Genomic DNA, 56591 nt, shown 5'->3' with positions numbered 1-56591 from the left:
GCGCCGGGCTCGCCCAGCCAGTGCAGCTGTTGCGCCGATTGATCGGTGACCGCGCGCAACGCATCCAGGTCGAAGACCTCGCCGATATGCGCCGGCACCTGGCCAAAGCGCCGACGCAGGGCCTGGCGCGCCTTGCTGTTCAACGCATGCAGGCGCCCATCCTGGTCCCAGGCCAGCAGCAGGTCGGGCTGGCTGTCGACATAGCCGGGCGTGCTGTGGGCCTGGAGCACCCAGTGCTGACGGGCGCTGTGCATGAAGAAGGCATTTTCGATGGCTTGTGCGCTCTGCGCCACCATCTGTCTTACCAGATGCTGGCTGCGCCGGTCATCCGGGGATTTGAGCGCCGAGGCGTCCATCACCCCTAGCAGGTTGCCCTGGGGGTCGAAGATCGGCGCGGCGGAGCAGGTCAGCCCGATAAACGCTGCGCGAAAGTGATCGCGCTTATGCACCGTCACGGCAGCCTTGCTGGTCAGCACCGTGGCCACGCCGCAGGTGCCTTCTTCGGCTTCCGACCAGCAGGTGCCCAGGTATAGGCCGGCCTTGCGGCAATCGGTGCGAATCGCCGTGTCCACGCGGTGGTCGATGGTTTGGCCCTGGGCGTCGGTGAGCATCACGCAGTAGTCGGCATGGCGCACGCGGTGGTGGAGTTGGCCGACTTCTTCGCTGGCGATGTGCATGAACAGTTCGGCGCGCTCACGGCATTCCTTGAGCAGCGGTTCACTGAGAATGCGTGGCCCTTGCAGCGAGCCAGGGTCGAGGTGGTGTTGCTCCATGGAACGGCGCCATGAATCGAAAATCAGCGACGGCACCGGAGCCTGGGGCAGGCGATCGGCATTGCGGACCACGCGACTGACGCAGTCGACATGGTCTTTGGAGTTCGCGGCGAGCATAAGGCCTCCGGTTCTCGATCTTTTGTTGTTATGCCCGCCATTAAGCGCGCATGCGCGCAGGGGGACAAGGGCGGCCTGACCAACTGCCCGGTGTGAGACGCAGCGTCTCATCCGGCCGCGCACGCCACGGGCAGGTTGCAATGGCGCGTCTCATTCTGTGGTTGGCGGTCGCCGCCGCACAACCGCGTGGCACTGCTCTGGATCAAGCCTGTGCGAGGTTTTTCGAGACGTTGGCACAGGCTGTGCTGAAGGTCTTGCAACTGGCTGCAGCCAGCCTTTTGTGTGTCGAGACAACCTGGAGAACAACAAGATGTCCACTCACCTGTCCACTGATCAACTGCTCCATGCCTACACCGTGATGCGTACCATCCGCGATTTCGAGGAACGCCTGCACGTGGAATTCGCCACTGGCGAGATCCCTGGTTTCGTCCACCTGTATGCCGGCCAGGAAGCCAGCGCCGCCGGGGTCATGGCCCACCTCAACGATGAAGATTGCATCGCCTCCAACCACCGTGGCCACGGCCACTGCATCGCCAAGGGCGTGGACGTGTTCGGCATGATGGCCGAGATCTACGGCAAGAAAACCGGGGTGTGCGGTGGCAAGGGCGGTTCCATGCACATTGCCGACCAGGAGAAAGGCATGCTCGGCGCCAACGGCATCGTCGGTGCCGGCGCGCCCTTGGCGGCCGGGGCGGCGCTGGCCTCCAAGCTCAAGGGCAGCCAGGGCGTGGCCGTGGCGTTTTTCGGCGACGGCGGCTCCAACGAGGGTGCGGTGTTCGAGGCCATGAACCTGGCCGCAATCATGAAACTGCCGTGTCTGTTCGTGGCTGAAAACAACGGCTACGCCGAAGCCACCGGCTCGGGCTGGTCGGTAGCGTGCAAAGACATCGCCGAGCGCGCCGTGGGCTTCGGCATGCCGGGGGTGATCGTCGACGGCAATGATTTCTTCGCCGTCCACGCGGCCCTGGGGGTGGCCGTGGAACGTGCGCGCAGCGGCCAGGGGCCGACGCTGGTGGAGGTCAAGTTGAGCCGTTTCTACGGCCACTTCGAAGGCGACGCGCAAACCTATCGCGGCCCCGACGAAGTGAAGAACCTGCGCGAATCCCACGATTGCCTGGTGCTGTTTCGCCAACGCTGCAGCGCCGAAGGCTGGCTCGATGCGGCGCAGTTCGAGCGCATCGACGCGGAGGTCGCGCAACTGATCGAAGACGCCGTGCGCCTGGCCAAGTCCGATCCCAAGCCCCAGGCCGCAGACCTGCTCAGTGATGTCTACGTCGCTTACCGCTAATCGCCACCCACTACAAAAATAATCCGTGGAGAATTGATCATGGCTCGCAAAATCAGTTATCAGCAGGCAATCAACGAAGCCCTGGCCCAGGAAATGCGTCGCGACCAGAGTGTGTTCATCATCGGCCAGGACGTGTCCGGCGGCACCGGCTCCCCCGGCGAGCAGGATGCCTGGGGCGGTGTGCTCGGCGTGACCAAGGGCCTGTACCCGGAGTTTCCCGACCGCGTCTTGGATGCGCCGTTGTCCGAAATCGGTTACGTCGGCATGGCAGTCGGCGCGGCCACCCGTGGCATGCGCCCGGTGTGCGAGTTGATGTTCGTCGACTTTCTCGGCTGCTGCCTCGACCAGTTGCTCAACCAGGCCGCCAAGTTCCGCTACATGTTCGGCGGCAAGACCGCCACGCCGCTGGTGGTGCGCGCCATGTACGGCGCCGGCCTGCGCGCCGCCGCGCAGCATTCGCAGATGCTCACCTCGATGTGGACGCACATCCCCGGCCTCAAAGTGGTGTGCCCGGCCACGCCCTATGACGCCAAGGGCATGCTGATCCAGGCGATCCGCGACAACGACCCGGTGATCTTCCTCGAACACAAGATGCTCTACAGCCTGCAGGGCGAAGTGCCGGAAGAGCTATACACCGTGCCTTTCGGCGAAGCCAATTACGTGCGCGAAGGCAATGACGTGACCCTGGTCACCTACGGGCGCATGGTGCATATCGCCCTGGAAGCCGCTGCCAACCTGGCGCGCCAAGGCATCGACTGCGAAGTACTCGACCTGCGCACCACCAGCCCGCTGGACGAAGACAGCATCCTGGAAAGCGTGGAGAAGACCGGCCGCCTGGTGGTGATCGACGAGTCCAACCCGCGCTGCTCGATCGCCACCGATATCAGCGCGCTGGTCGCGCAGCGCGGGTTTTCGTTCTTGCGCGCGCCGATCGAAATGGTCACCGCGCCGCACACGCCGGTGCCGTTCTCCGATGCGCTGGAGGATCTGTACATCCCCAACGCAGCGAAGATCGAAGCCGCGGTGTTGAAGATCGCCGATAAGAGGACTGCCGCATGATCCATATCTTGACCATGCCCAAGTGGGGCTTGTCGATGACCGAAGGCCGCGTGGATGTCTGGCTCAAACAGCCGGGCGACCGGGTGGAGAAGGGCGAGGAAGTGCTCGACGTGGAGACCGACAAGATCTCCAGCAGCGTCGAGGCGCCATTCAGTGGCGTGCTGCGCCGCGTGCTGGCGCTGAGCGACGAGACCTTGCCGGTGGGCGGGCTGCTCGGGATCGTGGTGGAGGGCGAGGCCACGGAAGCCGAGATTGATGCGGTAATCGAGGGTTTCCAGGCCAGCTTCGTGTCGAGTGCGGCCGAGGCGCAAGCGTCCGGGCCCAGCGCGCAGAAAGTCGAGGTGGGCGGGCGGCTTTTGCGTTATCTCGACCTCGGTGAGGGCGGCACGCCGTTGGTGCTGGTCCACGGGTTTGGCGGCGACTTGAACAACTGGCTGTTCAACCACCCGGGGTTGGCGGCGCAGCGCCGGGTGATCGCCCTGGACCTGCCGGGCCATGGCGAGTCGGGCAAGCAACTGCGCAGCGGCGATGCCGACGAGTTGAGCCAGGCGCTGCTGGCGTTGCTCGATCATCTCGCGCTCGACCGCGTCCACCTGGCCGGCCACTCAATGGGTGGCCTGGTCAGCCTGACCGTGGCGCGCCAGGCCCCCGCGCGGGTCGCCTCGCTGACCCTGATCGCCAGCGCCGGGCTCGGCGAAGAGATCAACGCGGACTACTTGCACGGCTTCACCGACGCGACTAACCGCAACGCGCTCAAGCCGCACTTGATTCAACTGTTCAGCGACCCGGCGCTGGTCACGCGGCAGATGCTGGAGGACATGCTCAAGTTCAAGCGCCTCGAAGGCGTGGATCAAGCGTTGCGCCAGCTCAATGCCCAGCTGTTCGAGGGCGGGCGGCAGCGCCTGGATCTGCGCAATATTGTCGGGCAGCAGCCAAGCCTGGTGATCTGGGGCAGCGACGACGCAATCATCCCGGCCAGACATGCCGAGGGGCTCGAGGCCCAGGTGGAAATCCTGCCGGGGCAGGGGCATATGGTGCAGTTGGAGGCGGCGGAGCGGGTCAACCAGTTGATGGCAACCTTCCTCAACTCCCAGCCTTGATGCAGTCCAATGTGGGAGGGGCGGTGCGACGATTCGACTTGCCCCCGATAGCGGTGTCTCAGTCAATATTCCTGGTGACTGACCCATTGCCATCGGCGGCAAGCCCCCTCCCACCATTTAGAGTGCGTTTCAAACGGCGCGCTTGAGGGTTTCGCTCGGCAGCTCCTTGAACAACGCCCGGTAGCTATTGGAAAACCGCCCCAAATGCCAGAACGACCAGTTCATCGCCACTTGCGCCACTGTGGCCGCGGCTGAACTCAACAACTCCCGCCGCGCCCCGTTCAAGCGGCGCAAACGCAACCACTGCGCCGGGCTCATTCCGGTGTAGGTCTTGAAGCCTTGTTGCAACTGGCGCAACGGCACGCCGGCGATCTGCGCCAGCTCCAGCAGGTTGACGGTGTCATCCGGTGCATCGACCGCCCATTCGCCGATGCGCGTCATCAGCCGGCGCTCTTCGCTGCGGCGCTGCAATGACTGGCGGTCCAGGCATACGCAGGCGTTGTCGAGAATGAACAGGCAATCGTCGAGCAACTGCTGGGTGAGGGCATCGCGGCTGATCGGGTCGGTGGTGCCGGACAACCGTGTGAGCGTGCCACTGAGCCAGCGGCTGAATAACGCATTCTGCTGGCAGGTCAGCGGCGCCATGAACAACCCTTCGAGTTTCGCCACATCCAACCGATGGCGCTGCACAAACTGCGGCCCGAATACCACCGCCACTTCACGGTAGTTCTCCGGGGTGATCCAGGTGTTGCGGCTCTCGCCATTGAGCAGGTACAGCGCGTTGTCGCTGCCGTCGAAACAGAACGCCAGGGCCCCCGGCGGCGCGTTGAAATGCTGCTCCACTCGGGTGTTCATGCTCTCTTCGTAGACCTCCACGCCGTGCAGGTCGAGGTAGCGGATCTGCCCGGCAAAATGCCCGGGGGACATCTGCTGGTAGTGCTGCACCCAGCCGGGTGTCGCACGGCATTGAGCGGCCACATCACCGGTGGTGAAGGCCTGTACGCGCAAAGCGGTTGCCTGTGTCATGGGGGGAACCTGCTCGCACTCTATTGGTGCGTTGTGTTCGGAGCAAAGTGGATAGATGCCGTGGCGCGGCGAGCCCAAGATAGACCTCAATGCGCCGGAAGTACAAGCCGGTGCAGTCTCCCACCCATGACGAGGTCCTTATGAACGCCCCCTTCGATCAGCTGTCCGCCTGGCTGAAAGAACACAAGATTACCGAGGTCGAATGCGTGATCAGTGATTTGACTGGCATCGCACGCGGCAAGATTGCGCCCACCAACAAGTTCCTGCATGAGCGAGGCATGCGCCTGCCGGAAAGTGTGTTGCTGCAAACGGTAACCGGGGACTTTGTCGACGACGATGTCTACTACGACCTGCTCGACCCGGCCGACATCGACATGGTCTGCCGCCCGGTGGCCCACGCCACCTACGTGGTGCCATGGGCGATTGAACCGACCGCCATCGTGATCCACGACACCTTCGACAAGCAGGGTAACCCCATCGAGCTGTCGCCGCGCAACGTGCTGAAAAAGGTGTTGCAGCTCTACGCCGAGCAGGGCTGGCAGCCGATTGTCGCGCCGGAAATGGAGTTCTACCTGACCCAGCGCTGCGATGACCCGGACCTGCCGCTGAAAACCCCGGTCGGCCGCTCCGGGCGGGCCGAAACCGGTCGCCAGTCGTTCTCCATCGACGCCGCCAACGAGTTCGACCCACTGTTCGAAGACGTCTACGACTGGTGCGAAGCCCAGGGCCTGGACCTCGACACACTGATCCACGAAGACGGCCCGGCGCAGATGGAAATCAACTTCCGCCACGGTGACGCCCTGGATCTTGCCGACCAGATCACCGTGTTCAAACGCACCCTGCGCGAAGCCGCGCTCAAGCACAATGTGGCCGCGACCTTCATGGCCAAGCCGGTGGCCGACGAGCCGGGCAGCGCGATGCACCTGCACCAGAGCGTGGTCGACATCGCCACGGGCAAGCCGGTGTTCGTCGACGCCGACGGCCAGATGAGCACGCTGTTCCTGCACCACATCGGCGGCCTGCAGAAGTACATCCCCAAGCTGCTGCCGATGTTTGCGCCCAACGTGAATTCGTTCCGCCGCTTCCTGCCGGACACCTCGGCGCCGGTCAACGTGGAATGGGGCGAAGAAAACCGCACTGTCGGCCTGCGCGTGCCGACATCGAACCCCGACGCCATGCGCGTGGAAAACCGCCTGCCCGGCGCGGATGCCAACCCGTACCTGGCGATCGCCGCCAGCCTGTTGTGTGGCTACCTGGGCATGATCGAAAAGATCGAGCCGAGCGCGCCGGTGGAAGGCCGCGCCTATGAGCGGCGCAACCTGCGCCTGCCGATCACGCTCGAGGATGCGCTGGTGCGTATGGAGGAGTGCGCGACGGTCAAGCAATACCTGGGCGACAAATTCGTGCGCGGCTACGTCGCGGTCAAACGCGCCGAGCATGAGAATTTCAAGCGGGTGATCAGTTCCTGGGAGCGTGAGTTCCTGCTGTTGAGCGTCTAAACAATCATAAAGGGGTGTCGATATGCGTCTGATGAAAAAACTTCTCCCGCTGGCTCTGGTGGCAGCATTCAGCAGCGCCGCGCAGGCGGAGCCGACGGTCAGTGTCTACAACTGGACCGACTACATCGGCGAAACCACCTTGGCCGACTTCCAGGCCAAGACGGGGATCAAGGTGATCTACGACGTATTCGACTCCAACGAAACCCTGGAGGGCAAGCTGCTGGCGGGGCGCACCGGGTATGACGTGGTGGTGCCGTCCAACCACTTCCTGGCGCGCCAGGTCAAGGCCGGCGCGTTCCTCAAGCTCGACCGCGCGCAGTTGCCCAATTTCAAGAACCTCGACCCCAAGCTGCTCAAGCTGCTGGAGAAAAACGACCCGGGCAACGCGCACTCGGTGCCGTACCTGTGGGGCACCAACGGCATCGGCTACAACGTCGACAAGGTCAAGCAGGTGCTCGGCATCGACCATATCGATTCGTGGGCGGTGCTGTTCGAGCCGGAGAACCTCAAGAAGCTCAACCAGTGCGGCGTGGCCTTCCTCGACTCGGCGGATGAGTTGTTCCCGGCGATCCTCAACTACATGGGCAAGGACCCGCGCAGCGAGAACCCTGAAGACTACAAACAGGCGCAAGCCAAGCTGTTGACGTTGCGGCCTTACATCACCTACTTCCATTCCTCCAAGTACATCTCGGATTTGGCCAACGGCGATATCTGCGTGGCGTTCGGTTATTCCGGCGACGTGTTCCAGGCCGCCAACCGCGCCAAGGAAGCCAAGAACGGGGTGAACATTGCCTATTCGATTCCCAAGGAAGGCTCCAACCTGTGGTTCGACCTGCTGGCGATCCCCGCCGATGCGAGCAACCCGAAAGCAGCCCACGCGTTTATCAACTACCTGCTCGACCCTGAAGTCATCGCCAAAGTCAGCGCCTCGGTCGGCTATGCCAACGCCAACCCGGCCGCCAAGGCCTTCATGGATCCGGAACTGGTGAACAACCCTGAGGTGTACCCGTCCCAGGCCGTGCTCGACAAACTCTATATTTCCACCACGCCGACCCCGGCGACCATGCGCCTGATGACCCGCGCCTGGAGCAAAGTGAAGACCGACAAATGATCCAATCGAACGACCACGCCCGGTCCTATTACCGGGCCTCGGCCAATGCCATGCCCGAGCGTCCGGCCTTGGCCGCCGACTTGAGCGCGGATGTGTGTGTGATCGGCGGTGGGTTCACCGGGGTCAATACCGCCATCGAACTGGCCCAGCGCGGGCTGTCGGTGATCCTGCTGGAGGCGCGGCGCATCGGTTGGGGCGCCAGCGGGCGCAACGGCGGGCAATTGATTCGCGGCATCGGCCACGACGTGTCGGGCTTTGCCAAGTATGTGGGCGAGGAGGGCGTGCGTTATCTGGAGCGGGCCGGGATTGATTCGGTCACGTTGGTGGGCGAACGCGTTCGCACGCAGGGTATCGACTGCGACCTGCGCTGGGGCTTTTGCGAACTGGCCAATACCGCGGCGCAGTTCGCCGCGTTCAAGGGCGAGCAGGAGCGCCTATTGGCGCAGGGCTACAACCATGAGGTCCGTGTGGTGGGTCCGCAGGATATGCACCAGGTCGTCGGCTCGCAGGTCTATGCCGGCGGCCTGGTGGACATGGGGTCCGGGCACCTGCACCCATTGAATCTGGTGTTGGGCGAGGCGCGGGTCGCCGAGTCCCTGGGGGTGCGGATTTTCGAGCACACCTCAGCGTTGGAACTGCTCCACGGCGACACCGTGCAGGTACGCTGCGCCGGCGGCACGGTGCGTGCCAGCAACCTGGTGCTGGCCTGCAATGCACACTTGGAGGCGTTGGAGCCGCGCTTGAGCGGCAAGGTACTGCCTGCCGGCAGCTACATCATCGCCACCGAACCGTTAACGGAAGGGCTGGCCGAGCAATTGATCCCGCAGAACCTGGCGCTGTGCGACCAGAAAGTCGGCTTGGACTACTACCGACTGACCGCCGACCGACGCCTGTTGTTCGGCGGCGCCTGCCATTATTCGGGGCGTGATCCGCAGGACATTGCCGCGTATATGCAACCGAAGATGCTCACGGTATTCCCGCAACTGGCCAATACCGCGATCGAGTTCCAGTGGGGCGGCAAGATCGGCATCACCGCCAACCGCTTTCCCCAGGTCGGGCGGCTAAAACAGTACCCGAACGTGTTGTATGCCCAGGGCTATTCCGGCCATGGGCTGAACGTGAGCCATTGGTGTGCGCGGCTGCTGGCTGAAGCCATCCATGCCGGGCACAGCCAGGGCCTGGAGGTGTTCAGCCAGGTGCCGCACATGACCTTTCCGGGCGGCAAACTGTTGCGCTCGCCGTTGTTGGCGTTGGGCATGCTGTGGTATCGGTTGCGGGAGACCCTGCAGTGATGAGCTGCCGCCGCATGGGGGCGGTTGGATTGAGCCGCACCTAAGACTGCAAGAAAAACCGCTTTTCCTCGTCATGGCAAGGTTGCGCCTACGGCCCTGTAGTTGAGCGTGGAATCGGTTGCTGTGCCATACACGATCGCCCCGGAGCGGGTAATGCCCTCCAGCCGGCTCATCCGTCCGTCCAAAAGAGGGTTGATCTCCACGGTGCCGTTGACGCCGTCCCAGTAGGCGCCGCTGGGGTATTGGTTGGCATCGAAACTGTTCAAGGCGACGGTGTCGTTATCCGCCAAACCCACCGCGTTGGTCTGGGCGCTGCCAGGCAGCGGCTGGATCGACTGCACGCTGAACGAGTTGGTGGGGTCTGGCCAAAAGAGTGCTTTCTCGAAACCCGACGGGTCCCTGCCATACGCGAGTATATGCCCGGGGTTGTTGATCGACACCGCGTAATTCTGCGCATTGAGGGGCATGGTCAGCAGCAGGGGCGCGCTGCTGGGTGTTCCCCAGAATGCCGTTTGCGGCACATCGCCGGTAGCGCCGCTGAACACGCAGGTACCGACCACCTGACGCTGATCGTTCATGCCCACCGCCCAGCAATAGCTGGCGCCGGAGGGGCTGGCCAGCGCGGTCAACACGTAGCTGCTGCCGTTCCAGGTGGCGACGGTGGGTTTGGGCGTGGCATTGGCCCCCGGACAGTTCATGACGACACTGGGATAGCCGTTGATCAAGGTGTTGTTCACGTCGATCCCGGCACAGTTGTCGCCATAGTTGGAAACGCGTTGGGGCGTGGCATTGCCCGGGGTATACAGCACCACGGTTGCCTGTAACGTGGCGCTGATGCTTTGAGCCAGGGCCGCGCCTAGCAGGTTCAGGGCGGTGGGCACGGTCTGGACATCGGCGGGTCGCAGCAGGGGAAACAGCAAGGTGCCAGGCAAGGGGGCCGTCGCCGTCGGCAGGCCACTGGGCGTCGCTGCATTCCAGAATACGGCAAAACTGAGATTGGCGGCGTTGGCGCAACTTCCCAGCATCCAGCCACTGTTAGCGATTGCCTCGACGCTGCACGGTTGCCCGTTCACCAGCGGCGGCAAGACCTGTTGAGGGCCGCTCAGCGATGCGGCGTACCAAGGATTGCTGTTGGCGCTGACCGTAGCGGATGAACAATTGCCCACGGCTTGTGCGCTATCGTTGACGCTACTGGTTGAACATTGCGCCCCGGCCGCACTGCCCGAGTCGACGTATGTGGCGGCACTGGCGGTTACACCATAGCCGTACAGCAGCGAGGCGCCGAGCAGTGTCAGCGCAGTGATCGAGGTTTTGAAATAACGCGGCATGATGAGTCCCTCCCTGGAGTGTTTACCTGTCGGTGCCGTATGGACAGGCGCCGTTGCGTACCAGTAAACGCTGGAGATGGGGGCGTTACAACTGTCATTTCTAACAGGTACAGAACGAGTGGCTGTGCGTTAGCATCGGTGTTTTTGCGCCCTGCGGGCCGTCCAGGCACGCAGATGATTTCAGTGGTCCGGTACGGCATGGCGTCAATCTCGAGCATCCATCGCGCCACGAATAGGGGGTGAAGTGACGAATCGGCTGGCGTACATTGTTCAACCCCGGTCGCCAGCAACTGTCGGTGCGACAGATCTGGCGATCTGAATTGTTTATTGTCTGGAGTATTGATTGTGCCTACAGCTTCTTCTGTCATTGAAGTTCCGGTTTCGGCCGATCAGGTGTGGCAATTGGTCGGCGGTTTTGACGCGCTGCCGGACTGGCTGCCATTGATCGTCGAGAGCAAGCCGGGCGACGGCGGGCGCCTGCGTCACCTGAAGACCGCCGATGGCGGCGTGGTGGTGGAGCGCTTGCAGACCTTTGATAACGTGGCCCGCACTTACAGCTACAGCATCGAGGAGTCGCCGTTTCCGGTGAGTGCCTACCTGGCGACGTTGCGGGTCGAAGCCCTGACGGAGTCGTCGGCGAAGGTGACGTGGTCGGGCGTGTTCACCCCGGTGCCGGGCACCACCGACGAGGCGGTGGAGGCTTTGTTTGCCGGCGTGTACCGCGGTGGGCTTGAGGCGCTGCGCGCCAACTTCCCGGCTTGACCTGATCGATCGGGCAACCGACACCCAATGTGGGAGGGAGCAAGCCCCCTCCCACCGTTTCGATCGGTGTCGTGTCTGGTTTATTTGGGCATCAGTTGCTGGCGACACTCCAGCACCAACCGCGCACCGCCGCGTTGGCTGGTGCCGACGTCCAGCTTGAAACCGTGCAGATTGATGATCGCCGCGACAATCGACAAGCCCAGCCCAAACCCACCTTGCTGGTCGCTTTCATCCACGCGATAGAACCGCTGGAACACCGCCTTGCGTTCCGCTGTTGGGATGCCGGGGCCGGAGTCGTGGACTTCGATACGCGTGCTGCCCGCATCGTTGACCGCGCGCAAAATCACTTCGCCGCCCGCGGGGGTGAACTTGATCGAGTTGCTCAGCAGGTTGGCCAGGGCCTCGAACAGCAAGGCCCGGTCGCCGGTGATCCAGGGCAGGGATGGCGGGGTGTCGAGCACCAGTTGCAGTTCGCCTTCCTCGGCCAGGGGCAGGTAGAAGTCGTGCAGTTCGCGCAGCAGCGGCAGTGGGTCCATCACCAGAAAGCCCGAGCGGCGTTGGTGGTCTTCCAGTTCCGAGATCCGCAACAACCCGCGAAAGCGCGCCATCAGCGTGTCGGTTTCCGCGATGGCGTCGTCCAGCTGCACCGCGTGGGCCGAGTCGTGTTCGGCTTGTTGCTTGATGCGATAGAGCTGCGCGCGCAAGCGGGTGAGCGGGGTGCGCAGGTCGTGGGCGATGTTGTCGCACACGCCTTTGACCTCGTTCATCAGCTTCTCGATGCGGTCGAGCATGGCGTTGACGATGGCGGCGAGCATGTCCAGTTCGTCACGCCGGTTCGACAGCGGCAGGCGATGGGTGAGGTCGCCGGCGACGATGGCCTCGGCGCTGGCCTGGATCCCGCGAATCCGTCGCAATGGGCGGCGGCGCAGCAAATGCCAGCCGGCGGCGCCGGGGATGATGGTCAGCGACACCGCCCACAGCAGCGCGTGCCAGATGATCCGGGTTACGCCGAACAGCGAACCGTTGGCGCGCACCAGCACCAGCCAGCGGCCATCGGCGGTGTGGGTGACCACGGCGTCGCAGCTGTCTTTGGGCAGTTTCGGGTCGTCGGAGTCGACGCAATTGGCCAGGGCGTGGATCTTGCCGTCCAGGGGCAAGTCGGGGGGTATCGCCTGGATCGGTCCGTTCAATGGGCGAAATTGCTCATCGAATAGGCCATAGGCGTCCACGCCCTTCATGTCGAAGGTCATGCTGGTGGTCAGGGCTTCCAACAGTTCTTCGCCGTCGAACCGCTGGAACAGGTGCTGGCGCTGCATCAGCGAATGGCGCGAGAGGTCGCTGAGGTAACCGGACACCTCGTAATACAGCACCCCCATGAGGATGCAGCTCCAAGCCACGAACAGCGAACTGTACAGCGCCAGCAAGCGGCTGCTGGAGGAACGCCAGCCCTTAGAGGGGTTCAGCAATGACATACCCGGAACCTCGTACCGTGCGGATCAGCGGCGTGAGGCCCGGTGGATCGATCTTCTTGCGCAGGCGACCGATGTGGACATCGATCAGGTTGGTCCCGGGGTCGAAGTGATAACCCCAGACTTCCTCGAAGATCATCATCCGCGACAGGATCTGCCCGGTGTTGCGCATCAGGAATTCCAGCAGTTTGTATTCGGTGGGCAGCAGGCTCAGCGGCTGCTCGGCGCGGCTGGCTTCACGGCTGATCAGGTTCAGCTCGAGGTCGGCCACGCGCAGCGCGGTTTCGAATTCCTTGACCGTGCTTTTGCGCCGCAGCAGCACTTCGACGCGGGCGGCCATTTCATCGGAGGCGAACGGCTTGGTCAGGTAGTCATCCCCACCGGCGCGCAGGCCGCGCACCCGCTCGTCGACATCGGAGAGCGCGCTGATCATCAGGATCGGCGTCGACACGCCGATGGTGCGCAGGGTGGTGACGATGGCCAGGCCATCGAGTTCCGGCAACATACGGTCGAGGGTGATCAGATCGTAATCACCACTCACAGCGCGGACCAGGCCTTCGCGGCCGTTGTCCACCCAATCAACATCCAGTCCATGGCTACTCAGCTCGGCGACGATCTCGCGGGCCGTTACGGCGTCATCCTCAATGGTCAAAATGCGGGTCATAGGATTACCTGGTGAGCGATTCACACTAGAAGTGTGGGCATTTTGCCAAGAAATGGCTGAACGCTTCCTAAATAAAACTTCATGTTGGCAAAACTGACACAGTTTTCATAAACACCGCCTGGCGCGCCAGCCCCCGCAGGTCGGTTATTTATCGTTATTAAAACCGTGGTTTTTAAACCTGTGAGATTTGACAGTTTACGCCCTCGCTCGAAGCAAATAGCGTGAGTCGACCAATCATGTTCAAGGGGCGTAGCCATGAACCAGACAACAGGAAGTTTTACCGCCAAGATCAATAACCCTCAGGTCAGTCCTCCCGAGCATTCCTTTCAAGGGGACGCCGATCAGATGATGATGTATTTCCTGGATAACAAGTTGTACATCAGTGCGACCGAAAAAATCGGCCCCGATATCAACGAGCGGCTCGGCTTCGATTTTGTTGTTTCGGACGTCCTGGACGATGGCGAGGAGCGAACGTATTCCCTTGGAAGTCAGGCCACGGGCACTTATTGGGCGCACGAAAACCTCGGCAGTGCACCCTACGTAGCGTTCACAGGGAGTCTCAGTCTGTCCCTTGACTCACAGGACCGGCTGGTCGGCACGTTCAGTTTTTCGGCCAAGCATGGCAGCAAGGACGTTGAAATCACGCAGGGCGTGATTAACCTGATCGGCTTGAGTTCGCGAATGTGCACACCGCAGATCACCGGCACCGGCTATATGCGCGGGTCAGTACCCGGCGGGCCGATGCCGGCGCCTGAGTTCGACGCGACGGAAGTGAGTCTCAGGAAGGTTGTAAGCACGTTTACTTACTGGCAGGTAATCGGTCGCCAATATGACGATCTTTCACGGGTTCAGAATCTGGTGCTGATTGTGGTGAGAGAAGAGGCGAAGGGTATGGCGTTTGACCTGGCCACCAGCAAGGAAGTGCAAGTTCAATTTGGCCGAATCAACTCTTTCGGTTTTGCCCATTCCATCAGTGGCAGCCTTGAATTTACTGCCTTGCCTGAGACCGGGCGTACAGTGGGCAGTGTGGATTGCATGGTGCAGAGGAACGAGGAGACGCCGTTTGCGGTGAGGGTGAATTTTGATATTTCCGAGTAGGTTTGAGGCTTGATCAAGCCCAAGTCGTCAGTCCCCTTGTGCAATGACCGGCCTGCGCCCGGGGACGCGGCGCTCGGGCGTCATCGTTAACGCTCTGCGCGAACAAGCCCGCGCCTGCAGATCCCTGGCGAGTCAGTCGTCGAAGCCCACCTGCTCATGAATCTCATCCACCTTCAACTCCAGGCGATACGCCACCGCAATGAACAGCGCCTGGCACAGGCACAACGTGGCGCTCAAGGAACGGAAGGCAAACGACGAGCCTTCATTGACCAACAGCACTGCGTTCGCGCGCTTGGCCAGGGGCGACAGGTTGCTGTCGGTAATGATCAGGGTCTTGGCCTGGTGGTGCTGGGCGATACGCAGGCAGTGCTGGGTTTCTTTGCCGTAGGGCGTGAAGCTGATGGCGATCACCAGGTCATTGGCGCGCACGCTGCGCATCTGCTCGCGGTAGCTGCCGCCCAGGCCTGAGATCAGGTGGATGCGCTTGTTGGTGTGCTGCAGGTTGTAGACCAGGTAATCGGCCACCGCAAACGAACGGCGCACGCCAACCACGTAGATGTTGTCGGCGTTGACCACCAGGTCGACGGCTTTTTCGAACGCCGCGTCATCCAGTTCCAGGCCCAGGCGCTCGATGCCCGAAAGCGTGGCATTGACACACTCGCGCGCCAGGTCGCCGCCGCTGGCCTTCTGCGACTTGTTGGCGATCATGCTGCGGATGCGCTGCTGATAGTTCTGCACCGGCGTGGTCTTGTGGGTGTACGCCTCGCGAAACAGCGCCTGCATCTCACTGAACCCGCTGAAGCCGAAACGCTGGGAGAACCGCACGATGGCCGACGGATGCACTTCGCATTCGCGGGCGATGTCGCTGATGCGGTCGACCATGATCCGGTCGCTCTGCTGGCTCATGTAGCTGGCGATGCGCTTGAGCTGGCGTGGCAGGCTTTCGTATTCGTCGGTGATCAGCTGCAACAGGCGTTCGGCATTGATCGCAGGGCTGGCGAGAGTGTCGTGGGAAGCGGTCTCGGGCGTGGCCGGCTGATCGGTGCGGGACATGGGCAATCCTTCTGGCGGGTTCATCTGGTGCGCTGATAGTGGGCGCAAGTCTACAGGGTAGGCGCAAAAAAATACCCCAGCATGCGCCAGCGAATGGACGGCTGAAACGATGCACTGTCGCTGGCGTGCCCCTATGCTGACGTATTGGAAAAAATATTCTACCAAAAATAATTATGGAATAAATATTGATTGGGCTCGCTGAACGTTCTAGTCTGCTCCCACCAAGAGCGTGTGCCGTCGCCACGGCGGCACAACGCAGGCTGATAAAAATAACAGGAGCCAGCATGGGCCAGACTCGTTTTGCCAGTGGGCGTCAATTGGATCTGATTTGCCTCGGGCGCCTGGGCGTCGACCTCTATGCGCAGCAAGTCGGTGCGCGGCTTGAGGATGTGTCCAGCTTTGCCAAGTACCTCGGCGGTTCTTCCGCCAACATTGCCTTCGGCACCGCGCGCCTGGGCCTCAAGTCGGCGATGTTGAGCCGGGTAGGGGACGACCATATGGGCCGGTTCCTGACGGAATCCCTGGCCCGTGAAGGCTGCGATGTCAGCGGCATCAAGGTCGACCCGCAACGCCTTACCGCGCTGGTGCTGCTGGGCCTCAAGGACCGCGAAACTTTCCCCCTGGTGTTCTACCGCGAAAACTGCGCCGACATGGCCCTGCGCGCCGAAGACATCAGCGAAGCCTTTATCGCCTCGAGCAAGGCCCTGCTGATCACCGGCACGCATTTCTCCACCGACGCTGTGTACAAGGCCAGCGTCCAGGCCCTGGATTACGCGGCCAAACACAATGTCCAGCGCGTGCTCGACATCGACTACCGCCCGGTGCTGTGGGGCCTGGCGGGCAAGGCCGATGGCGAAACCCGGTTTGTCGCCGACCAGAGCGTCAGCCAGCACGTGCAGAGCATCCTGCCGCGCTTCGACCTGATCGTCGGTACTGAAGAAGAGTTCCTGATCGCCGGCGGCAGTGAGGATTTGCTCAGCGCCCTGCGCACCGTCCGTGAACTGACCCCGGCGACCCTGGTGGTCAAGCTCGGCCCGCAGGGCTGCACGGTGATCCACGGCGCGATCCCGGCCCGTTTAGAAGAGGGTGCGATCTACCCCGGCGTGCGCGTTGAAGTGCTTAACGTGCTGGGCGCCGGCGATGCGTTCATGGCGGGCTTTCTCAGCGGCTGGCTGAACGATGCCAGCGACGCGCGATGCAGCCAGTTGGCCAATGCCTGCGGCGGCCTGGTGGTGTCGCGCCACGCCTGCGCACCGGCCATGCCGACGCCGGCCGAACTGGATTACCTGTTCAACAGCCCGGTGCCGATCACCCGTCCCGATCAAGACGTGACCCTGCAGCGCCTGCATCGGGTCACGGTGCCACGCAAGGCCTGGAAGCAACTGTTCGTGTTCGCCTTCGACCACCGCTGGCAATTGGTCGACCTGGCGCAACGCGGCGGCCGGGACCCGAGCCGCATCAGCACGATCAAGCAGCTGTTTATCCAGGCCGTCGAACGCGTGGAGAAGACGCTGCGCGGGCAGGGCATCGAGGCCGATGTCGGTTTGCTCGCCGACCAGCGCTTCGGCCAGGACGCACTCAACGCCGCCAGCGGTCGCGGCTGGTGGATCGCGCGTCCGGTGGAGGTGCAGAACTCGCGGCCCCTGGCGTTCGAGCACGGCCGCTCGATCGGCAGTAACCTGATCGCCTGGCCCCAGGAACAAATCATCAAGTGCCTGGTGCAATACCACCCCGATGACGAACCGCTGCTGCGCCTGGAACAGGAAGCGCAACTCAAGGCGGTGTACGAGGCTTCGCTGGTCAGCGGGCATGAACTGTTGCTGGAAGTCATCCCGCCCAAGGATCACCCCTCGACCTATCCCGATGTGCTCTACCGCAGCCTCAAGCGCCTGTACAACCTGGGTATCTACCCGGCGTGGTGGAAAATCGAGGCACAGTCGGCCGAGGACTGGACAAAACTCGACGAACTGATCGAGGAACGCGACCCGTACTGCCGCGGTGTGGTGCTGCTGGGCCTGAATGCCTCGGCCGAACACCTGGCCGAGGGCTTCCGCCAAGCCAGCCAGAGTCGCACCTGCCGTGGTTTTGCCGTGGGACGCACGATTTTCCAGGAGCCGAGTCGCGCGTGGATGGCGGGGGAGATTGATGACGAGACCCTGATCCGCCAAGTCCGGGCCACTTTCGAGCAATTGATCAGTGCCTGGTGCAGTGCCAGAGGCTGAACGCAGTTCTTAATTTGAAATGTAATCCAATGTGGGAGGGAGCTTGCTCCCGAAGGCAGTGTGTCAGGCAACACTTCTGTAACTGCACCACCGCCATCGGGAGCAAGCTCCCTCCCACATAATGCAGATCTCAGTGATACCTGAAAATAATAAAGGTGCAGCCATGCCCGCAATCCGAATTGGCATCAACCCGATCTCCTGGAGCAACGACGACCTGCCGGCCCTGGGCGGCGAAACGCCCCTGAGCACGGCGTTGAGCGAAGGCAAGCAGATCGGCTACGAGGGTTTTGAACTCAACGGCAAATTCCCCAAGGACGCCAAGGGCGTCGCCGATGTGTTGCGCCCCTACGACCTGGCGCTGGTCTCCGGTTGGTACTCCAGCCGTCTGGCCCAGCGGTCGGTGGCGGAGGAAATCGAAGCCATCGCCGCTCACGTCGAGTTGCTCAAACACAATGGCGCCACGGTGTTGGTCTACGGCGAAGTGGCCGATTCGATCCAGGGCTCCCGCATCCGCCTGATCGAACGCCCGCGTTTCCACAGTGAGCAGGCCTGGCAGGACTACGCCGACAAGCTCACCGAGCTGGCGCGCTTTACTCTGTCCCAGGGCGTGCGCCTGGCCTACCACCACCATATGGGCGCCTATGTCGAATCGCCGGAGGACATTGATCAACTGATGCGCCGCACCGGCCCCGAAGTCGGCCTGCTGTTCGATTCGGGCCATTGCTACATGGGTGGCGGCGAACCCCTCGACGTACTGCGCAAGCACATCGACCGCGTGTGCCATGTGCATTTCAAGGACGTGCGCAAAGCGGTGGTGCAACTGGCGCGCAACCAGATGTGGAGCTTCCCCGACTGCATCGTCAACGGCACCTTCACGGTGCCGGGTGACGGCGATATCGACTTTGCCGCGTTGCTCGACGTGCTGCTGGCCGCGCATTACCGAGGCTGGCTGGTGGTCGAAGCCGAGCAGGACCCGGCTGTCGCGCCGAGCTATATCTATGCGAAAAAAGGTTATGACACCTTGCGTGCGCTGCTGAACGAGAGGACGGGGCAATGAGCTTGCTGGTCAAGAGCAATAAGCGCGGGCAAACCATGGTCGCCCTCGAAGCGGGCCGCCTGGACTATGTCGGCTTTGCCGCCTACCGCCTGAGCCTGGGCGAAACCCTGCCAGTCACCGCCGGCGATCAGGAGCTGTGCCTGGTGCTGCTCAGCGGCCGGGTGACGATCGAAGGCGAGGGGTTCAACTGGCAGAACCTCGGCGATCGTCAGTCGGTGTTTGAAGACAAATCGCCCTTTGCCGCTTACCTGCCGCCGGGCACCGACGCCCAGGTGACGGCATTGAGCGACGTGCAGCTCGCGGTCTGCGCCGCGCCTGGCGCGACGGGTTTCGCGCCGCGCTTGATCCGCCCCGAACAGTGCAAGCGCAGCGTGCGCGGCAAAGGCGCCAACACCCGTTACGTGTGCGACATCCTGCCCGACAGCGAGCCCGCCCACTCCCTGCTGGTGGTGGAAGTCCGCACGCCGTCCGGGCATTCGTCGAGCTACCCGCCGCACAAGCACGACACCGACGACCTGCCGCACCAGAGCTTTCTCGAAGAGACCTATTACCACCAGGTCAACCCGCCCCAGGGCTTCGTGTTCCAGCGGGTGTACACCGACGATCGCAGCATCGATGAGGCCATGGCCGTGGAAAACAGCGACCTGGTGGTGGTGCCCAAGGGGTACCACCCGGTGAGCGTGCCGTATGGCTACGAGTCCTACTACCTCAACGTAATGGCCGGCCCCAAGCGCGCCTGGCATTTTCATAACGACCCGCAGCACAGCTGGCTGCTGGACCTTTAAGGGGCGCGACATGACCACCACTCGTTTGACCATGGCCCAGGCCCTGGTGAAATTTCTGGATAACCAATACATCGAAGTCGATGGTGTGCAGAGCAAGTTCGTGGCCGGGGTGTTCACCATTTTCGGCCACGGCAACGTGCTCGGCCTGGGCCAGGCGCTGGAGCAGGACAGCGGCGACCTGGTGGTGCATCAGGGCCGCAACGAGCAAGGCATGGCCCACGCCGCCATCGGGTTTGCCAAACAGCACCTGCGCCGCAAGATCTACGCGTGTACCGCGTCGGTCGGCCCTGGGGCGGCGAATATGCTGACCGCTGCCGCGACTGCCACGGCTAACCGCATTCCGTTGCTGCTATTGCCTGGCGATGTCTACGCCAGCCGCCAGCCCGACCCGGTGCTGCAACAGATCGAGCAGTTCCATGACCTGAGCATCAGCACCAACGACGCCTTCCGCTCGGTGAGCAAATACTGGGACCGCATCAACCGCCCCGAGCAATTGATGAGCGCGGCGATCCATGCCATGCGCGTGCTCACCGACCCGGCCGAAACCGGTGCCGTCACCCTGGCGCTGCCGCAGGACGTGCAAGCCGAGGCCTGGGATTACCCGGATTACTTCCTGCAAAAACGTGTCCATCGCCTCGACCGGCGCCCGCCCACCGAGGCGATGATCGGCGATGCCGTGGCGGCCTTCGAGGGCAAGCGCAAGCCGTTGATCATCTGCGGCGGCGGGGTCAAGTACTCCGGGGCGAATGCGGCCCTGCAGGCATTTGCCGAACGCTTCGCGATGCCCTTCGCCGAAACCCAGGCGGGCAAGAGTGCGGTGCTGTCCAGCCATCCGCTGAACGTCGGCGGGATCGGCGAAACCGGCTGCCTGGCCGCGAACCTGTTGGCCGCCGAGGCCGACCTGATCATCGGGATCGGCACGCGCTACACCGATTTCACCACGTCGTCGAAGTCGTTGTTCAAGCACGCCGAGGTGCGGTTCCTCAACCTCAACATCAGCCCCGGCGATGCGTTGAAACTCGATGGCGTGCAAGTGCTGGCGGATGCACGAGTCGCCCTTGAGGCATTGGCCGCAGCGCTGGGCGATTATCGCGCCGGTTGGGGCGAGCAGGTGCGCGATGCCAGGGCGCAACTGGATGCTGAAGTCGACCGGGTGCATCAGTTGGAATACGCCGGTGACGACTTCGTCCCCGAGGTCGACGACCACCTCGACCGCGGCGTGCTGCGCGAATTTATCGAGCTGACCGGTTCGTGCCTGACCCAAAGCCGGGTCCTCGGCGTGCTCAACCAGGCGCTGGCCGACGACGCGATCATCGTCGCCGCCGCCGGCAGCCTGCCCGGCGACCTGCAGCGCAGCTGGCGCAGCAAGGGCGTCAACACTTACCACGTCGAGTACGGTTATTCGTGCATGGGCTACGAGATCAACGCCGCCCTCGGCGTGAAACTCGCCGAGCCGACGCGCGAGGTCTATGCGCTGGTCGGTGATGGCTCCTACATGATGCTGCACTCGGAGCTGGCCACCTCGATCCAGGAGCGCCGCAAGATCAACGTGGTGCTGCTGGACAACATGGCTTTCGGTTGCATCAACAACCTGCAGATCGGCAACGGCATGGACAGCTTCGGCACCGAGTTCCGCTACCGCAACCCCGAGAGCGGCAAGCTCGACGGCGGCCTGGTGCCGGTGGATTTCGCCATGAGTGCGGCGGCCTACGGTTGCAAGACTTACAAGGTCAGCAGCGTCGAACAGCTCGAAGCGGCGCTGGCCGATGCGCGCACGCAAACGGTGTCGACGCTGATCGATATCAAGGTGCTGCCCAAGACCATGATCCACGGCTACCTGTCGTGGTGGCGGGTGGGTGTGGCGCAGGTCTCCACCAGCGAACGCACCAACGCGGCGGCGAAAAAACTCAATGAACAGCTGGCCAAGGCCCGGCAGTACTAATAACAAGAGGAGTGAATGTATGTCGTTGAAGCTGGGTGTTATCGGTACGGGCGCTATCGGCCGGGACCATATTCGTCGTTGCAGCCAGACCTTGCTCAACAGCCAGGTGGTGGCGGTGACCGACATCGACCTGGAGCAGGCCGCCAAGGTGGTGGCGGATCTGAAACTGGACGCCGAGGTGTATCCGGACGGCCATGCGCTGATCCGTTCGCCTCAGGTCGAAGCCATTCTTGTCACTTCCTGGGGCCCGAGCCATGAGGCATTCGTGCTCGCCGCCATCGAGGCGGGCAAACCGGTGTTCTGCGAAAAACCCCTGGCGGTCACCGCCGAAGGCTGTCGCAGGATCGTCGAGGCCGAAGTGGCGCACGGCAAGCGCCTGGTGCAAGTGGGCTTCATGCGCCCCTATGACGAAGGTTATCGCGCCCTCAAAGCGGTGATCGACAGCGGCCGGATCGGCGAGCCGCTGATGCTGCACTGCGCGCACCGCAACCCGCGGGTGGGCGAGAACTACAAGACCGACATGGCGATCACCGACACCCTGATCCACGAGCTGGATGTGTTGCGTTGGCTGCTCGACGACGACTATGTGTCGGTGCAAGTGGTGTTCCCGCGCAAGACCAGCAAGGCCCTGGCCCATCTGCGCGATCCGCAGATCGTGCTGCTGGAAACCGCCAAGGGCACGCGCATCGATGTGGAAGTGTTTGTGAACTGCCAGTACGGCTACGACATTCAGTGCGAAGTGGTGGGGGAGACCGGTATCGCCAAGCTGCCGGAACCGTCGCAGGTGCAATTGCGCAGCGAAGCCAAGCTGTCCAATGCGATTCTGATGGACTGGAAAGACCGCTTTATCGGCGCCTATGACGTCGAGTTGCAGGCGTTCATCGACAGCGTGCGCGCCGGGCAAGTGGGCGGGCCGTCGGCGTGGGATGGGTTTGCAGCGGCGGTGGCGGCGGATGCATGTATTGAAGCGCAGGGCAGTGGGCAAATTGTCCAAGTCAGCCTGCCTGAGCGTCCGCGCTTCTACGGCTGACACGCGGTCAATGTGGGAGGGGGCTTGCCCCCGATAGCAGTGGGTCAGCTAATGAATCTGGATCTGATCCACCGCCATCGGGGGCAAGCCCCCTCCCACAGTTGGATTGGGTGTGCACTTCAATGAAGGAGTGAATGTATGCGAATTGGACTGGTCGACTATGGCCACGGAGGGCGCTTCTTTCATGCGCCACTGACTGCAACCCTGCCTTCTGCGGCTAACACTCGGTCAATGTGGGAGGGGGCTTGCCCCCGATAGCAGTGGGTCAGCTAATGAATCTGGATCTGATCCACCGCCATCGGGGGCAAGCCCCCTCCCACAGTTGGATTGGGTTTGCACTTCAATAAAGGAGTGAATGTATGCGAATTGGACTGGTCGGCTATGGCCACGGAGGGCGCTTCTTTCATGCGCCACTGACTGCAACCCTGCCTTCTACGGCTAACACGCGGTCAATGTGGGAGGGGGCTTGCCCCCGATAGCAGTGGGTCAGCTAATGAATCTGGATCTGATCCACCGCCATCGGGGGCAAGCCCCCTCCCACAGTTGGATTGGGTTTGCACTTCAATAAAGGAGTGAATGTATGCGAATTGGACTGGTCGGCTATGGCCACGGAGGGCGCTTCTTTCATGCGCCACTGATTGCAACCCTGCCTTCTGCGGCTGACACGCGGTCAATGTGGGAGGGGGCTTGCCCCCGATAGCAGTGGGTCAGCTAATGAATCTGGATCTGATCCACCGCCATCGGGGGCAAGCCCCCTCCCACAGTTGGATTGGGTGTGCACTTCAATAAAGGAGTGAATGTATGCGAATTGGACTGGTCGGCTATGGCCACGGAGGGCGCTTCTTTCATGCGCCACTGATTGCAACCCTGCCCGGCGCTACTTTTGTTGGTGTGGTGACTCGTTCACCCGAGCGCCGTCAGCAATTGAGCACTGATCTTCCAGGGGTTAAAGCCTTTGACAGCATCGGCCAGATCGTCGAGGCCGGCGTTGACGCCCTGGTGATTTCCACCACGCTTAAAGGTCGCCCGGCGCTGGTGCTGGAGGCCATCGAGCACGGCGTCGCCGTGGTCAGCGATAAACCTTTCGCCGCCAACGCCGAGCAGGCCCGGGTGCTGATCACCGCGGCTGAACGCCAGGGCGTGTTGCTCAGCGTCTACCAGAACCGGCGCTGGGATTCGGATTTCCTGACCTTGCGCAAACTGATCGACGCCGGCGCCCTCGGCGCTGTCACCCGGTTTGAATCCCGCGTCGAGCGTTTCAGCCCGCAATCGGTGGGCAATGCCAGCGGCGGCGGCTGGCTGCGCGACCTGGGCAGCCATCTGGTGGATCAGGCGCTGCAACTGTTCGGCCCGGTAGATCGGGTTTTCGCGCAACTGCACTACAGCGCCGAACACCCCAGCATCGACCACGGCTTCTTTGTCTCCCTGACCCACGCCAACGGGGTGATTTCCCACCTGTGGGGCAACGCCTTGCAGAACAGCCCGGCACCGCGCTTGCGGGTCAGCGGCACCCTGGGTTGCTACACCGTCGACGGGTTGGACGGCCAGGAAGACGCACTGATGGCCGGCAAGTCGCCCAAAACCGAGGGCGAGCACTGGGGGGCCGAGGAGCACCGCCGCTGGGGCTGGTTCGAACAAGGCCCCGAGCGCGAGCGTGTGCCGTCGGAAAAAGGTTGCTGGACCCAGTTCTATCGCCAGTGGCAGGCCGCCGTGCAAGGGCAGGGGCCGCTGCCGGTGGACGCCTACGAGGCGCTGGAAACCACAAGGATATTGGACGCCGCACGCCTGAGCGCCGAGCGCCAGCAAGTGGTTTCGACAAAAATAGAATAAAATTCTAAAACAGGTTGATATAGAAATTATTTTCCAATAAAGTCTTTTCCAGGTTGCATAAAGTACGTTCCGGACTCGATCCCGACGACTCAACAAAAACAAGATCAAAAACAACCAGGTACCGTCAGATGAAAATCTTCCACGCTGTACTGCGAGTTTTACGCCCAGCCCTTGCGCCACGCGGTCTGCCCCGCACCCGGCCGTTTTACTTCTCCTTCCTCAACGTGCTGTGCGTCGAAAACCAAGGCGCCCTGGTGTGCTGCATTCCGGGAGCACCGCTCGTCCGCCTGCCGTCATCCTCGCTCTGAAAAACGCAACGTCCAAAAAACCAACAAGAAAGTGGAGACAGACCGTTCATGAAGACCCCGATCCGTTTTACCGCGCTGGCGTTGTCCCTGCTGCTGGCCAGCGGTTTTGCCATGGCTGCCGATCTGAAGATCGGCGTGAGCATGTCGCAGTTCGATGACACCTACCTGACCAATGTGCGTGAATTCATGGACAAGCAAGCCAAGGCCTACCCCAAGGGCGATGGCGTGCAACTGCAGTTCGAAGACGCGCGCGCCGACGTGGTCAAGCAATTGAGCCAGGTCGAGAACTTCATCAGCCAGAAGGTCGACGCGATCATCGTCAACCCGGTGGACACGGCGTCCACGGCGCGGATCAGCAAGTCGGCGCTCGAAGCGGGTATTCCGCTGGTCTATGTCAACCGCCGACCTGACCAGAAAGACCTGCCCAAAGGCGTGGCGGCCGTGACCTCCGATGATGAAGAGGCCGGCAGGCTGCAAATGCAGTACATCGCCGAAAAACTGGGGGGCAAGGGCAAGGTGGTGATCCTGCTCGGTGACCTGGCGAACAACTCCACCACCAACCGGACCAAGGGCATCAAAGAAGTCCTGGCCAAGTACCCGCAGATCAAGATCGAGCAGGAACAGACCGGCATCTGGCTGCGTGACCGCGGGATGACCCTGGTCAACGACTGGTTGACCCAGGGCCGCGAATTCAATGCCGTGCTGGCCAACAACGATGAAATGGCGATTGGCGCGGCCATGGCGTTGAAATCGGCCGGCACCAAGCCGGGCAGCGTCTTGATTGCGGGGGTCGACGGCACGCCGGACGGCTTGAATGCGATCACCAAGGGCGAAATGACCGTGTCGGTGTTCCAGGATGCCAAGGGCCAGGCAGTCGGCTCGGTGGAGGCGGCGCGCAAGATGGCGAAGAAGGAAGCGATCGAGCAGAACATTGTCATCCCGTTCAAGCTGATCACCCCGGACAACGTCAAAGACTTCAAGTAGCCCTTACATCACAACAATAAGCCGGCAGGGCGGTCGTGCCCGCCCTGTCGATGGAGTACCGCCCTATGCTTGCTCAAGCCACTGTCTCGCAGCCGCCCGGTATCCAGCCGTCGCTGCTGGAAGAACCGTACCTGCTGGAAATCCTCAACATCAGCAAAGGCTTTCCCGGTGTGGTGGCCCTGGCCGATGTACAACTGCGTGTGCGCCCAGGCTCGGTGCTGGCGCTGATGGGCGAGAACGGCGCGGGCAAGTCGACCCTGATGAAAATCATCGCCGGCATCTACCAGCCCGACGCCGGGGAAATCCGCCTGCGCGGCAAGCCGATTGTGTTTGAGACGCCGCTGGCCGCGCAAAAGGCCGGAATCGCGATGATCCACCAGGAACTCAACCTGATGCCGCACATGAGCATCGCCGAGAATATCTGGATCGGCCGCGAGCAACTCAACAGCCTGCGCATGGTCAACCACCGCGAAATGCACCGCTGCACCGCCCAATTGCTCGCCCGCCTGCGCATCAACCTCGACCCCGAGGAGCAGGTGGGCAACCTGAGCATCGCCGAGCGGCAGATGGTCGAGATTGCCAAGGCGGTGTCCTACGATTCCGACATCCTGATCATGGATGAGCCGACGTCCGCCATCACCGAGAAGGAAGTTGCCCACCTGTTTTCGATCATTGCCGACCTCAAGGCCCAGGGCAAAGGCATCGTCTACATCACGCACAAGATGAATGAAGTGTTCGCCATCGCCGATGAAGTGGCGGTGTTTCGCGACGGCCAGTACATCGGCCTGCAGCGCGCCGACAGCATGAACAGCGACAGCCTGATCTCGATGATGGTCGGCCGTGAACTGAGCCAGTTGTTCCCGGTGCGCGAAACGCCCATCGGCGAGTTGCTGCTGTCGGTGCGCGACCTGGGCCTGGACGGCGTGTTCAACAACGTCTCGTTCGACCTGCATGCCGGCGAGATCCTCGGCATCGCCGGGCTGATGGGTTCGGGCCGCACCAACGTGGCGGAAACCCTTTTCGGCATCAGCCCAAGCAGTCGTGGGCAGATAACCCTCGATGGCAAGGCGCTGCGTATCACCGACCCGCACATGGCCATCGACAAAGGCTTTGCGCTGTTGACCGAAGACCGCAAGCTCAGCGGGCTGTTCCCGTGCCTGTCGGTCCTGGAAAACATGGAAATGGCGGTGTTGCCGCATTACTCGGGCAACGGGTTTATCCAGCAGAAAGCCCTGCGTGCGCTGTGCGAAGACATGTGCAAGAAGCTGCGGGTGAAAACCCCGTCCCTGGAGCAATGCATCGACACCTTGTCCGGCGGCAATCAGCAGAAAGCCCTGCTGGCGCGCTGGCTGATGACCAACCCGCGCCTGCTGATCCTCGACGAACCGACCCGTGGCATCGATGTCGGCGCCAAGGCCGAGATCTACCGTTTGATTGCGTTCCTCGCCAGCGAGGGCATGGCGGTGATCATGATTTCCTCGGAGCTGCCTGAAGTGCTGGGTATGAGCGACCGGGTGATGGTGATGCATGAAGGCGAACTGATGGGCACCCTGGACCGTGCAGACGCGACCCAGGAAAAAGTCATGCAGCTGGCCTCCGGCATGACCGCGGTCCACTGACGAACAGCCGTGCGGGCCTGCGGTTGGCCCGCGCCATAGAATAAAAAGGTGATTGGCTATGAACGCAATAACAGACAACAAGCCTGCCACGGCAGCGGTCAAGCACCGTCGGCGCTTGCCCACCGAGCTGAGCATCTTCCTGGTGTTGATCGGCATCGGCCTGGTGTTTGAGCTGTTTGGCTGGATCGTGCGAGACCAGAGCTTCCTGATGAACTCCCAGCGCCTGGTGCTGATGATCCTGCAAGTGTCGATCATCGGCCTGCTGGCCATCGGTGTGACCCAGGTGATCATCACCACCGGGATCGACTTGTCTTCCGGCTCGGTCTTGGCGTTATCGGCGATGATCGCTGCCAGTCTTGCGCAAACATCTGATTTTTCCCGTGCGGTGTTTCCGTCCCTGACCGACCTGCCGGTGTGGATTCCGGTGGTGGCGGGGCTCGGCGTGGGGCTGCTGGCGGGCGCGATCAACGGCAGCATTATCGCGGTGACCGGTATCCCGCCGTTTATCGCAACGCTGGGGATGATGGTGTCGGCCCGTGGCCTGGCGCGTTACTACACCGAAGGCCAGCCAGTGAGCATGCTCTCGGATTCCTACACGGCCATCGGGCATGGCGCGATGCCGGTGATCATCTTTCTGGTGGTGGCGGTGATCTTCCATATCGCCCTGCGCTACACCAAGTACGGTAAGTACACCTACGCCATCGGCGGCAATATGCAGGCGGCGCGCACCTCGGGGATCAACGTCAAGCGCCACCTGATCATCGTCTACAGCATCGCCGGGCTCCTGGCGGGCCTGGCCGGTGTGGTGGCCTCGGCGCGTGCCGCCACCGGCCAGGCCGGCATGGGCATGTCCTACGAACTGGATGCGATTGCCGCCGCGGTGATCGGCGGCACCAGCCTGGCCGGCGGAGTAGGGCGCATCACCGGCACCGTGATCGGTGCGCTGATCCTTGGGGTGATGGCCAGCGGGTTTACCTTTGTCGGGGTCGACGCGTATATCCAGGACATCATCAAGGGCCTGATTATCGTGGCGGCGGTGGTGATCGACCAATATCGCAACAAGCGCAAGCTAAAACGCTGACGCAGTGCAAAATGTGGGAGGGGCCTGCCCCCTCCCACATTCAGGCCTGTATTCGTCAGATCCAACCGTTTGTCTTCTATATAGCTCCACAACACTGAATTTCTTGCTATAAACGCACTCCGATGACCATTCGCCAAGCCCGTCCTGGTGCCTTTGGGGGTTATCTTGGAAAAAATGCCTGTCTTTTCAGTTGCTGCGCCCTCAAGTCGGCCTTAGACTGCCGCCCCTCGTAAATTGAGTGCCGGGTGGCGCTTGGAATGGATGGCGCCTTTCCGAGACCTGCAGAGGTTGACCGGAACGCTCCCTTATTCGCCTTAATGCACGTATTTTTTATAGAGAAATCAATGACAAAGGAAAAGTTGCTGGCCATGCCGGCGGATGACTACATGAATGCCGAACAGCACGCTTTTTTCGAGCAGTTGCTGCAAGACATGAAAGTGGAACACCACGAGCGCATTGAACAGAACCGCATCGCCATTGAGAGCCTGGACACCCCGGCCGACCCGGCGGATGCCGCCTCCGTGGAAGAAGAGCGCACCTGGTTGGTGAATGCCATTGATCGCGACCAGCGCATGCTGCCGCAACTGGAGCGCGCACTGGAGCGCATCAAGGAAGATTCCTTTGGCTGGTGCGATGACAGCGGCGAGCCTATCGGCCTCAAGCGCCTGCTGATCAGCCCGACCACCAAGTACTGCATCGAAGCGCAAGAGCGCCACGAGCAGATCGACAAGCACCAGCGTCAAGCCTGATGCGCTGAAGCTGGGGGGCGAGTACTGCGCTCCCCAGGGAAAATATCCGTTACGCCCGCTATATTGATCTGTTGCAAGCTCCCCCACTAAAGGCCCATAGATAATGGCCTGATAGTGGCGTTTAATGCAGAGACAATAATGACAAGCAGTGGGGTGACGAAGATGGCTGGAGACGGATCTCTGATGGGCGCAGCAGTGCCACCGCACGCGGTGGTGCGCGGGTTGCCCGGCTGGCTGACGCCGCTTTTGCAGAGCACCGCCGTGGTGCTGGTCCTGCTCGGCCTTGCGTTTGCCAGCCTGCCGATTTATCTCTGCCTGACACTGGCCTTGCTGGTGATCTGGCTGCCCCGTCTGAAAAAACGCACGCCCAGCGCGGCGCCGTCCGAAGCGGTCGATGCGATTGGCGACCTGACCCGCGACCTGTCCTATACCACCAGCCATAACGCATTGTCGGCGGCCGGCGTGGCCTATTCGGTCAAGCAACTGGCTGCGCGCCTGCAGTCGCAGTTGAGCGCTGCCCAGCAGATCGTCAACAGCGCCGAAGTGATGATCGGCACCGAACAAGTTACCTCCCAACTCAGTCACCAGGCGCTGGGCGCCGCCAGCCAGGCGCATCAGCGCAGTACCGAGGGCCGCGAAGTGCTGGCCCAGTCGATCACCCGCATGCACCAACTCAGCCAGCGCGCGAATGCCAGCCGCGAGATGATTGAAGCCCTGAGCCAGCGCAGCGAGGAAATCCAGCGGGTGACCCTGGTGATCCAGTCCATCGCCAGCCAGACCAACCTGCTGGCCTTGAACGCCGCCATCGAAGCCGCGCGTGCTGGCGAGCATGGGCGCGGGTTTGCCGTGGTGGCCGATGAAGTCCGCGGGCTGGCCGGCCGTACCGCTACCGCTACCGAGGAAGTCGGGGTGATGGTGGCCGATATCCAGCAACGTACCGGCCAGGTGGTGGAGCAGATTCGCCAACTGTCGGCGGACCTGCACACCGGCGTGGAGCAGGTGGAACACGCCGGTGAGCAGTTACAGAACATCGCCAGCCTGGCCGCGGATGTCGAAGGGCAGGTCAACGAAATCGCCCAAGGCACCGAGACCAATCGGGCGCAACTCGACAGCCTGTTCCATGCCGTGGAGCAAATGCGCAGCGACCTGACGGTGAGCGACGAGCAAACCCGTCAACTGGCCGATGCCGCCGTGCAAATGGAAGGGCAGGCCGAAACCATCAGCGAACGCTTGGCCGCCGTCGGGCTGGATGACTATCACCAGCGCGTCTACGACCTCGCCCGCGAAGGCGCGAGCCGCATCGCCGAACAGTTCGAGGCTGATGTACTGCAAAACCGCGTCAGCCTGGAGGATCTGTTCGACCGCAACTACGCGGCGATCCCCAACACCCACCCCAGCAAGTACCACACGCGTTTTGACAGCTACACCGATCAGGTTTTGCCGGCGATTCAAGAGGCGCTGCTGCCGCGACACGAAGGTTTGGTATTTGCCATCGCCTGTACGCAACAGGGGTATGTGCCGACACACAACAAGGCGTTTTCCCAACCCTTGACCGGCGATGTACAGGTGGATGCGTTACAGAATCGCACCAAGCGCAAGTTCGATGACCGTACCGGGATTCGCTGTGGCAGCCATCAGCAAGCGGTACTGTTGCAGACCTACACCCGCGATACCGGTGAGTTGATGCACGACTTGTCGGTGCCGATCATGGTCAAGGGCCGGCATTGGGGCGGGTTGCGCCTGGGCTATAAACCCGAAGGCACGAAGGCCAGGCACTAGAGATTGTTGCTGTTTGCGCAATAGAGCTATCCAGGGGATAGCTTTTTCTGAGGGTAGGAAAAACGTAGCATGGCCGCCGTTGTTAGTTAGCTAACGATTGTTGCGGAGAAGCTCCATGCAAAACAAAGTCGATGTCGCTGTGATGATTGGCAGTGGCGTACCCGAAACCCTGCGTGCGTTGGGTCAGAAGGCTTGTTGGGTCGTGCTGCTCAACGGTGAGCAGCGTGGCACCGCCTTCGCCAGCCGTGATGAAGCCGAGGAGTGCAGGGCCGCCTGGCAAGCACTGTTGCGCATGGAACAGTCAGACAGCCTGCATTGAGGGGTGTTATTGCGCTTGGTGCAGACGCTGGTTCAGTTCATCCACGGCCATCGCCCATTCAGCGTCTTCCCGAAGTTCTTCCTTGAGAAACTGAGCCTGCTGGGGCGTCCAGAAGGGCGCGTCGATCAGCTTGACGTCGTCGGCCAAAGGATGGACAGCGATAAACGCGTCGATGTCCTTCGGGGTGGAATCCAGGCCCAGTTGATCAAACAGGGTTTCAAGGGTTGGTACTGGCGCATCCATATCGTTCTCCATGCCGGTTTTGGGGGGGTATGCATCGGAGGCTTGTCGCGCAGTAGAGTTCTATCGGATTCTCAGGAGGTCAACGCCCCTGAGTCCACCGCTGTCTTGAGGGCCCTGGCGGCTTCTTTTGCCGCGACGGCGGCGGCGTCCGCGGTCTTGAACCAACGATCTTTTTCCACTTGGTGCATTGTGATCGTGGTCAAGGGGGGCTTGGCACGCATTACGATAACTGCTTGGAATTCTCCGTCTACTTCCTTGGCTTCGCCATGGATAAAAAATTCGCCAATATCAAATTCCGTCACGTATAACCTTCCCTTCAAGGTAACTGCACTGATGAAACCTGACCCGCACGGGGCAAACTTCAATGGACGGGCCAGTATGGCAGTTGTTGAGGGGCGACGGCGCGGTAAAGTCATCCAGGTGACGAAACGATCCCGCCGTGCGGGGCGTGCAGGGCGGCCTCGAGGGTTTTTGCCAGTTCGCAGGCGCGGATATGGTTGCTGCGAAAGCCTTTGATCCTGCCGCTGGTGACTTCCAGAATATGAAAGAAGTTGCGTCCGGCCGGTACAACTTGATAAAGCACGGAGTTTGAGTACCCATCATGGCTGTGCAAGCAGTAGTATTGGCGCTCGTCTTGATAGGATGAGTGAGTGCTGGAAGACGTAGCGTTGTGTTGACGTCGTTGCATGGTCAGCTCCTGTCGATCGATCTGGTTGGCCCGCCAGCAGCGGAACGGGTGGTTTTGACCCGTGTTGCTGTTTTAATATTGTCGTCGGCAATCGGTACTCGGTTCCATTCCAGATGTTTTGTTTTGTGCAGGTTGTCGGAAACTGCGCTTTTTAATTGGGTTATTCTCTGAAGCTGGTCGACCCGTCTTCTCGGGCTGTTAAACCTGTGATTTGCTGTGAAGATCGATGGCCTGCATAAGGCTCGTCGTGTATGCCTGTATTAGTCTTATGGCACCGCAGGGGCGTTTTTTCAGGGTTTTTAATCAATGCGTTGTGTCAGCGTGCCGGTATGGCCGCTTTTTTGTGCTGCCCGTTTCGGCGGACAGTGCTTTTTTTGATCTGGGGGCGTTTCCTTGGCAGTCAGTAATCTGGATATGCACGCGTTATTCGTGCTGGGTGATTTGCGCGCAAAGTTGGTCAAGCAGTTTCAATCCCGTTTTGTTTACATCACTGAACAGACACCGGAAGGCATCTATATCGCCGAGATCGATACTGAATCGGCATTGGTCGTGGATGACAAACAACGCCTTGAACTCAAGGTCGGTGATCATTTTCGTGCCGCGGTATTGCCCAGTCGCGAAGGTGGCAAGTTTGAATTGAAGTTCCGCGATATCAAGTTGACGGTGTATGGCTTGGGCGACTATGCCTTTGTTTCCTCGGCCGAAGGCCAGGGCATTGTGTTCAAGGAAGGTCACAGCGTGATGCTGGTGTTTGCCGCCAACGAACAATTGCAGGAAGGCTTGACCAAAACCCTCAAGGCCGTGACCGGCAAGGCCGCCAAGTGGCGCAAGGGTGAACTGGTGACCTTCAAGGCCAGCGAATAACCCGCTCGTACAGCAAACAGCCTTTATCTCCCGGAACCTCTACTACAGTTGAGTTGACTTAACTATTCAGAGGCTTCGCGCAGTGGCGGCCAAGCCGTCCGTTATTGCAGCGAACACGTGAGGTGCAAAGGCATGAAAGGATTGAGATCCCTGTTGGCGGCGTCCCTGGCGAGCCTGAGTCTGTCGGTGGCTTCGTTGCCGGTTTCGGCTGCACAGGCGCCTGTGCATTTCGCCGACCTGAACTGGGAAAGCGGCAGTCTGATCACCGAAGTGCTGCGCTATATCGTCGAGAAGGGCTATGACCTGCCCACCGACACCTTGCCCGGCACCACCATCACCCTGGAAACCGCACTGGCGAAGAATGACATCCAGGTGATCGGCGAAGAATGGGCAGGCCGCAGTCCGGTGTGGGTCAAGGCCGAGGCCGAAGGCAAGGTGGCCGGGGTGGGCGATACGGTCAAGGGCGCCACCGAAGGCTGGTGGGTGCCGGAGTACGTGGTCAAGGGCGACCCCGCCAAAGGCCTTAAGCCCCTGGCACCAGACCTCAAAAGTGTCGCGGACCTGGCGCGTTACAAGGACGTGTTCAAGGACCCCGAATCCCCAGGCAAAGGGCGCTTTCTCAACAGCCCCATTGGCTGGACCTCGGAAGTGGTCAACAAACAGAAACTCAAGGCCTACGGCCTGGACGACAGCTATGTGAACTTCCGCAGTGGCTCGGGGGCGGCGTTGGATGCCGAGATAACTTCCTCGATTCGTCGCGGTAAGCCAGTGCTGTTCTATTACTGGTCGCCGACGCCCTTGATGGGGCGCTACAAATTGATCCAGCTGGAAGAGCCGGCGTTCGATGCCGAGGCGTGGAAGACGCTGACGGATGCGGACAATCCCGATCCGAAGCCGACACGGTCTTTGGCGTCCAAGTTGAGTATCGGCGTGTCCACGCCGTTCCAGAAAGAACATCCGCAGATTGTCGGGTTCTTCGAGAAAGTCGAGTTCCCGATCGAGCCGCTGAACAAAGCCTTGGCGACCATGAGCGAGAATCACACCGCGCCACGGGACGTCGCGCTGGCGTTTCTCAAGGCGCATCCTGATGTGTGGAAGGCCTGGTTGACGGAGGATGTGGCACAGAAGGTTGAAGCCAGCCTGAAATAGCGTCCCATCCTGCGGCAGAACGCGGGGCAAGAATGTGGAAGCGGGCTTGTCAGCGTGTGCCCGCTTTCACATTGGCTAGCATTCCAGCCTCAGAAGCGGGTTTGCACCGCCACTTCAAACGTGCGCGGCGACCCCAGGTAATACGCCGGCGACACATGGGCAAATTCGGCATACACCTCGTTGGTCAGGTTGCGCACGCGGCCGGTCACCGAGGTGTGGGCGTCCACCTTGTAGCGCAGGAATGTGCCGAACAGGGTGTAGGCCGGCACTGTCTGAGTGTTGGCGTTATCCGCATACACCTGGGCCACATACCGCGCATCCACGCCGCCTTGCCAATCCTCGGAAAAATCATAGGTCAGCCACAGGTTGCCGACGCGCTTGGGCACATTGGTCGGCGTATTGCCCTTGCGTGAGACCACCGCGCCGCTGGCGATTTTTTCGTTGAACTCGTCGTACTCGGCGTCCACCCAGGCGAAGTTGCCTTCGGCGAGTAGTCGCGGCGTGATGCGCAACGAACTGGCCAACTCAATGCCCTTGGACGACTGTGCGCCTACCGGGATGCTGTTGGTGGGGTCCAGCGGGTCGGTGACGGCAAAGTCCTTGCGCTCGATTTTGTAAGCCGCGACGGTGGCCGAACCGCGACCGTCCAGGTAATCGAATTTACTGCCCACCTCCCACTGTTTGCCGGTCGATACGTCGAATACCTGGGTGGTGGTACTCGGCTGTTCGGCGGCCGTGCTGTATTGCACGTACACGTTGGCCGTCGGGATGAACTGGTAGGTCAGGCCCGCGCGCCCGGTCACCGGCTCCCAACTGCGCGTGAAGTGCCGTGGACTGCTGGCGGTTATCGCGCCATGGTTGGTGACATCCAGGTCGATGGCGTCGTAGCGCAGGCCCGTCAGCAATGTCAGTTTATCGGTCAGGCCCAGGCGATTTTCCACGAACAGCGCTTTGGTGGTGACCTCGTTGGTCTTGTCGCTGATAAAGCCCGGTCGGGTGCCTGGGATGTCGTAAAAGTACCCCGGGTCGTAATGGTCAGGATCGACCGTGCTGTTGCCTGCGGCTCTCAGCGGGCTGTTGGTCGTGCTGTTGACCTTGTATTCGAAGCCGCCGGACCAGGTGGTGGCGAGGCCGAAGACGCGGTCGTCGTGGCGCAGCTCGAACTGGTTGCCATTCTGCTCACCCTGATGACGCACCTGGTACGCGGTCGAGCGGTTCACCGCGCTGTTGTCGGCGTTGTACTGGTAGGTCTCCAGGTTGCGGTAATCGCGCTGGCTGTCCAGGTGATACAGGGTGTTTTTCAGCGTGGTGCTGTCGTTGATCCGGTAGTCGATGATCGAACGCGCCCAGAGCGTGCGCTGTTCGTAACGACCGTCGGCGACGTTGTAATTGTTGAAACGGTTGTGTTTATCGATCTTCAGCTCGCCGGCCTTGGGGTTCAGCACCGGCGTGCCCCAGTACGGGCTGTCTTCATGTTCGTCCTGGTATTCCAGGGCCAGGGTATGGGACAGGTTGGGGGTAAGGTCGCTGAGCAGGGAAAACGCTACGCTCCAGGCGTCGCGCTGGTCGCGGTCGATGTAGCTGTGGTTGGTGTTGCGGCTGACGTCCAGGCGTGCGTAATGCTGCACGTCGGCGCTGGGGTCGGTCAGCGCGTGGTTCAGGCCGAATGCCATGCCGGCGGTGTCGTAGCTGCCGTAGGTCAGTTGGCCTTCGGCGGCCTGTTCTTCGCGGGTGGCCAGCTTGGTCACGTAGTTCAGCGAACCGCCCACGGAGCCAGCGCCGTTGATCAAGGACGAGGGGCCGCCGACCAGTTCCACCCGATCATAGATCCACGCATCCACCGGCCGGGCCAGGCCGGTGGCGACGTTGATGCCGTTGAACATCTGGGTGATCTGGCTGCTGGTAAACCCACGATACGAGACAAAACCCCCAAACCCCGGCGGTGCGCTGGCGTTGACACCGGGCAAGGTATTGGCTGCATCCCGGAACGTCTTGGCGCCATGGCGCTCGATGTCATTGCGGTTGGCGATCGCCACCGAGGCGGGCGTTTCGCGCACGCTCAACCCCAGTCGCGATGCCACGCCGCTGGACTGGTCCAGGGCCAGGCCGGGTTCGTGGGAGGGTTCGCCATCGATGGTGGTCGGGGCCAGTTCGAGCGCCCAGGCACAGACTGGCAGGCAGCCGAACAGGCCTGCCAACAGAGGTAAATGTTTCATGCTTGAATCCTGAAAAACCTGCTTGAAAACAACGCACAGTCGCCCGTACTTCCTTACGGAAACGGTGTCAGTGCAGATCAGAAAGCGCGAGGATCAGGCGAGGGCGGGAGGCGCCCGTGGGTGGGCCGTGGGCCAGGTGAAGCGGGCAGGAATGTCAGCCGCCAGTACGATAGCCGGCGGCGGTGCGTGGGGTTGCGGCAACACCGCGACGTTGAGGCTGGAGTTCAGCGCCGGGCCCATGCCGCCGGTCGAGCACAGCGGGCAACCAAACGCCTTGGACAGCGTCGGCAGGCTTTCATCGGCGGGGGTGGACGGCTTGGGCGCCTGGGTGCGTGGGTCGACGGTACAGAACTGCCCGCCGATGCCGTTGAGCTGCATGCCCACCATCTGCCCATGACCAATGCTGCACGCGAACACATTGAACAGGACGCTGCAGTAGAGCATCCAGGCAATGAGCGAGCGGTCGGCACGGGTGATTTTCATGGGGTGGCACTTTACCATCGGCCGCCGACGAAATGCCTGCAAAAAATCTCAGGGGGACTATCCTACTTCGCACAAATTCCGGGAGAGGCCGCCATGAGCTTTATCGTCGCACGATGGATCGTCGGTATTTTCACCTTTGTCAGCATGGTGCATTTGTACTGGGCCGCCGGTGGCAAGCTCGGCAGCCTCGCCGCCATCCCTCAACTTCCCGGCGAATTCGCCAGCGGCCCCCGCCTGGCGTTCAAGCCTTCGGCATTGGGCACCTTGCTGGTGGCGATGGGCCTGGTGGCAATCGCCTTGCTCGTTTGCCTGCGGGCCGGGCTGTATTTTTCGCCGGTGTCCCATGGCGCATTGCAATGGGGCATCAGCGCGATTGCCGTGATCATGTTTGCCAGGGCAATCGGCGATTCGGAGCTGGTGGGTTTTTTCAAAAAGGTCGGTGGTTCGCGGTTTGCACGGTGGGATACGTATTTTTATTCGCCGTTGTGCCTGTTGTTGGGCGCCGGGTTGTTGGTGGTGGCGTGGAGTTGATCGCCTGATCGCGCCGCGAGCTTTCACCCGCCTGCAGACCCGCCCCGTGGATTTGGGCGCTTACCGATAGGCGTTGATCCTGCCCACCCGTCAGGCAGCGACCGTTATCCGGATCGTAGTAGCGGTGGCGATGGTAGTGCAGCCCGCTTTCCCGGTCGAAGTATTGACCTTGGGAGCGCAGCGGGTTTTCGATTTTTTCGACGTCCAATCGCGTAGTCCGGCCATCGGCGCGGTAGTGCGCGGACCACACGATTTCGCCGTCGGGGGTGGTGAGTTCCTGCGCGGTGCCAAGGTGATCCAGTTGGTAGTGGAAAGGCGTGGTGTGCTGTGGGCCGAAGCCTTCCAGCAGGGCCAGTGGGCGGACACTGTCGGGTTCGTAGACGTAGCTGCGATGCCGTTGCGCGTGGTGTTCGGCGATCAGTCTGTCGCCTTGCCAGAAAAACTCGGTGGTCGTGCCGGCGACGGTTTTGCTGATGCGGCGACCAAACGGGTCGTAGCGGTAGTGGACAGTTTGGCCGTTGGGGCGGGTGAGGCCGATCAGGCGCTGCTGGCAGTCGTAGCGGTATTCGGTAACGACAGAGTGGGCCTGGCCACGCCGTTCGCGGATGAGATTGCCAAAGGCGTCATAGTCGTATTGGCGGCCATCCTGGAGCGTCAGACGGTTACCCGCTGGCGTGTAGGCGAAACGTTCCTGTGCAGCCTGGGAATGATCAGCGCGGACCAGACGGTTTAGCGTGTCGTAGTGGTAGCGGTGCTCGCCTTTGCGGGTGTCGAGCAAGTACCTGAGGTTGCCGGCTTTGTCGTAGCTGTACTGGCGGCGGTAGCGAGTGCCTTCGATATCGCAGATGCCATGGTTGAACAGGCGTGCATGCTCATCGTATTGGTAACTGTTGAGCAGTTTGCCTTGGGCGCGTTGGTGTTCTCGGCCGGCGTCGAACAGGTGAGACGTCAACAGCGCGCCATTGAGTTCAACGGTCGCGAGGTGGCCGCCCTTGTCATGGTTGAACCCTAGCTGGTTGTTGTCTGGCAGGCGCAGGTATTTGAGTCGGCCGCAGGCGTCGTAGCCATAACGGAGTGTGCCCCAGCCCTGGTGTTCGGCGATCAGGCGGTTTTGCGGGTCGTATTCGTAGGTAAGCGGGCGGTAGCCGTCGTCGACGCTGAGGAGGTTGCCCTGGCGGTCGTAGGTATATTCAACAATGCCGCCATCGGGCAGGGTTTTCCTGACCAACCGGCCGGCGTGGTCTCGCCGGTAACGGGTGACGAGCTGACTGCCGTCGGTGCCGTGTGCGGTTTTTTCCAGCAGGTGACCGTTGAGGTCGTAGGCATAGGCGGTGCGTCGGCCGTCGAAGTCGATTTCCTGCTGGAGCCGGCCGTTGGGGTGATAGTCGAAGCGGTAGATTTCGCCGACTTCGTTTTCGATTTCGGCGAGCAACAATCGCACGTGGTCGTAGCGGTAGTTGACCTGGCTACCGTCCGCATTGATGCGGCGGCTGATCAGGGGCAGACCGTCGGTGTATTCGTAGCGAGTGACGTGCCCCAGTTCATCGTGTTCGGCGGTGATTCTTCCGTAGGGGTTGTAGCTGTATTCCCGCGTGCCACCGCCGGGCATGACCACACGAACCAATCGTCCGACACCATCCCACTGGTACTGGGTCGCCACCCCATGCTTGTCCTCTTGCGCCACCCTCCGACCGAGATCGTCATAGCGATAGCGCTTCACACTGCCGTTTGGCCAGTGTTCTTCAAGCAACTGCCCACGCTCATTCCACCACCGCCGCAGGCAGCTATGGTCGGGAAACCATACCCCGATCAGTTGGCCATACTGGTTGTAGCTATAGTCGGTAACGTTGCCATCGGGGTCGGTCTGACGAATGACATTGCCTTGGTCGTTATGTGCGTAGTTCCAAACTGCCTGGCCACGACGTACAACTCTTAAGAGTCCATTGTCATACTCGTAGGACATTGGCTCATCTTCCCCCGGAAAAAAAGCGACCAAGCATCCAGCGTCGTCGTACTGATACGCCGTTACCGCGCCGAGGGGGTCTTGCTCGACTGTGAGACGGCCCTTGTCGTCATAGGATCTGAAATGCTTGGCGCCATCCGGACCCACCCGCTGCACCCGCCGTGCCTGCGGGGCATGAACATAGGTTTCCTGACTCCCATCGGCGTTGTGAAGGGTCACGCTACCGTCGTCCTCCCAGGCATACCGCGTGTCCATCTGCAAGAAACTCGCCCAATGCCGGACACATCGCGCCGCCTTGCCAGCTCGTTCCCAAGCCCAAAAGAAGCGCGCGCCGCCGGCTAACTGGCGTTCAAGGATCAAGTGTTGCTCGTCGTACCGATAGGTCTCGCTTTCCCCTACGGCATTGGTCGCCGAAACCAGTCTTCCAATGTCGTCATAGGTGTAGGAAACCACGGTCTGTTCGGTCATCCAATCCCCTGCCGCACCGCCCGCGGGCCGCTGAACCTGGTAATCGAGGGCCACCAAGTGGCCGCGCTCATAACGGAAAAACAGCGAGCGACCGACACTGTTATCCAGGCGTTCAATGTTCCCCAACACATCGCGGACAATTCGCAGCCGGTTGCCGTAGGCATCGCTGATCGCGGTCAGCACACCGTGGCAGAAGTGGTAGAAGCGCGATGCCTGGCACAGCACCAGCTCATCCGACCGCGCGCCCAGGTAGATCGCGGCGTCGGCCTGGCGATTGCCGGTTGTCGGTCGCGCCTCGGTCGGTAAGGGCAGGGCGGTCGATCGGTGCTCATGGTCGATCCACACCGCCGAGGCGTCTGTCAGCGTCAGCCGATGCGCCAGCGAGTGGCTCCAGCAAACCCCCAATCCGCAGTCCACATCCACCGCACGGGGGTGATAGCACCGCGTCCATTCGAACGGCAGGAGCCCGTCCAGTGCGGCATCGGTCAGCCTCAGCGAATCCAGTGCGCCATACCCGGCGTTGACCTGCTGGGGATACTCGGCCCGGCGTTGATGCATGCCATCCAGCTCAGGTGTGATAAAGGCAATGTGGGAAGCGTTAGTCATCCGTGACGTCTCGGCAAAGGGTAAGACGTCGGAGTCTGCCGCGGAAAAAAGACGCTGGACGAACGGCTGGAAAAATCAGAAGGGGCTGACACGCCCAGGGAAAATCCCGCGAAAAAGCAATTGAAAGGGCTACCCAAAAAGTCGATCCGACCGATTGCGAGACCGCCCGTCATCGTTCGCGCAAATAAAACCACTCGTCTTGCCGCCCGGTTTCCAGATACCGGCCGGCGAGTTGAGCCCGCGTTGTGGCGATCCTTCAATCCGTGCGATAAGGCAATTTAGTGGCCCCTTTGTAACAAAATTCTCGCCAGAATCGCTTTTATTTTCAGCTGGTTAGGTGAGGAAGCAAATGCGCAATGTAGGAATCATGCTGATCGCCTGTTCCCTGGCCGGCGGCGCGGCTGCCGTACAGGCGCGGGAGTTGCGCGAGGGCGACAAGTACATGTGCAGTTGGGGCGCGGGCACGGCCGCCAGGGCACAGGAACTCAAGCTGTCGGGCGTTTCACTGTATGCCGCGCGGCAGAAGATCCAGACCATCAAGTTCAACAAGTCATGGATGCGGATGATGGCCATGGGCATCACCGAGCAGACCTATGACAGCCGTTCACGGCTCAAGCCCGAGGCGATTCGCCAGAGTTTCTATCAGGATTGCGTGCGCTACAAAGTGGCGCGCAAATAAGGCGCTTCTTGCTGGTCGAGCAGCGCGGTTTACAAATCCACGACAATCTCAGTGTTTCTATTTGCATACAATTGCCCCGTCATTGAGGAGGCTGGTATGCAAACGCTTTTTCCCGGGGCGACGTCGGATGATGTCGCCGCGCTGTTCCTGATCGCCGACGTTCGCTGCCGGAAGAGCAGGGCGCATTAAAATGATGACCCCTCCGGAGCCCCGGTCGCCCGACAGCTTGCGCTACTTCGCAGTCGCGGTGTTGTGCGTTGCGGTGTTGCTGGGGATCTATTTCGTACAACTCAATGCCAAAGTCGACCGCCAGCGTGAACAGACCGTCGAGTACCTGGCTCTCTGCAGGCAAGTGGAGCGCGTGGCCAGTGCCGCGTCGGCAAACAGGATTGAACTTAGCAATACGTGCAAACAGTTGAGCGGACAGTCATCGAAAAGTCTGACGCCGAGATCGATTGATAACCCTTCTTTATAAAGGGGAATAGTACTTCAAAGTCGCGATGGTATTTGCACCAAAAAGTGGCACTTATATACCTCCCTACCTTGATAAATGTGTGGTTATTGAAGGACTTACGATTGTTTTATTCCGACGAAAGGATTAAAACCATCTTGTTACGGGATTAGGCAATCGGTACTATAGCCGGGCGTTCACCTCCCACGGTTTATGCATTTTTTAAATCCCAAGTTTCCATCAGCTACTTGGGATTTTTTTTGCCTGGGATTTGTTGTCGGCATCAACAAGCTCCGCGCGCATCCGACCATTGTGCTTGGCTTGGTACAGCAACTCGTCGATGTTCTCGGCAAACTCGAGCATCACACTGTTCCATCCAACTCGCTGGATGAGATTACCGATTTCGGTGGCGAGCAAGTCGATAACCTGCCTGAGCACATTCGAGTGAAGCGCCCCGACGCAGAATCTGCACAGGCCGCCGGACAGAGCGCGGAACTACAGGCGTCGCAGAAAGGATTTGACGATGTGCCGGGTGGTATCGGTAGTGTCCAGCTCGTCCATCGCACTGTAGGCGTGCCAGCGGCAATCGATGATTTCGTTGCACGGCCGTGCTTGCGCGATGTTCACCACCGACGCCTCGAACACATGGTGCAGCGTGTCGCGCGCCTTCAATTCCTGCAGGTACAGCAGTCCGTCGACGTTCAACCCGGTTTCTTCTTCCAGCTCCCGTTCGGCGGCGCCTACCGGGCGCTCGTCGCGTTCGACCTTACCGCCCGGCAACGCCCATTTAGATCTGGCTTTGCGCACGAAGAGGATATGCCCCTCGTGTTCGCAAATCACCGTTGCGCGTATTTTCATCGTCTGTGCCCCGCAGCGAGATGTCTGTCATAAAAGTGTAATGCAAATGTCATGCTGGGTGGTGGTGGCGCATCTGCGTGAGGATATAGATACTGGTCGATTGACGACAACGCACGAGGGGAGCAGATGAAGACGGTACGTTGGGGCATGATCGGCTGTGGCAGCGTCACTGAGTTAAAGAGTGGACCTGCTTTCTACAAAGCGCCAGGTTCGGCCCTGGTGGCCGTGATGGGGCGCCGCGAAGAGGCTGTGCGCGATTATGCGGCACGCCACGGCATTGGTCGTTTCTATACCGACGCCCAGGCACTGATCAACGACCCTGAGGTGGACGCGGTGTACATCGCTACACCGCCCGACAGCCACCTCGAATACAGCCTGATGGTCGCGGCCGCCGGCAAGCACTGTTGTGTCGAAAAACCCATGGCGCTGAATGCCGAGCAGGGCGCATTGATGCAGCGCACTTTCGAACGTGCCGGGCTGCATTTGTTTGTGTCCTACTATCGCCGCTCGCTGCCGCGCTTCCAGCAAGTGCGCGACTGGTTGCGCGATGGACGCATCGGCCAACTGCGTCACCTGACCTGGTCCCTGTGCAAGCCGCCAGCCATCGAAGACACCAGTGCCGCCAATTGGCGCACCGACCCGACCATTGCCGGCGGCGGCTACTTTGCCGACCTGGCCAGCCACGGCTTTGATCTGTTCCAGTACCTGGCCGGCGACATTGTCGAGGTTGCCGGGTTTAGCGCGCGACAGGCCGGACAGTATGCGGCGGAAGACGCGGTGACCGCCTGCTGGACTTTCAGCTCCGGCGCGCTGGGCATGGGCTGCTGGAACTTTGTCGCGGACCGCCGTGAAGATCGCGTCGAGCTGATCGGCACCCTGGGGCGGATCACGTTTGCGGTGTTCGACGACCAGCCGTTGCGGCTTGAAGGGGCGGTCGACGAAGTGCTGGAGGTGCCTTGCCACACGCATATCCAGTGGCACCATGTGCTGGGCATGAACGCCCATATTCGCGGCGAAGCCGAGCACCCCTCGCTGGCGATCGAGGCATTGAAGACCGACCGGATTCTGGACAAGGTGCTGCAACGCAATCCCTATCATCCTGAGTAGTTTTCCTGGCGCCGGCGTTGCATTCACCACTTTCGCCGGACCCTGGCCTGCACTCACAATGCGGGCTTATTTTTTTCAAGGAACAGACGGATGAAATACAAGGCAGCCTGGCTGGCCGTGGGGTGGGTACTGGCAAGCATGGCGACGCAGGCGGCGCCACGTGAGCAACGGCCGGCGGGGGACTTTGATTTTTATGTGCTGTCGCTGTCGTGGTCGCCGACGTTCTGCCTGGCGCACCCGAACAACGAGCAATGCAGCGGCAAAGGCTACGGGTTTGTATTGCATGGGCTATGGCCGCAATACGCGCGGGGTGGCTGGCCGGCGTCGTGCGATACGCAGTCACGGCTGTCGGCGGATGAGTTGGCCAAAGGCGCGTTGATATTCCCCACGCAGGCATTGCTCAAGCATGAATGGTCCAAACATGGCACCTGCAGCGGCCTGGAAGCCACGCGTTACCTGCAAGCCACCGATGCGGCCTTGGCCACGGTGCAGATCCCGCAGCAATTGCAGCCGTTCAACGTGCCGGGTTACCTGGAGGCACGGGAGATCGAGGCGCTCTTTCGCGAGAGTAACCCGGCCATGGGCAACCATGGCGTGGCGGTGATCTGCAAGGGCAAGGTGCTGTCCGAAGTGCGCGTGTGTCTGAGCAAGGAACTGCGTTTTGCCGGCTGCCCCAAGAGTGTGAAAACCCAGTGCCGGGACGGTGATATCCGCATTCCGGTTCAGCGCTGATCGGGCGCCTGGAGCGAGTGCAATGCGATGGCCGCCGGGGCCTCGGTTGACGTCGACACCCCGACGCGGCCCGCCAGGTAACGCGCTGGCGGCTGGCCCACGGCCTTGCGGAACATGGTGATAAAACCGCTGGCATTTTCATAGCCCAAGTCCAGGGCGACCCGCTGCACACTTTCGCCCCTGGCCAGTCGTTGCAACGACAGGATCACATGCAACTGCCGACGCCAGCGGCCGAAGCTCAGGCCTGACTCCTCCAGCAACAAGCGCGTCATGCTGCGCTCGCTCATGCCGATGCGCGCCGCCCATTGGCCGAGCGTGGCCTTGTCGCCGGGGTTGGCCAGCAGGCTGTCGGCCAGGCGACGCAGCCTCGGGTCCTGGGGCATCGGCAGGTGCAGGCCTTCGATGGGCGCCTGGGCCAGTTCGTCCAAAAGCGTGTCGATCAAACGCCCCTGCGCACTGTTCACGTCGTACAACTGCGGGAAGCTCACCGCCTTGCTGATCAACTCATGCAACAGGCCGGATACCGACAGGGTGCAGCATTGCGAGGGCAGGGCGCCGGCAGCCTCCGGGTCGATCAGCAGGCAATACAACTCAGCTTCGCCGGCGCCACGCGCGGCGTGGGGCATGCCGCCGGGAATCCACAGCGCACACTGGCGCGGCACAATCCAGATGCCGGCCTCGATTTCGCAATGAATCACCCCGCGCAGCGTGTACATCAACTGGCCTTTGCGGTGGGTGTGCTGAACGTGCTCCCAACGCTCGGACGTACTGGTCGCGCTCACGGCCACCACCGCACGCGGGACCAGATCGGCATCCTTGGCTAACAACGGATCATGCAGGTCCAGGCGATGGCGTTTCATGGTGAGCTCGCAGCTTGGCTGAATTGCGAAACATTCTGGCTATTCTGTGCAATGCCGTCCAGCTTCGTCAGCCTTATAGTGAGACTCCCTCTCATTAAGGAACTCTGCCATGCGACTCGACAGTTCAGCATTTCCCGTGGTGAAGATCGTTTTTGATGCGCCGAATGAAGGCGGGTCGCAGGACAGCTTCGTGATGTTCGAAGGCCTGCTGGCACGTCAGCAATCTTTTGTGTTGCTGTATGAAAAAGCCTTGGACGAACTGAATCACGCGCACTCCTACGAAGAGCGCGAGCACGCCTCGCACTGGATGAAGACACACCGGCAGGCCCTGCGTGCGTATGTCAAAGGCATGATCCAGGTGGAGCCCTGCGCGGCCAAGCGCCGGGCACTCAAGCCGTTCGCCGCGACGTTTGGCAATGCCTGGGGTTATCCGCTGCTGATGGTGGCGTCCAATGACCAGGCGTGGGCGCTGGCGCGGGATGTGCTGGATGAGCAGGTGTCGGATGTGACGTATTTCTAAGCCATACACCGCCTCCCGCCAGTGGGACTGCCGAGCGCATTGAAGTATCCTCCGCGCCCCGCTTACCACTGATTCAAAGAACGATGACAGGACAAGACATGCAGGCGCTGTTGGAGTCGATTCTCGACGAAGTTCGTCCACTGATCGGCCTCGGCAACGTCGCCGACTACATTCCCGCGCTGGCCGACGTGCCCGCCGATCAACTGGGGATTGCCGTGTACGGCAACGACGGCGCAGCCTACTGCGCCGGAGATGCCGATACCCTGTTCTCGGTGCAGAGTATTTCCAAGGTGTTCAGCCTGGTGCAAGCCATCGACCACGGCGGCGAAACCATCTGGGAGCGCCTCGGCCACGAGCCCTCGGGGCAACCGTTCAACTCCCTGGTGCAGCTGGAATTCGAACGCGGCCGCCCGCGCAACCCCTTTATCAATGCCGGCGCGCTGGTGATCTGCGATATCAACCAGTCACGCTTTGCCGTGCCGATTCTGTCGATGCGCGACTTTGTGCGGCGCCTGTCGGGCAACCCGCAGATCCTGGTCAACAGCGTCGTCGCCGAATCGGAAGCGCAACACGGCGCGCGCAACGCGGCCATGGCCTACCTGATGAAGTCGTTCGGCAACTTCCATAACGACGTCGACGCGGTGCTCCACAGCTACTTCAACTACTGCGCGTTGCAGATGAGCTGCCTGGACCTGGCCAGGGCGTTCAGTTTCCTGGCCAACGAGGGGGTGAGTGCCCACAGCGGCGAGCAGATCCTGACCGCGCGCCAGACCAAGCAGGTCAACTCGATCATGGCCACCAGCGGGCTGTATGACGAGGCGGGGAACTTCGCCTATCGCGTGGGTTTGCCGGGCAAGAGCGGGGTCGGCGGCGGTATTGTCGCGGTGGTGCCGGGGCAGTTCACGGTGTGCGTGTGGTCGCCGGAGTTGAACGCGGCGGGGAATTCGCTGGCGGGGATCAAGGCGTTGGAACTGTTGAGTGAGCGGATTGGGTGGTCGGTGTTTTGAGGCCGCTCCCGTGTGTGCAGGAAGCATCACGAATCCAAATGTGGGAGGGGGCTTGCCCCCGATTACAGTGTGTCAGTCAATACAGCTGTGACTGATCTACCGCTATCGGTGGCAAGCCCCCTCCCACATTTTGGTTCGGTCTGCTATCGCCTGTCAGGCAATCGCATCCCAGGCCCGATCGCCGTGCTCGTCTTTGATCCGAGTCGGCAAGCCCATCACGTCCAGCGCTTTCAGGAACGGCTCAGCCGGCAGTTCCTCGACGTTGGCCATGCGCTTCACATCCCACTCACCACGCGCTACCAGTAGCGCAGCGGCGACCGGCGGCACGCCGGCGGTGTAGGAGATGCCCTGGCTGTCGGTCTCGGCGTAGGCTTCTTCATGATCGGCCACGTTGTAGATGAACACCTCGCGCGGCTGGCCATCCTTGGTGCCTTTGACCAGGTCGCCGATGCAGGTCTTGCCGGTGTAGCCGGGGGCGAGCGAAGACGGGTCGGGCAGCACGGCCTTGACCACTTTCAACGGCACCACTTGCAGGCCTTCGGCGGTGGTGACCGGCTTTTCGGAGAGCAGGCCGAGGCTGTTCAGCACGGTGAACACGTTGATGTAATGCTCGCCGAAGCTCATCCAGAAACGCACGTTGGGCACGTCGAGGTTTTTCGACAGCGAGTGAACTTCATCGTGGCCGGTCAGGTACAGGTTCTGCGAACCGACCACAGGCAGGTCGTCGGTGCGTTTGACTTCGAACATGGTGTTGCTGGTCCACTGGCTGTTCTGCCAGCTCCACACCTGTCCGGTGAATTCGCGGAAGTTGATTTCCGGGTCGAAATTGGTGGCGAAGTATTTGCCATGGGAGCCGGCATTGACGTCGAGAATGTCGATCGAATCAATGCGGTCGAAATGCTGTTGCTGCGCCAGCGCGGCATACGCGTTGACGACACCCGGGTCGAAGCCCACGCCAAGGATGGCGGTGATGTTCTTCTGTTTGCACTCTTCCAGGTGGTTCCATTCGTAGTTGCCGTACCACGGCGGGGTCTCGCAGATCTTGCCCGGCTCTTCGTGGATGGCGGTGTCGAGGTAAGCCACGCCGGTATCGATGCAGGCACGCAGCACCGACATGTTGAGGAAGGCGGAGCCGACGTTGATGACGATCTGCGATTGTGTCTCGCGGATCAGGGCCTTGGTCGCTTCCACGTCCAGGGCGTTCAGCGCGAAGGCTTGGATGTCGGCGGGTACTTTGAGGCTACCCTTGGCCTTGACGCTGTCGATGATGGCCTGGCATTTGGAGATGTTGCGCGACGCAATAGCAATACGACCGAGTTCGTCGTTGTGCTGCGCACACTTGTGGGCCACCACCTTGGCGACACCTCCTGCACCAATGATAAGAACGTTCTTTTTCAATTGCTTTATCTCTCCTTTATCCGCCAGCTTACGAAAGGCTGGACAGGTAGTCGTCGTAACCAAATTCACGAACCACCTCGACTGTACCGTCGAGTTGTTTCACTACGATGGACGGCATTTTCAGGCCGTTGAACCAGTTTTTCTTGACCATGGTGTAGCCCGCGGTGTCGATGAACGACAGCCGATCGCCGATGGCCAACGGACGATCAAATTGATACTCGCCGAAAATGTCCCCGGCCAGGCAGGATTTGCCGCACACCATGTAGGTGTGTTCACCCGTGCTCGGCGCCAGCTTGGCATTGAGGCGGTAGATCAGCAGGTCCAGCAGGTGGGCTTCGATGGAACTGTCGACCACGGCCAGGTGTTTGCCGTTGTACAGCGTGTCGAGCACGGTGACTTCCAGCGAGGCGCTATTGGTGATCGCCGCTTCGCCGGGTTCCAGGTACACCTGCACGCCGTACTTCTCGGAGAACGCCTTCAAGCGCGCACAGAATGCGTCCACGGCATAGTCTTCACCGGTGAAATGGATGCCGCCGCCGAGGCTGACCCACTCGACCTTGTGCAGCAGCGCGCCGAAGCGTTCTTCGATGGTGCCGAGCATCTTGTCGAACAGGCTGAAGTCGTCGTTTTCGCAGTTGTTGTGGAACATGAAACCGGAGATCTGCTCGATCACGCCTTCGATCTTCACCGGGTCCCATTCGCCCAGGCGGCTGAACGGACGCGCCGGGTCGGCCAGCAGGTAATCCGAACTGCTCACCTGCGGGTTGACGCGCAGGCCGCGGGTCTTGCCTTCGCTACGTTCGGCAAAACGCTGCAGTTGGCTGATGGAGTTGAAGATGATCTTGTCGCAGTTTTCCAGCATCTCTTCGATTTCATCGTCGGCCCAGGCCACGCTGTAGGCGTGCGCCTCGCCTTGGAATTTCTGGCGACCAAGCTTCAATTCATACAGCGACGACGACGTGGTGCCGTCCATGTATTGCTGCATCAGGTCAAACACCGACCAGGTGGCAAAGCACTTGAGCGCCAGCAACGCTTTGGCGCCGGACTGTTCGCGCACGTAAGCAATCTTCTGCATGTTGACCAGAAGTTTCTGTTTATCGATGAGGTAGTACGGCGTTTTGATCATTTTTGAGAGCCTGCGGCGGTGCCTGCCAAAAAAGGACACGCATTGTGCCCGCACTTGGAGCAGATCGAAAGGTTAGCGGGCGGATTTTGCGCGTCGGGTTTCCAAGCATAGCCCCGGAATATGACTCTCCAACGGCATGCATCGACCCAATGTGGGAGGGGGCTTGCCCCCGATAGCGTTGTGTCAGACGCCCGATAGGCCAGCTGATCCACCGCCATCGGGGGCAAGCCCCCTCCCACATTCGGATCGCGGTGTGTCCAGGGCGCTGACATCAAACCGTCATCTGTCCACCACGTTCCTGCCACATTGCGCCGCTAATGTCCTCGCCAATGAGATCGATCTCAAGCGAGTGACCATGACTGATTTGAAAGACGTTGCACGGCTGGCCGGGGTCTCCCGTGCGACCGCTGCCCGCACCTTTGCCTCTCCCGACCAGGTACGCCCGGCGACCCGCGAACAGGTGTTCGCCGCTGCCCGTGAACTGGGTTTTCGGCCTAACTTGCTCGGCCGCCAACTGCGCCTGCAAACCACCAACCTGATCGGCGTGGTGGTGCCCAATCTGCTCAACCCGGTCTTCGCCGAGCAATTGCAGGCCATGGAGCGAGCGGCCCGTTTGCGCGGCTACAGCCTGTTGCTGGCAACCACCGACTACAGCAGCGAGCGCGAAAGCATTGTGGTGGAAGAGTTGCTGCGCCAGCGCGTCGACGGTCTGGTGCTGACGGTGACGGATGCCGAAAGCAACAGCGTGCTACACAGCCTGGCTACCGAGCAGACGCCGTTCGTGCTCGCCTACCACCAACCCAGCAACCCCGACTACAGCGCGGTGTCCGTCGACAACCGCGCCGGTATGGCCCAGGCAACGCGCTATTTGCTCGAAGCGGGGCACCGGCGCATCAGCATGGTCGCCGGCCCCGCGTTGCAGTCCGACCGCGCACGCCTGCGTTACGCCGGTTATTGCGATGGGATGAAAGAGCATGGCCTCCAACCCCGCCCGGTGATCGAAATGCCGGCCCATACCCAGGCCGAATTCGCCGCCATCGCTCCGTTTCTCAACGGCCCTGATGCCCCGACCGCGCTGGTGTGTTCCAACGACTTCCTGGCGATCAGCCTGATCGCCGAGCTGCGCCGCAACGCCTGGAACGTACCCGAGCAACTGTCAGTGATGGGTTTCGACGGCATCGCCCTCGGCACCCAGATGCACCCGACGCTGTGCAGCGTGGTGCAGCCCATCGCCTTGCTTGCCAGCACCGTGATTGACCAGTTGCTGGCGCAGATCGCCGGCAACGCCCCGATTTCCCATTGCCTGCCTTGCCATATCCGGCCGGGTGAAAGCACTCAACCCCATGAGGAGACCCTTGATGCGCGTATTCAGTAAAACCCTGGCCGCCGTGCTGCTGTGCGGCATGGCCAGCCTGGCCCAGGCCGCCGACACGGCGATTTGCTACAACTGCCCGCCGGACTGGGCCGACTGGGGCACCCAGCTCAAGGCCATCGCCGCCAGCACTGGCGTGCAGGTGCCGCTGGACAACAAGAACTCCGGCCAGTCCCTGGCGCAGTTGGTGGCGGAGAAAGCCGCTCCGGTGGCCGACGTGGTGTATTACGGCGTGACCTTCGGCCTGCAGGCGCAAAAGGCCGAGGTGGTCGATGGCTACAAACCCAAAGGCTGGGAGCAGATTCCCGCCGGCTTGAAAGACCCGACCGGCCACTGGTTCGCGATCCACTCCGGCACCTTGGGCATCATGGTCAACGTCGATGCGCTGGGTGGCTTGCCGGTGCCGCAAAGCTGGGCCGACCTGCTCAAGCCTGAATACAAAGGCATGGTCGGCTACCTCGACCCGTCCAGCGCTTTCGTCGGCTACGTGTCGGCGGTGGCAATCAACCGCGCCCTGGGCGGCGACCTGGACAACTTCGCCCCGGCCATCGACTACTTCCAGAAACTGGCGAAAAACGCCCCCATCGTGCCCAAGCAAACCGCCTATGCGCGGGTGTTGTCCGGTGAGTTGCCGATCCTGGTGGACTACGACTTCAACGCCTACCGCGCACGCTACAAAGACAACGCCAACGTCGCGTTCGTGATTCCCCAGGAAGGCAGCATCAGCGTGCCCTACGTGATGAGCCTGGTGGCCAACGCACCGCACCGCGCCAATGGCGAAAAAGTGCTGGATTTCGTGCTGTCCGATGCCGGCCAGGCGCTGTGGGCGAAGGCTTACCTGCGCCCGATACGCCCGGTGCAGATGCCGACCGAAGTCGCCGCGCAGTTCCTGCCCGACAGCGATTACGCCCGCGCCGGCGTGGTGGACTACCAGAAAATGGCCGCCGTGCAGGAAGCCTTTGCCGCTCGTTACCTGAACGAGGTCAAGTAAGTGGCCGCATCGGCAAGACATACCGCCTGGGCCCTGGCCCCGGCCTTTGCGGTGCTGCTCGCGTTCTGGCTGTTGCCGCTGGCGCACCTGATGGTGCTCGGCGCCGAGAGCCGCGACAGCAACGGCAGCGGTTACTGGCAGGTCCTCAGCAGCGCGCAGTATCTAGGCAGCCTGGCGCAAACCTGTGCGCTTGCGGTGTTCGTCACTCTCGTGGCGTTACTGATCGGCGGCATCAGCGGTGTATTCCTGGCGCGGCAGCAGTTTTTCGGGCGTTCGGCGCTGGTTGCGTTGCTGACGTTTCCGTTGGCATTCCCGGGTGTCGTGGTGGGCTTTTTGGTGATCCTGTTGGCCGGGCGCCAGGGCCTGCTGGCGTCCCTGGGCCTGCAGTTGGCCGGTGAGCGCTGGATCTTCGCTTACTCGCTGGCCGGGTTGTTTATCGGCTATCTGTACTTCTCGATCCCGCGGGTGATCCTCACGGTGATGGCCGCGTGCGAAAGCCTCGACCGCAGCCTGGAAGAAGCCGCGCACTCGTTGGGCGCAGGGCATTGGCGCGTGGTGTGCGATGTGATCGTGCCGGGCCTGGCGCCGGCGTTGGCGTCCTGCGGGGCGATCTGCTTTGCCACGTCCATGGGCGCCTTCGGTACCGCGTTCACCTTGGGCACCCGGCTGAACGTGACCCCGGTGGCGATCTACAACGTGTTCACCAACTACGCCAACTTTGCCGTCGCCGCGGCGCTTTCCGTGGTGTTGGGCGCGCTGACCTGGGCAGTGTTGCTGCTCACCCGGCGCTGGGTGAAAAACGCGGGGACTGTCCTGTGAAGCGCTCATCGCTGTTCGTGATGCAACTGCTGTTTACCCTGCTGGTGTGCGCCTTCATGTTGGTGCCGGTGTTGATGTCGTTGCTGGCCGGGCTCACGCGCAATTTCTTTGTGGGCCTGTCCAGTGGCTTGACCTTCGATTGGTTGATTCAGGTCTGGCAGGCCTATTCGCCGACGGTGTGGTTGTCGCTGCAACTGGCCCTGGCCTGCGCGGTGTGCGTCTGCGTGATCGGCGTGCCGGCGGCCTACGCCCTGGTGTGCATGAACAATCGCTTCAGTCGCGCCTTCGAGGAACTGATGGTGCTGCCGGTGGCGATGCCGGGGCTGGCCAGCGCGTTGGCCTTACTCTTGACCTACGGCCAGTTCGGCGCGTTTCGCAGCAGTTGGCTGTTCATTTTGGTCGGCCATGTGCTGTTCACCTTGCCGTTCCTGGTGCGCCCGGTGATGGCGGTGATGCAACGCCAGCAACTGCCGGTGCTGGAGGAGGCGGCGGCGAGCCTGGGGGCAGGTCCCATCAAGCGCTTTTTCAGCGTGGTGGTGCCCAACTGCCGGGCAGGGATTCTCGCGGGTGTGCTGATGGTGGTCACCTTGTCGCTGGGTGAATTCAACCTGACCTGGATGCTGCATACGCCCATGACCAAGACCCTGCCGGTGGGCCTGGCCGACAGCTACGCCTCGGCGCGCCTGGAAATCGCCAGCGCCTACACCCTTATCTTTTTGCTGATGATCGTGCCGCTGCTGATTGCGTTGCAGGCCATCAGTGCCCGTTTGTCCCGTGGAGAGCGTCGATGACCGCTATCACTATCCGCCTGCAAGGTTGCCGCAAGGCGTTCGCCGACGGCACCGTCGCCGTGCATGACTTGGACCTGACCGTCGAAGGCGGCGAAACCCTGGCCATCCTCGGCCCGTCCGGTTGCGGCAAAACCACGACGTTGCGCTTGATCGCCGGCCTGGAACGCCCGGACGTGGGCCAGGTGTTCTTTGGCGACCAGGAGGTCACGCGCCTGCCCATCGAGCGCCGCGATGTGGGCATGGTGTTCCAGAACTATGCGCTGTTTCCCAACCTGGATGTGGCCGGGAACATCGTCTATGGCCTGAAGATTCGCGGCATGTCGCCAGCGGAGCGCAACAAGCGCTGCGAGGAACTGCTGGAACTGGTCGGTTTGCAACACCACGGCAAGCGCAGCATTCATGAACTGTCGGGTGGGCAACGCCAGCGCGTGGCCTTGGCCCGTGCGTTGGCGCCGCGCCCCAAGGTGCTGTTGCTGGACGAACCCCTGGCCGCCCTCGATGCGCAATTGCGTGAGCGCCTGCGCAGTGAGTTGAATCAACTGTTGCGCGGCCTCGGTATCACCTCGGTGTTTGTCACCCACGATCAGGGCGAAGCCATGGCCCTGGGGGATCGCATCCTGGTGATGGAACACGGCCGCGTCGCGCAACTGGCCAGCCCGCGGGACATCTACCAGAAGCCGGCCAACGCCTTCGTCGCAGGCTTTGTCGGCAACCTGAATGCCTTCCAGGTCATTGAGTCGTCGCCCCATGGTTTGAAAGTCTGCGGCGGCGAATTGCCGTGGCATGCAGCGCAGTTGCCCGGCACCGTGTACTGCCGCCCCGAACACTTGCGGGTGATGGAACACGAAGGGCATCTGCACGGCCATCTGCTGGCGCAGTTTTTCCAGGGCGCGCAAAGCCGCCTGCTGGTGGATGTCGGCGGCCCGCAACCGTTGCTGGTCGACAGCAGCGACAACCAGCTGTACGCCGTCGGCGCGCCGATTGCCTTGGCCATCGCGCCGCACATGTTGTTCACCCTGAATGCGTGAGAGTTGCCTTGTGAACCGTCCGTTTCTTGTTGCACAGATCAGCGATCTGCACCTTAAAGCCGGCCAGCGCCTGACTTACGGCGTGGTCGACACCTTGGGCGCGCTGCGCCGTGCCGTCGACCATCTGAACGCCAGCCACCCGCGCCCCGATATCGTGGTGATCAGCGGCGACCTAGTGGACTTCGGCCGCGCCGATGAATACGCCGTGCTGCACCCTGAACTGGCGCGCCTGCACATGCCTTGCTACCTGGTGCCCGGCAACCATGACACGCGCGGGCCGTTGCTGGATGCGTTCCGCGATCACACCTACTTGCCGAGTTCGGCGGCGGGCCCGTTGGATTGGGTGGTCGACGCCCACCCCCTGCGCCTGATCGGCCTCGATTCCACCATTCCCGGCGGCCATGGCGGCCAACTGCTGGACAGCCAGTTGCGGTGGCTCGACCAGCAGTTGGCACTGCGTCCGCAAGCGCCGACCGTGCTGATCCTGCATCACCCGCCGTTTATCAGCGGCATCGGCCATATGGACCGCGAGCACTTTATCAATGCCGCCGCCCTCGAAACCGTTGTGGCGCGCCACCCGCAGGTGGAACGCTTGCTGTGCGGGCATTTGCACCGGTCGATGCAGCGGCGTTTCGGCGGCAGTTTGAGCTGTGTATGCCCTGGCACGTCGCATCAGATCGTGCTGGACCTGCAAGACGCCGCGCCGGCGCATTTCAACCTGGAACCGGCGGGTTACTTGTTGCATCGCTGGGATGCGCAACAAGGGTTGGTCAGCCACAACGGCGTATTCGGGGACTACCCGGGGCCATATCCGTTTTATGACGCTCATGGATTGATTGACTGAGGTTTTACGGAGGTTCACTTCACCCAACCAAGTAACTGAACGTTAGTTAACGCAACGGCCAACTCACGTGTGGCCGTGTGCTTCCTGCTGTCCATTTTTAGCGCCCGGAACTTGGATTCCGCGCCGGAGTTCGTCCTGATGAAAGCTACTTTGAATGTATTAAGCCTATTGACCGGCAGCCTGGGCATCGCCCTGAGCCCCCTGGCGTCGGCCGATTTCTTGAGCGACAGCAAAGCCAACTTGAGCATGCGCAACTTCTACTTCAACAACGACAACCGTGACGGCAGCGCCGCACCGTCGAAGACTGAAGAGTGGGGCCAGGCGTTCATACTCAATTACCAATCGGGTTTCACCGACGGCACCGTCGGCTTTGGCCTGGACGCGGTCGGCATGCTTGGCATGACCCTCGACAGCAGCGCTGGGCGCCATGTGGGCAGCTCGATGATCCCTACCGACGACGGCAAGGCCGTGGACAACTGGGCTCGCGGCGGCGCCACCGCCAAGGCACGCTTCGCCAAGACTGAAGCGCGCTACGGCTACCTGCGCCCGAACCTGCCGATTCTGGTGAGCAACGATGGCCGCCTGTTGCCGCAATCGTTCGAAGGCGGGCAGGTCACCAGCAAAGACATCGACAACCTGACCCTGATCGGCGGTCAGCTTCAACACACCACCGGGCGCGGCTCCAGCGACCGCAGCGGCCTGGCGGCGGCGGGCGGCACCCAGGAAAGCAATAAATTCACCTACGCCGGTGCCGACTACCAACTGACCAAGGACCTGATGGTCCAGTACTACTACGCCAACCTCGAAGACTATTACCAACAACACTTTGCCGGCTTGATTCATGTATTGCCGCTGGGCGACTACGGTTCGTTGAAAACCGACCTGCGTTACTTCAAGACCACCTCCGACGGCAAAAACAGCAGCGCCGCCGGGCGCGCCGAAGGCTACAAGTTCAGCGGCTATACCAAAAACGGCAGCGGTGAAATCGACAACAACACCTGGAGTGCGGCCTTCATCTACTCCCTGGGGTCTCACGCGATTACCGCCGGTTACCAGCAAGTGTCCGATGACAGCAACTTTGCCCAACTCAACCAGGGCGGCCTGGTGAACAAAGGGGAGGGCGGCTCCAGCCTGTATCTCTACACCGACCGGACGGTGCAAACCTTTATCCAGGCCGGCGAACGCACGGCCTTTGCGCAGTACGCCTATGACTTCGCGGCGTTGGGCATGCCGGGCTTGAAGGCGTCGATGATGTATTTGAAAGGCGACCATATCCTCACCGCCAGCGGGAACAACGCCAGCGAGTGGGAACGGGATATCTCGTTGGATTATGTGGTGCAGAGCGGCACCTTCAAGAACGTCGGGTTCGGCTGGCGCAACGGTATGTCGCGCAGTGAGGTCGCGCGGGACCAGGATCAGAATCGGCTGTTCGTGAGCTATTCGATTCCATTGA

At 61.5% G+C, this 56591-nt stretch carries 52 protein-coding genes and 1 pseudogene (2 of these 53 only partly in view); 36 read left to right on the top strand and 17 right to left on the bottom strand.

The window, feature by feature from the left end; all coding sequences use genetic code 11:
* Window positions 1-890: the 5' portion of a sigma-54-dependent Fis family transcriptional regulator gene (locus LQ249_RS17655; protein WP_177034231.1), read on the bottom strand. Its footprint begins 979 nt before the window's first position; the window shows 890 of its 1869 coding nt (coding positions 1-890); it begins with the start codon at window positions 888-890; its stop codon lies off the left edge, out of view.
* A 310-nt stretch (window positions 891-1200) separates the two neighbouring features.
* Between LQ249_RS17655 and LQ249_RS17650 the strand changes: the two genes are divergently transcribed.
* Genes LQ249_RS17650 through LQ249_RS17640 form a run of 3 tightly spaced genes read left to right on the top strand, consistent with a single transcriptional unit; the run spans window position 1201 to window position 4337 of the window.
* Window positions 1201-2178, top strand: a complete 978-nt coding sequence (locus LQ249_RS17650) for a thiamine pyrophosphate-dependent dehydrogenase E1 component subunit alpha (protein WP_046383715.1) — start codon at window positions 1201-1203, stop codon at window positions 2176-2178.
* Window positions 2179-2217: 39 nt separating this feature from the next.
* Window positions 2218-3237, top strand: a complete 1020-nt coding sequence (locus tag LQ249_RS17645) for an alpha-ketoacid dehydrogenase subunit beta (protein ID WP_017846572.1) — start codon at window positions 2218-2220, stop codon at window positions 3235-3237.
* Entirely contained in the window at window positions 3234-4337 is a 1104-nt protein-coding gene (locus LQ249_RS17640; RefSeq protein ID WP_017846571.1) for an acetoin dehydrogenase dihydrolipoyllysine-residue acetyltransferase subunit, read from the top strand. Before LQ249_RS17645 ends, LQ249_RS17640 begins: the two co-directional genes overlap by 4 nt.
* Before the next feature lie 129 nt (window positions 4338-4466).
* Here the strand turns inward: LQ249_RS17640 and LQ249_RS17635 are convergent, their stop codons facing one another.
* Window positions 4467-5363 carry a helix-turn-helix domain-containing protein gene (locus LQ249_RS17635; protein ID WP_046383712.1) on the bottom strand — a complete coding sequence of 299 codons (897 nt, stop codon included), beginning with the start codon at window positions 5361-5363 and terminating at the stop codon, window positions 4467-4469.
* Between the two features lie 140 nt (window positions 5364-5503).
* Between LQ249_RS17635 and LQ249_RS17630 the strand changes: the two genes are divergently transcribed.
* Genes LQ249_RS17630 through LQ249_RS17620 form a run of 3 tightly spaced genes read left to right on the top strand, consistent with a single transcriptional unit; the run spans window position 5504 to window position 9265 of the window.
* Complete coding sequence (locus tag LQ249_RS17630; protein ID WP_046383711.1) at window positions 5504-6862, top strand: glutamine synthetase family protein; 1359 nt, start codon at window positions 5504-5506, stop codon at window positions 6860-6862.
* Window positions 6863-6884: 22 nt separating this feature from the next.
* Window positions 6885-7973 (top strand): polyamine ABC transporter substrate-binding protein, encoded by a 1089-nt coding sequence (locus tag LQ249_RS17625; protein ID WP_046383710.1) that lies wholly within the window; start codon window positions 6885-6887, stop codon window positions 7971-7973.
* A complete protein-coding gene (locus LQ249_RS17620; RefSeq protein WP_232565726.1) occupies window positions 7970-9265 on the top strand; it encodes an NAD(P)/FAD-dependent oxidoreductase in 1296 nt (431 codons plus the stop codon). Before LQ249_RS17625 ends, LQ249_RS17620 begins: the two co-directional genes overlap by 4 nt.
* Window positions 9266-9336: 71 nt before the next feature.
* Here LQ249_RS17620 and LQ249_RS17615 read toward each other — a convergent pair whose 3' ends face one another.
* Window positions 9337-10593: a hypothetical protein gene (locus tag LQ249_RS17615; RefSeq protein WP_232565725.1), complete on the bottom strand. Its 1257-nt coding sequence runs from the start codon at window positions 10591-10593 to the stop codon at window positions 9337-9339.
* A 345-nt stretch (window positions 10594-10938) separates the two neighbouring features.
* Here LQ249_RS17615 and LQ249_RS17610 point away from each other — a divergent pair, with 345 nt between their 5' ends.
* On the top strand, window positions 10939-11355 hold the full coding sequence (locus LQ249_RS17610) for an SRPBCC family protein (RefSeq protein ID WP_057004694.1): 417 nt from the start codon (window positions 10939-10941) through the stop codon (window positions 11353-11355).
* A gap of 80 nt (window positions 11356-11435) precedes the next feature.
* Here the strand turns inward: LQ249_RS17610 and LQ249_RS17605 are convergent, their stop codons facing one another.
* Both LQ249_RS17605 and LQ249_RS17600 read right to left on the bottom strand, forming a co-directional pair.
* On the bottom strand, window positions 11436-12827 hold the full coding sequence (locus tag LQ249_RS17605) for a sensor histidine kinase (protein WP_079444054.1): 1392 nt from the start codon (window positions 12825-12827) through the stop codon (window positions 11436-11438).
* The gene (locus tag LQ249_RS17600) at window positions 12805-13488 is read right to left on the bottom strand and encodes a response regulator transcription factor (RefSeq protein WP_003219726.1); all 684 of its coding nucleotides are present in this window, start codon (window positions 13486-13488) and stop codon (window positions 12805-12807) included. The genes LQ249_RS17605 and LQ249_RS17600 overlap by 23 nt, the downstream gene beginning before the upstream one ends.
* Window positions 13489-13743: 255 nt before the next feature.
* Here LQ249_RS17600 and LQ249_RS17595 point away from each other — a divergent pair, with 255 nt between their 5' ends.
* Window positions 13744-14586 (top strand): hypothetical protein, encoded by an 843-nt coding sequence (locus tag LQ249_RS17595; RefSeq protein WP_057004692.1) that lies wholly within the window; start codon window positions 13744-13746, stop codon window positions 14584-14586.
* A 132-nt stretch (window positions 14587-14718) separates the two neighbouring features.
* Here LQ249_RS17595 and LQ249_RS17590 read toward each other — a convergent pair whose 3' ends face one another.
* The gene (locus LQ249_RS17590; protein WP_108526532.1) at window positions 14719-15639 is read right to left on the bottom strand and encodes a MurR/RpiR family transcriptional regulator; all 921 of its coding nucleotides are present in this window, start codon (window positions 15637-15639) and stop codon (window positions 14719-14721) included.
* A 284-nt stretch (window positions 15640-15923) separates the two neighbouring features.
* Between LQ249_RS17590 and LQ249_RS17585 the strand changes: the two genes are divergently transcribed.
* From LQ249_RS17585 to LQ249_RS17525, 13 genes are all read left to right on the top strand, one after another.
* Entirely contained in the window at window positions 15924-17861 is a 1938-nt protein-coding gene (locus LQ249_RS17585; protein WP_232565724.1) for a bifunctional 5-dehydro-2-deoxygluconokinase/5-dehydro-2-deoxyphosphogluconate aldolase, read from the top strand.
* Between the two features lie 163 nt (window positions 17862-18024).
* Entirely contained in the window at window positions 18025-18918 is an 894-nt protein-coding gene (gene iolE / locus LQ249_RS17580; RefSeq protein WP_046489005.1) for a myo-inosose-2 dehydratase, read from the top strand.
* On the top strand, window positions 18915-19703 hold the full coding sequence (iolB, locus tag LQ249_RS17575) for a 5-deoxy-glucuronate isomerase (protein ID WP_057004690.1): 789 nt from the start codon (window positions 18915-18917) through the stop codon (window positions 19701-19703). The genes iolE and iolB overlap by 4 nt, the downstream gene beginning before the upstream one ends.
* A gap of 10 nt (window positions 19704-19713) precedes the next feature.
* Complete coding sequence (iolD, locus tag LQ249_RS17570; protein WP_232565723.1) at window positions 19714-21645, top strand: 3D-(3,5/4)-trihydroxycyclohexane-1,2-dione acylhydrolase (decyclizing); 1932 nt, start codon at window positions 19714-19716, stop codon at window positions 21643-21645.
* Between the two features lie 19 nt (window positions 21646-21664).
* Window positions 21665-22675, top strand: coding sequence for a Gfo/Idh/MocA family protein (locus tag LQ249_RS17565; RefSeq protein WP_017846557.1), 1011 nt, complete (start codon window positions 21665-21667; stop codon window positions 22673-22675).
* 801 nt (window positions 22676-23476) lie between these two features.
* Window positions 23477-24505, top strand: a complete 1029-nt coding sequence (locus LQ249_RS17560) for a Gfo/Idh/MocA family protein (protein ID WP_057004688.1) — start codon at window positions 23477-23479, stop codon at window positions 24503-24505.
* A gap of 128 nt (window positions 24506-24633) precedes the next feature.
* Window positions 24634-24813, top strand: coding sequence for a hypothetical protein (locus LQ249_RS17555; protein WP_232565722.1), 180 nt, complete (start codon window positions 24634-24636; stop codon window positions 24811-24813).
* A 48-nt stretch (window positions 24814-24861) separates the two neighbouring features.
* Window positions 24862-25797, top strand: a complete 936-nt coding sequence (locus tag LQ249_RS17550; protein ID WP_057004687.1) for a sugar ABC transporter substrate-binding protein — start codon at window positions 24862-24864, stop codon at window positions 25795-25797.
* Window positions 25798-25862: 65 nt separating this feature from the next.
* Complete coding sequence (locus LQ249_RS17545) at window positions 25863-27416, top strand: sugar ABC transporter ATP-binding protein (RefSeq protein ID WP_169881980.1); 1554 nt, start codon at window positions 25863-25865, stop codon at window positions 27414-27416.
* Window positions 27417-27474: 58 nt separating this feature from the next.
* Window positions 27475-28497 carry an ABC transporter permease gene (locus LQ249_RS17540; RefSeq protein WP_017846553.1) on the top strand — a complete coding sequence of 341 codons (1023 nt, stop codon included), beginning with the start codon at window positions 27475-27477 and terminating at the stop codon, window positions 28495-28497.
* Window positions 28498-28841: 344 nt separating this feature from the next.
* Window positions 28842-29246 carry a TraR/DksA family transcriptional regulator gene (locus tag LQ249_RS17535; RefSeq protein WP_010564800.1) on the top strand — a complete coding sequence of 135 codons (405 nt, stop codon included), beginning with the start codon at window positions 28842-28844 and terminating at the stop codon, window positions 29244-29246.
* A gap of 138 nt (window positions 29247-29384) precedes the next feature.
* Window positions 29385-31025: a methyl-accepting chemotaxis protein gene (locus tag LQ249_RS17530; RefSeq protein ID WP_372812720.1), complete on the top strand. Its 1641-nt coding sequence runs from the start codon at window positions 29385-29387 to the stop codon at window positions 31023-31025.
* A 115-nt stretch (window positions 31026-31140) separates the two neighbouring features.
* Complete coding sequence (locus tag LQ249_RS17525; RefSeq protein ID WP_057004685.1) at window positions 31141-31344, top strand: hypothetical protein; 204 nt, start codon at window positions 31141-31143, stop codon at window positions 31342-31344.
* A gap of 6 nt (window positions 31345-31350) precedes the next feature.
* Here LQ249_RS17525 and LQ249_RS17520 read toward each other — a convergent pair whose 3' ends face one another.
* The 3 genes from LQ249_RS17520 to LQ249_RS17510 form a co-directional block, all read right to left on the bottom strand.
* Complete coding sequence (locus tag LQ249_RS17520) at window positions 31351-31587, bottom strand: DUF2789 domain-containing protein (protein WP_126589137.1); 237 nt, start codon at window positions 31585-31587, stop codon at window positions 31351-31353.
* Between the two features lie 71 nt (window positions 31588-31658).
* The gene (locus LQ249_RS17515) at window positions 31659-31889 is read right to left on the bottom strand and encodes a hypothetical protein (RefSeq protein WP_017846549.1); all 231 of its coding nucleotides are present in this window, start codon (window positions 31887-31889) and stop codon (window positions 31659-31661) included.
* A gap of 110 nt (window positions 31890-31999) precedes the next feature.
* The gene (locus tag LQ249_RS17510) at window positions 32000-32275 is read right to left on the bottom strand and encodes a hypothetical protein (RefSeq protein ID WP_081610137.1); all 276 of its coding nucleotides are present in this window, start codon (window positions 32273-32275) and stop codon (window positions 32000-32002) included.
* A 414-nt stretch (window positions 32276-32689) separates the two neighbouring features.
* Here LQ249_RS17510 and LQ249_RS17505 point away from each other — a divergent pair, with 414 nt between their 5' ends.
* Both LQ249_RS17505 and LQ249_RS17500 read left to right on the top strand, forming a co-directional pair.
* Window positions 32690-33139 carry a hypothetical protein gene (locus LQ249_RS17505; protein WP_017846547.1) on the top strand — a complete coding sequence of 150 codons (450 nt, stop codon included), beginning with the start codon at window positions 32690-32692 and terminating at the stop codon, window positions 33137-33139.
* Window positions 33140-33271: 132 nt separating this feature from the next.
* Window positions 33272-34288: an ABC transporter substrate-binding protein gene (locus LQ249_RS17500; protein ID WP_046383697.1), complete on the top strand. Its 1017-nt coding sequence runs from the start codon at window positions 33272-33274 to the stop codon at window positions 34286-34288.
* An 89-nt stretch (window positions 34289-34377) separates the two neighbouring features.
* Here the strand turns inward: LQ249_RS17500 and LQ249_RS17495 are convergent, their stop codons facing one another.
* Complete coding sequence (locus LQ249_RS17495) at window positions 34378-36504, bottom strand: TonB-dependent receptor (RefSeq protein WP_046383696.1); 2127 nt, start codon at window positions 36502-36504, stop codon at window positions 34378-34380.
* A gap of 93 nt (window positions 36505-36597) precedes the next feature.
* Window positions 36598-36987 carry a DUF2946 domain-containing protein gene (locus LQ249_RS17490; protein WP_046383695.1) on the bottom strand — a complete coding sequence of 130 codons (390 nt, stop codon included), beginning with the start codon at window positions 36985-36987 and terminating at the stop codon, window positions 36598-36600.
* A 93-nt stretch (window positions 36988-37080) separates the two neighbouring features.
* Here LQ249_RS17490 and LQ249_RS17485 point away from each other — a divergent pair, with 93 nt between their 5' ends.
* On the top strand, window positions 37081-37518 hold the full coding sequence (locus LQ249_RS17485; protein WP_046383694.1) for a DUF3995 domain-containing protein: 438 nt from the start codon (window positions 37081-37083) through the stop codon (window positions 37516-37518).
* 88 nt (window positions 37519-37606) lie between these two features.
* Here the strand turns inward: LQ249_RS17485 and LQ249_RS17480 are convergent.
* Window positions 37607-40444, bottom strand: a pseudogene (locus LQ249_RS17480) (DUF6531 domain-containing protein); the annotation flags it as partial.
* A 460-nt stretch (window positions 40445-40904) separates the two neighbouring features.
* On the opposite strand from LQ249_RS17480, the gene LQ249_RS17475 reads away from it, so the two are divergent.
* Complete coding sequence (locus LQ249_RS17475) at window positions 40905-41234, top strand: hypothetical protein (protein WP_026139966.1); 330 nt, start codon at window positions 40905-40907, stop codon at window positions 41232-41234.
* 691 nt (window positions 41235-41925) lie between these two features.
* On the opposite strand, the gene LQ249_RS17465 is transcribed toward LQ249_RS17475, so the two are convergent.
* The gene (locus LQ249_RS17465; protein WP_156422910.1) at window positions 41926-42102 is read right to left on the bottom strand and encodes a hypothetical protein; all 177 of its coding nucleotides are present in this window, start codon (window positions 42100-42102) and stop codon (window positions 41926-41928) included.
* A gap of 78 nt (window positions 42103-42180) precedes the next feature.
* Window positions 42181-42543, bottom strand: coding sequence for an NUDIX hydrolase (locus LQ249_RS17460; protein ID WP_046383693.1), 363 nt, complete (start codon window positions 42541-42543; stop codon window positions 42181-42183).
* Window positions 42544-42669: 126 nt separating this feature from the next.
* Between LQ249_RS17460 and LQ249_RS17455 the strand changes: the two genes are divergently transcribed.
* Complete coding sequence (locus LQ249_RS17455) at window positions 42670-43650, top strand: Gfo/Idh/MocA family protein (protein ID WP_232565720.1); 981 nt, start codon at window positions 42670-42672, stop codon at window positions 43648-43650.
* A 90-nt stretch (window positions 43651-43740) separates the two neighbouring features.
* Complete coding sequence (locus tag LQ249_RS17450) at window positions 43741-44382, top strand: ribonuclease T2 family protein (RefSeq protein WP_046383691.1); 642 nt, start codon at window positions 43741-43743, stop codon at window positions 44380-44382.
* Here LQ249_RS17450 and LQ249_RS17445 read toward each other — a convergent pair.
* Window positions 44373-45242: an AraC family transcriptional regulator gene (locus LQ249_RS17445; RefSeq protein WP_057004683.1), complete on the bottom strand. Its 870-nt coding sequence runs from the start codon at window positions 45240-45242 to the stop codon at window positions 44373-44375. The two genes, LQ249_RS17450 and LQ249_RS17445, sit on opposite strands and share 10 nt — an antisense overlap.
* A 109-nt stretch (window positions 45243-45351) precedes the next feature.
* Between LQ249_RS17445 and LQ249_RS17440 the strand changes: the two genes are divergently transcribed.
* Complete coding sequence (locus tag LQ249_RS17440; protein ID WP_017846536.1) at window positions 45352-45762, top strand: hypothetical protein; 411 nt, start codon at window positions 45352-45354, stop codon at window positions 45760-45762.
* 98 nt (window positions 45763-45860) lie between these two features.
* Window positions 45861-46769: a glutaminase B gene (gene glsB, locus LQ249_RS17435; protein ID WP_017846535.1), complete on the top strand. Its 909-nt coding sequence runs from the start codon at window positions 45861-45863 to the stop codon at window positions 46767-46769.
* A gap of 153 nt (window positions 46770-46922) precedes the next feature.
* Here glsB and LQ249_RS17430 read toward each other — a convergent pair whose 3' ends face one another.
* Window positions 46923-48167 (bottom strand): saccharopine dehydrogenase family protein, encoded by a 1245-nt coding sequence (locus LQ249_RS17430; RefSeq protein ID WP_017846534.1) that lies wholly within the window; start codon window positions 48165-48167, stop codon window positions 46923-46925.
* A 28-nt stretch (window positions 48168-48195) separates the two neighbouring features.
* Entirely contained in the window at window positions 48196-49293 is a 1098-nt protein-coding gene (locus LQ249_RS17425) for a carboxynorspermidine decarboxylase (protein WP_017846533.1), read from the bottom strand.
* Window positions 49294-49648: 355 nt separating this feature from the next.
* Here LQ249_RS17425 and LQ249_RS17420 point away from each other — a divergent pair, with 355 nt between their 5' ends.
* The 7 genes from LQ249_RS17420 to LQ249_RS17390 form a co-directional block, all read left to right on the top strand.
* A complete protein-coding gene (locus LQ249_RS17420; protein WP_046383687.1) occupies window positions 49649-50668 on the top strand; it encodes a LacI family DNA-binding transcriptional regulator in 1020 nt (339 codons plus the stop codon).
* Window positions 50652-51656 (top strand): ABC transporter substrate-binding protein, encoded by a 1005-nt coding sequence (locus LQ249_RS17415; protein ID WP_046484480.1) that lies wholly within the window; start codon window positions 50652-50654, stop codon window positions 51654-51656. The genes LQ249_RS17420 and LQ249_RS17415 overlap by 17 nt, the downstream gene beginning before the upstream one ends.
* Entirely contained in the window at window positions 51657-52475 is an 819-nt protein-coding gene (locus LQ249_RS17410) for an ABC transporter permease (RefSeq protein WP_017846530.1), read from the top strand.
* Window positions 52472-53266, top strand: a complete 795-nt coding sequence (locus LQ249_RS17405; RefSeq protein WP_017846529.1) for an ABC transporter permease — start codon at window positions 52472-52474, stop codon at window positions 53264-53266. Before LQ249_RS17410 ends, LQ249_RS17405 begins: the two co-directional genes overlap by 4 nt.
* Window positions 53263-54294 carry an ABC transporter ATP-binding protein gene (locus LQ249_RS17400; RefSeq protein ID WP_232565719.1) on the top strand — a complete coding sequence of 344 codons (1032 nt, stop codon included), beginning with the start codon at window positions 53263-53265 and terminating at the stop codon, window positions 54292-54294. Before LQ249_RS17405 ends, LQ249_RS17400 begins: the two co-directional genes overlap by 4 nt.
* 10 nt (window positions 54295-54304) lie before the next feature.
* Complete coding sequence (locus LQ249_RS17395; protein ID WP_232565718.1) at window positions 54305-55138, top strand: phosphodiesterase; 834 nt, start codon at window positions 54305-54307, stop codon at window positions 55136-55138.
* 138 nt (window positions 55139-55276) lie between these two features.
* On the top strand, window positions 55277-56591 hold the 5' portion of the coding sequence (locus LQ249_RS17390; RefSeq protein WP_079444042.1) for an OprD family porin. The gene runs 5 nt beyond the window's last position; only the first 1315 of its 1320 coding nucleotides appear in the window; its start codon is at window positions 55277-55279; its stop codon lies beyond the right edge, outside the window.

It is taken from the genome of Pseudomonas sp. 7-41 (genome assembly GCF_021233075.1).
Lineage (GTDB): Bacteria > Pseudomonadota > Gammaproteobacteria > Pseudomonadales > Pseudomonadaceae > Aquipseudomonas > Aquipseudomonas veronii.
This window is presented reverse-complemented; position numbering and strand designations above follow the sequence as displayed.

Excerpts from the sequence above, each read along its gene's own strand:
- LQ249_RS17650 (WP_046383715.1), top strand. The coding sequence starts at position 1,201 with ATGTCCACTCACCTGTCCACTGATCAACTGCTCCATGCCTACACCGTG.
- iolE (WP_046489005.1), top strand. The coding sequence starts at position 18,025 with ATGCCCGCAATCCGAATTGGCATCAACCCGATCTCCTGGAGCAACGAC.
- LQ249_RS17530 (WP_372812720.1), top strand. The coding sequence starts at position 29,385 with ATGACAAGCAGTGGGGTGACGAAGATGGCTGGAGACGGATCTCTGATG.
- LQ249_RS17535 (WP_010564800.1), top strand. The coding sequence starts at position 28,842 with ATGACAAAGGAAAAGTTGCTGGCCATGCCGGCGGATGACTACATGAAT.
- LQ249_RS17620 (WP_232565726.1), top strand. The coding sequence starts at position 7,970 with ATGATCCAATCGAACGACCACGCCCGGTCCTATTACCGGGCCTCGGCC.
- LQ249_RS17495 (WP_046383696.1), bottom strand. The coding sequence starts at position 36,504 with ATGAAACATTTACCTCTGTTGGCAGGCCTGTTCGGCTGCCTGCCAGTC.
- LQ249_RS17420 (WP_046383687.1), top strand. The coding sequence starts at position 49,649 with ATGACTGATTTGAAAGACGTTGCACGGCTGGCCGGGGTCTCCCGTGCG.
- LQ249_RS17400 (WP_232565719.1), top strand. The coding sequence starts at position 53,263 with ATGACCGCTATCACTATCCGCCTGCAAGGTTGCCGCAAGGCGTTCGCC.
- LQ249_RS17525 (WP_057004685.1), top strand. The coding sequence starts at position 31,141 with ATGCAAAACAAAGTCGATGTCGCTGTGATGATTGGCAGTGGCGTACCC.
- LQ249_RS17440 (WP_017846536.1), top strand. The coding sequence starts at position 45,352 with ATGCGACTCGACAGTTCAGCATTTCCCGTGGTGAAGATCGTTTTTGAT.
- LQ249_RS17450 (WP_046383691.1), top strand. The coding sequence starts at position 43,741 with ATGAAATACAAGGCAGCCTGGCTGGCCGTGGGGTGGGTACTGGCAAGC.
- LQ249_RS17645 (WP_017846572.1), top strand. The coding sequence starts at position 2,218 with ATGGCTCGCAAAATCAGTTATCAGCAGGCAATCAACGAAGCCCTGGCC.
- LQ249_RS17615 (WP_232565725.1), bottom strand. The coding sequence starts at position 10,593 with ATGCCGCGTTATTTCAAAACCTCGATCACTGCGCTGACACTGCTCGGC.
- glsB (WP_017846535.1), top strand. The coding sequence starts at position 45,861 with ATGCAGGCGCTGTTGGAGTCGATTCTCGACGAAGTTCGTCCACTGATC.
- LQ249_RS17560 (WP_057004688.1), top strand. The coding sequence starts at position 23,477 with ATGCGAATTGGACTGGTCGGCTATGGCCACGGAGGGCGCTTCTTTCAT.
- LQ249_RS17640 (WP_017846571.1), top strand. The coding sequence starts at position 3,234 with ATGATCCATATCTTGACCATGCCCAAGTGGGGCTTGTCGATGACCGAA.
- LQ249_RS17540 (WP_017846553.1), top strand. The coding sequence starts at position 27,475 with ATGAACGCAATAACAGACAACAAGCCTGCCACGGCAGCGGTCAAGCAC.
- LQ249_RS17520 (WP_126589137.1), bottom strand. The coding sequence starts at position 31,587 with ATGGATGCGCCAGTACCAACCCTTGAAACCCTGTTTGATCAACTGGGC.
- LQ249_RS17460 (WP_046383693.1), bottom strand. The coding sequence starts at position 42,543 with ATGAAAATACGCGCAACGGTGATTTGCGAACACGAGGGGCATATCCTC.
- iolB (WP_057004690.1), top strand. The coding sequence starts at position 18,915 with ATGAGCTTGCTGGTCAAGAGCAATAAGCGCGGGCAAACCATGGTCGCC.
- LQ249_RS17585 (WP_232565724.1), top strand. The coding sequence starts at position 15,924 with ATGGGCCAGACTCGTTTTGCCAGTGGGCGTCAATTGGATCTGATTTGC.
- LQ249_RS17425 (WP_017846533.1), bottom strand. The coding sequence starts at position 49,293 with ATGATCAAAACGCCGTACTACCTCATCGATAAACAGAAACTTCTGGTC.
- LQ249_RS17600 (WP_003219726.1), bottom strand. The coding sequence starts at position 13,488 with ATGACCCGCATTTTGACCATTGAGGATGACGCCGTAACGGCCCGCGAG.
- LQ249_RS17485 (WP_046383694.1), top strand. The coding sequence starts at position 37,081 with ATGAGCTTTATCGTCGCACGATGGATCGTCGGTATTTTCACCTTTGTC.
- LQ249_RS17595 (WP_057004692.1), top strand. The coding sequence starts at position 13,744 with ATGAACCAGACAACAGGAAGTTTTACCGCCAAGATCAATAACCCTCAG.
- LQ249_RS17545 (WP_169881980.1), top strand. The coding sequence starts at position 25,863 with ATGCTTGCTCAAGCCACTGTCTCGCAGCCGCCCGGTATCCAGCCGTCG.
- LQ249_RS17445 (WP_057004683.1), bottom strand. The coding sequence starts at position 45,242 with ATGAAACGCCATCGCCTGGACCTGCATGATCCGTTGTTAGCCAAGGAT.
- LQ249_RS17415 (WP_046484480.1), top strand. The coding sequence starts at position 50,652 with ATGCGCGTATTCAGTAAAACCCTGGCCGCCGTGCTGCTGTGCGGCATG.
- LQ249_RS17590 (WP_108526532.1), bottom strand. The coding sequence starts at position 15,639 with ATGTCCCGCACCGATCAGCCGGCCACGCCCGAGACCGCTTCCCACGAC.
- LQ249_RS17510 (WP_081610137.1), bottom strand. The coding sequence starts at position 32,275 with ATGCAACGACGTCAACACAACGCTACGTCTTCCAGCACTCACTCATCC.
- LQ249_RS17505 (WP_017846547.1), top strand. The coding sequence starts at position 32,690 with ATGCACGCGTTATTCGTGCTGGGTGATTTGCGCGCAAAGTTGGTCAAG.
- LQ249_RS17635 (WP_046383712.1), bottom strand. The coding sequence starts at position 5,363 with ATGACACAGGCAACCGCTTTGCGCGTACAGGCCTTCACCACCGGTGAT.
- iolD (WP_232565723.1), top strand. The coding sequence starts at position 19,714 with ATGACCACCACTCGTTTGACCATGGCCCAGGCCCTGGTGAAATTTCTG.
- LQ249_RS17490 (WP_046383695.1), bottom strand. The coding sequence starts at position 36,987 with ATGAAAATCACCCGTGCCGACCGCTCGCTCATTGCCTGGATGCTCTAC.
- LQ249_RS17605 (WP_079444054.1), bottom strand. The coding sequence starts at position 12,827 with ATGTCATTGCTGAACCCCTCTAAGGGCTGGCGTTCCTCCAGCAGCCGC.
- LQ249_RS17625 (WP_046383710.1), top strand. The coding sequence starts at position 6,885 with ATGCGTCTGATGAAAAAACTTCTCCCGCTGGCTCTGGTGGCAGCATTC.
- LQ249_RS17565 (WP_017846557.1), top strand. The coding sequence starts at position 21,665 with ATGTCGTTGAAGCTGGGTGTTATCGGTACGGGCGCTATCGGCCGGGAC.
- LQ249_RS17630 (WP_046383711.1), top strand. The coding sequence starts at position 5,504 with ATGAACGCCCCCTTCGATCAGCTGTCCGCCTGGCTGAAAGAACACAAG.
- LQ249_RS17555 (WP_232565722.1), top strand. The coding sequence starts at position 24,634 with ATGAAAATCTTCCACGCTGTACTGCGAGTTTTACGCCCAGCCCTTGCG.
- LQ249_RS17475 (WP_026139966.1), top strand. The coding sequence starts at position 40,905 with ATGCGCAATGTAGGAATCATGCTGATCGCCTGTTCCCTGGCCGGCGGC.
- LQ249_RS17455 (WP_232565720.1), top strand. The coding sequence starts at position 42,670 with ATGAAGACGGTACGTTGGGGCATGATCGGCTGTGGCAGCGTCACTGAG.
- LQ249_RS17500 (WP_046383697.1), top strand. The coding sequence starts at position 33,272 with ATGAAAGGATTGAGATCCCTGTTGGCGGCGTCCCTGGCGAGCCTGAGT.
- LQ249_RS17550 (WP_057004687.1), top strand. The coding sequence starts at position 24,862 with ATGAAGACCCCGATCCGTTTTACCGCGCTGGCGTTGTCCCTGCTGCTG.